Genomic DNA, 57671 nt, shown 5'->3' on the forward strand with positions numbered 1-57671 from the left:
AATGATGATTGGATTATACGTAAATAATGATCTGAAATAATGGTAAAATAAAATAATTATGCCCAGTGACAGCAAAACAATAATGCCAAAGAAGTTTAAAGGGGAAAGACTCATGAATAAAAAAATTTTCTTATTTTGTTTTTTGGTTATAGCTTTAACCGGCTGCTCGGATACAGGTAAATCCCCAGCTGCAGCAGAGCAGCCAAAAGAAAGTCCGACTGCCGCCTTGGTTCAGGAGTCTTACGTCGGGACCAGGCAGGAAGTTTCCTGGCAGACAGCCTATAAGGACATAATCAGTCATGGGGGTGGTCATCTGCCTGATCCATATAAATTAAGGGGAGAAGATGGATTGAATCCATCGGTCTATCTGGGAATTCATGATTTTAATGGAGATGGTATTCCTGAATTAATATTGGGTGATGGGATTTCTCTAAGCGTGTATACTTATGAAAATCATGGATTGAAAAAGGAAGCGGACCTTTATGAGCCGGAAGGCTGGTATATTGTTAATGAATTATACTTACAGAACAACTGTCTGATTCTTGTGAGCAATGGATCGGATGGATGCGGATATGTGGGATATACCTGGCTAAATGGTGCCTATATTACAGGGACACATGATGATTACAATCCTGACCGGGCTTATTTGAATGATGCTGTGACTACATATAAAGCTTTTGATGATATATTCCATATAACTAAGCTGGAAGATAACTGTAAAAAATCTCTCATTAAAAGAAACACAGAGAGCAGTGAATTTACAGGAGACTGGTCTGATGTGAAATGGTAGAAGAGATAAATGAGGCGGGCAGTAAGTCCGGGTGGGATTCTGACGGATCCTGGTCCCGGACTTTTTTGTTGATTAATTAAATAGAATAACCTAACGTTAATGGGATCAAGAGATAAAATACTGAATAATACGGAGATTTCTCCTTATTATTCAGTATTTTTTACGTGATTCCATAAAGAGATAGTTTTTTATCTACAATCATATTATGCGAAAAAAATAAAAGTTCAGAAGAATTTAGTTTACAATATTACCCTTTTTTTCTTTTTGCCTTTTAGGAGGTAAGAAAATGGGAGAAAGTGTTCATGTAATTATTGAGGAAATAAAAAAAGGTAATAAGGAAAAATTCTTACTGATAGTAGATAAAATGACTCCGCTGATTAACAAGTATGTACGTCTTTTATACAAAGATGAAAAAGAGGACATGCACTCAGAATTTGTACTCAGTCTGCTGGAGGCCATCAATTCAATGCAATATTATAAGGAAGACGGGCAATGTGTGTACTTTTTAAGCAGAGCCCTAAAAAACAAATTCTTAGAGCAGTATAAAAAAAGCAAACAGCATTTTGATACTGAGGCTTCTGTCGAGGATGAGTTTTTTACTGAGATCAGCATGGATCAGCCTGTCTATGATGACTGGTTGTTTCATGAAGATCTAAAAACTATGCTTTTAAAATCGGAAGGGAAACAGGCAGTTATATTGTGGGATATCGTCTTTCATGAAGAGTCGGATGCAGTAATTGCAGAGCGGCATTCGGTGTCCCGCCAATACGTGAACCGTGTCAGAAGAAATTTTTATAATCTTCTGAAAAACAACTATTATAAATGAAAATTCAGATGTTACAGGAGGTGCTGCTATGGAAAAAAAACTGATTTTGGAAAAAAGTGCAATGGGAATTATCAGTGCCTGGATTATGGATCAATTCGGACTTTTATTTCCGGCTGTTTCTTTATTGACCATACTTATGATTACAGATTACATATCAGGGATGCTGGCCTCGAAAAAGGAGGCATTGGACAACCCGGACAATAATAAGTATGGCTGGAACAGCAGGAAAAGCCGGATCGGCGTCTATAAGAAGGCAAGTTATATATTCATTATTCTGGCGGCAGTCAGTACGGATTATGTCATCTATAAATTTTCTACTGAGATCGGAATTAAATTTGAGCATAAGACAATCTTTGGATTATTGGTATCTGTCTGGCTCATAATTAATGAATTAATTTCTATTTTAGAAAATGCAGGACGAATGGGTGCCAGATTGCCGGAATTTCTCCAAAAAGTCCTCACGGAATTACGGGGCAAAATGGATAAAGACTAAAAAGACAGTTCAATCCTTCCGGGGAGTATTCCCGCCGGTGAATTTGGATAATATCAGGGTAGATAATACTAATAAATAAACCAGCGCCTCTAAGAAAATATAGTTTTCCAGATTCAATAAGAGAAAGCTCAGCGCAGCAAGAAAGCTGATGAACAGTGTCCGGTCAGTTTTATGAGTAAATGTCTGGTTTTCATTTGCGTCAACCGGGCGGTTAGGATGATCGACAGCTCCTGTGAGTTTGATCAGTACCATAAAGACAAAGTACAGAAGAAACGAAACAGGAGCTTTCAGGCTGAAATATTTCACGATCAGAAGTATGACAGTCATGGTGGCACAGGAGAAAATCAGGCAGGAGTAGTAAGACTTTAAATGCAGTCCTCCATTAAAGGAGCGGAGGGGAATAAACAATATAAAGAACAGCAGGCATTCCACTTCCATATGAAGAAAAGCCGCAATACAGAGACTGCAGACAAGATTTAAAAAAAGTTCCAGAAAGCTTTGAAAACCATACAAATAAATTTCGTAGTCTTCCTTTGAGATGACTTCTTTTTTTAGAATATAATTGGTAAATGCGATGGATAGCCGTTCCATATTAAGATCCCCCTTTTCATTTTCCTGGTTCTTGATATAAGATCACAACCGCTTTAAATATGTTCCCCTGAATCTGCGTGACGGCCTCACCATTGCAGGCGGCCACAGCCTGCTCGATGGAAAACAGACCAAGTCCATGATGAGCAGGATTTTTCTTAGTGGTCAGAAAATGTTTCTGACCGTCTGTGTATCGTTCCCCCTCGAAGGTATTCCAGACTACAATTGAAAGGATTCCCTTCTGATAGGACATTTCCAGTTCGATTTTTGGATGTCCGCTTTTCATTTGGCGGCAGGCTTCAAGGGCGTTTTCTAACAGGTTGCCAATAATGATGGTCAGATTTCCATTTTGGAAAGGCAGTGTAGGAGGAATAAAAATATTGGTGCAGAATTCTATATTTTGTTTCCGGGCGACTGTCGATTTATAATTTACAAGGGAATCCACTACAATATTACCGCTGCGGGATATTTCGTTTATTTTTTTCGAATCCCCCTTTTCCAAGAGTGCAGTAAGATAAGTGGCGGCATCTTCATTTTTCCCTGAATTTACCATACCAAGTATACTGATTAAGTGCTGCTTCATGTCATGGCGCAGCAGACGGATTTCGGTATTTTGTACTTCACGTTCCTCTGCCTGCCGGCTGCAAAGCTCTAATTGCTGTTCATAGAGCATTGTCTTTTTTTGATAATCCGAACTTGCTGCCAAAGACTCAAATACCTCAAAAATAATATAATTAATAAGCAGCAGTAAAATTCCTGATATAAAAGAGAAAAGAAGCTCATTCTCAGCAGAGCTGCTGATCAGAAAGATATTATGCATAATATAAATACTTCCTGCAGGTACCATAAGCAAAATCGCCATGTACCGTATGGAAATATCACCAGTGCTTTTATGCTGCAGACAGTGTCCGGTAATAATTGCAAAAACAAGCATTACGATTTTTGATATAATGGCTCCTGAGAGACCGGCTTTATCATCTAAATGCATCATGTTTAAGATCATATGTATGATAATTTCCACCAGCATCCAGATGGCACAGATCAAAAAAGAGAACAAGGCACATTTTTTCCAGCTTTCCGAATAAGAAATACTGGTTGCAAGAAAGACAAACACCATGTTGAATAAAAGTGTCAGTGCTGGTGAGATTCCGTTTTCAATGCCCAGAAACAGCTGAAAGAAATAATAGGCCACCCAGATTATATACGTTGTAGTTCTTTTCCAGGAGGGCGCAAAAAAAGCATTGATGCACTTACGTATGACCAAAATATAAAAAAGTGAGAGAAACGGGCTTACAACAGCGGCGGAAAGAATTTTCATACTAATCAACACCTGCTTTCTTGCTGGCCAGATCACATAATTGCTTGCGGATTTTCTTCTGTCTGTCTTCACTGATCTGCAGTGTGGTTGATTTTCCTCCGTTTTCAATAACAAGACTGGAAAAATTCATGGTGCTGACATAATCATAATTTACAAGATAAGACTGGTGTATTCGCAGGTACCGCTGCTTGTTTCCGGCTAACTCTTTTTCCACATCGTTGAGCTTTCCGTAAAAAAACTCCTCTCTGCCATCCTTTAAATAAATATATACAATCCGGTTGCGGCTTTCAAAATAGACTACATCCTTTAACGCCACCTTTTTAATCTCTTTATTAAAGTTAAATTGAAAATAGACGTTATTTTCATTGATCCGTTCATACGCTTCTTTAAAATACCGGGAGAATTTTGCTGTGTCCAGCGGCTTGGAAAGAAAACGGAACGGCTCCACTTCAAATAATTCTTTTAGATATTGTTCGTATCCGGAGATATAAATTAACAATGCAGTCTTATCTTTTTGCCTGATGTGGCGGGCGGCTTCTATTCCGTTCTCCTGTGACATTTCTATATCAAGAAAGATCAGGTCAAATAAGTTACCAAGATTTACGTATTTCGTCAGCATGGAACCGTCAAAAAATACGTCGACTTCAATTTCAATACCGTTTGCCAAAGCTTCTTTCTTTATTAATTTCTCTAACATTCCTGTAAAAAGAACGTCATCATCACAAACTGCTATTCTTAACATACTTACCCTTCCCCATTAAAACTGTGTACTTTATTTACTTTGTTTATGCAAAAATGAAACATGTATATATGTATATCGTATGTTACCTCCCATTAATTAAAAGGGAGAAATAGGAGCTTTTGTCGCATTTTGTCTAATTAATCATATTAAAAATTACTTGCAGGCCCGAAATTTCAACATGATGTAATTTATTCAATGGAAATATAATATTTTCTTATTGCACTAAAAATATTATATCACATTTTATGGAGGTAACAAAATTGAAACCCTATCTTTTTTTAATTATTTCTCTCTGTACCCTGTTTTTAATTGTAAATCTAATTCATCTGATTCTGGAAAAATATGATAACCGAAAATCCAACAAAAAAAGTTATGTAATAAATATGATGGCCGCTGTTGTAATTTCCAATTGCATTGAGTGGAGTGAAATGCAGTTTGAAGGGAGAACTGCATTTATGGGGGAAAGTTTTATATCCCTGCTAAATCTTATTAATATACTGTTATGTCTGGTTCTGGTGCTGTTCATGCTTTTTGTTAAGAATGACAAAGAGAGGATTCATCAGTATCAAAATCGGGAATAATTACGAGCAGTGTCGTTATTTTTACAACTTGTCATTATTAAGCTGCTGAACTTGTATAATTGCATTATCTAAATTTCTTTATAATAATGGAGGTAGAAAGAATGGAACGTAAAAGTAATATTGCAGCTAAATTCATGGAACAGGTAGCCAGAAAATCTGTGGAGATGGCATCTCAAAGCAGATGCATGTATATTTATCATCAGCCGAAGATGCCGGCAGAGCTTAAGAATTTTAAGAAATAGGTATCAGGGCATTTTCTATTACAAAATTTTCTGCCGGACATGATATCCTTTGAAAAAGTTGGCTATAATTTTAACAGGACTTCCTCAAAGGGAACCAATTATGGAGGGCAGATAATGAGAATTCCAAAACACATCGGAATCATTCCTGACGGAAACAGACGCTGGGCTGTGGAGAACGGCATAAAAAAAGAAGAAGGGTATGATAAGGGCATCTCGCCTGGTATGACCCTTTACCGGCTCTGCAGGGATCTGGGAGTGGAAGAAATGACCTTTTATGGCTTTACTGCAGATAATACCAAACGTCCTGCAGTACAGCGGGACGCATTTTCCAAGGCCTGTGTGAAGGCTGTGGAGGTGCTGTCTAAGGAGAATGCACAGCTTCTGGTTCTTGGTAAGACTTCTTCGGCCATGTTTCCGGACGAGTTGAAACCATATACCAAAAGGGTGTGTTTCGGTACCGGGGGAATGAAAATCAACTTCCTGATTAATTACAGCTGGGAATGGGATTTAGGACTGTCAGACGGGTCCATAGGCCCAGCGCTTAAAACCTCCGATGTATCAAGAATGGATTTGATAATCCGGTGGGGAGGTAGGAGAAGACTTTCCGGCTTTCTTCCGGTTCAGTCCGTTTATTCGGATATGTACGTAGTCGATGATTACTGGCCGGATTTTAAAACGGATCATGTTTACAAAGCGCTGGAGTGGTACTCCAGGCAGGATGTGACCCTGGGGGGGTAAAAAAAGAGAATACATCTTAAGGCAGCCGGGCAGGCTGCCTTTTTGTAGATTAAATTATCTGAAATACTCGACCGGGGAATGTAAAAATGCACAATTTTACTCTTTATTTATTTATCATAATGCACAAATTGCAGAATCTTCGATTTTGATGGATACGATCCGGTGCTTTGGTGCCAAACCAACCTCTATATCGTACAGTAAACTGTTTACTTCCCTCCAGACCGGAGTGGTGGATGGAGCAGAGGATGCCGCTTTGGAAACCTCTCTTTATAATAAAGAGGATCTGTGCGCAGACTGGATCAGAAACTGCTGAGCATTCTCCTTACCTTCCTGCTTGCATAAATGAACGAGCCGTAATAGAATGGATAAGAGAAATCCAAGCGGGTTTGCAAGCAGAGGAGGGAGCATGGTATGATTACAATTAAGAAAATGGCGGAATTACTTGGTACCAGCACGACCACCGTTTCCAATGTCATACACGGAAAGCCGGGGGAAGTATCGCCTGTTATGGTGGAAAAGGTGAAAAAGCTGATTGAAGAGTATGACTATGTTCCAAACAGGAATGCCAGGAATCTGGCCAGAAACCGGTCCGGAATAATCGGCCTGGCGATGAAAGCCAGTGAAAATAAGTACGATAACTTTGTAAAAGATCCCTTTGCAGGGGAACTGATCGGGGCAGTGGAACGGTTTGTACGGGCAAAGGGATATTTCACCATGCTCTATGTTTCCAGTGATATAGGGGAAATTATAAGCTCGGTTTCCAGCTGGAACGTGGATGGACTGATTCTTCTTGGAATGCAGAAAGAGGATGGGGAACTGCTGAATCAAAAGATGAAAAAGCCCATGGTTTTTGTGGATGCCTATTTTGAAGACGCTTCTTTTGAGTACGTAAATGTAGGAATCGATGACAGAAAGGGGGGCAGGGAGATTACGGAATATCTCATACAGTCCGGCCACCGGAAAATCGCATTTCTGGCGGATAACTGTATGGGAGTAGATTATCAGAGGTTTATGGGATACCGGGATGCGCTGGACAGTGCCGGTCTGCCATGGAAGGAAGACAACTTTATCAGGCTGAAACCAAGCGGTGCTGATCTATCCCTTATTTTATCCCAGGCTTATGAGCGGGTTGGGGACTTTACCGCGTTTATCTGTGCATCTGATTATTATGCGGCTTATATTTTAAATGATTTAAAGGATCGAGGAATGAAGATTCCACAAGAGCTTTCCATAGTAGGATTTGATGATAATGTCTGCAGCCGCCTGGTAAGACCTGCACTGACGACAGTTCACCAGGACGTAACGGAAAAAAGCCGGATTACTGTGGATAAGCTGTTTCATATAATTAATGAAGAGAATTACGGAGCAAATTTTGAACAGCTTCCAGTCTTTATCGTAGAGCGTTCTTCCGTGAGAAAAATATAGGGTTTCCTGCAAAGGGAGCCTTTTTTTATAATAAGAAGTTCCTCCGTTCAGCCCTGAAATAGATAGTTAATTTTTTTCTTTTATGTATATTTCTTATAAGCAACAGAATAAAATATTTACAAGTATAATATTTTAGAGGCGGTCAACCCCGTCTCTTTTCTATTTAATTGAAAGTTGACCTTAGTTAAACTTCTAAATAAAATAGCCTGCTCAGGGACAGGAGTGATGAAGATAAAAAATACATATTAGAAAAAATGATATAAAAAACTCTTGTTATATAATCCATAAAGTGCTAATATACTATGTATAGAGAACTTATGCGCATAAGTTACAATATAATTATTAAAATATCACATATTAACAGCATATTTTATAATGGAGGGCGTATTATGAAGAAATACTTATGGGTCATGGCGATGGCAGCAGCGGTAATGTCTCTTGCAGGCTGCGGGAAGAGCACGCAGTCAGATGGAACAGTGACATCGGCTGCCAGCAGTGAATCTGCAGAAAGCAAGGGGGACAGCCAGGCAAAGTCCGGCGGGCAGGCGATTCGGATCGTTAACGGAAAGATCGAAATTGATGAACCGTTAAAGGCTTTCGCTAAAAAGTATCAGGAAAAGACCGGTCAGGAGGTTGTGATTGAGTCACTTGGAGGCGGAGTTGACATCAATGGCACCATGAAGGGATATTTAGCTGCAGGCAATATGCCGGATTTATTCGTATTCGGGGGCGAAGGGGATTATCAGACCTGGAAGGATTATATGGCAGATTTAAGCGGTGAAGAGTGGACCTCCAAAACAGAATTCGGTTTTAAATCAGAGGATGGGAAAACGGTAGGATTTCCTTATGCAGTAGAAGGCTATGGTATTACATACAATAAGGACGTTCTTGAAAAAGCAGGGGTAGATCCCGCTTCTCTCACAAACTATGATGCGTTTAAAAAGGCCTTTGAGACCATTGATCAGAAGAAGGAAGAGCTGGGGCTGACGGCTGTATGCTCAGTTGCGGCTGAATCCGGACAGATGTACTGGTCAACAGGAAACCATCTTTTCGGCTACTATTTATCAGGCGGCTTAAAGAGAGGAGATACCACTTATATTGATCAGCTAAAATCAGGAAAGACCGATACAGAGCGTCTGGGACAGTTTGCGGATTTTATGAAGCTTCTGTTTGATTATTCAGATAAGAATACCCTGATATCCGGAACCTATGATGATCAGCTCGCTTTGTGGGCAAAGGGAAAGACCGCGTTCGTCACTCAGGGGAACTGGATTGATCCTTCTCTTCCTGATTACGATGTGAAATTTGGCTGCGGAATCGCTCCTCTGGCGTTTACAAAGGAAGAGATGAAGGGAGTTCTTGCAGACTGCCCATCCTGGTGGGCTGTTTATAACAAAGGCACCAATATTGATGCATGCAAGGCATTTTTAAAAGAGCTTGCCCTGTCTGACGAAGGGCAGGAGTGTCTGGTAAGTGACTGCGGAATGATTTCCCCTTATACCACCTGTAAGGTCAGCCCCAAGACACCTTTGGCCATGAGCTTAAAAACTTATGTGGATGCAGGCAATACCTATTCCTGGGAATGGACGAAGATGCCGGAAGGAATCTCCATGAATGCCACAGGCGCTGTGTTTGAACTGTATGCAAAAGGGGAGATCGACAAGGACGGATTTGTGAATATGATGCAGACAGCCATTGCAGACTATGTGAAAAAATAACTGGGCAGGGCGGCTGAACAGCCGCCCGTATCCATATGAAACGTTAAGGCAGAGATAAAGGAGAAAGCGTATGGATGGAAAAGCAAAAAAGATAAGTTCAATTCTGCCGGCAGCTGTGGGTGCTGTAATGGTTTGCTGCGGGCTGTATTCAGATTTTTACAACCGGGAATTTTGGGGAAGGGGTCCATTGCTTGCAGGGGGACTGATACTGGTCATCGCCAGTCTTTATCTGTTCCCGGGAAGGAAACACCGGGCAATTGTAAACGGTTTATTTCTGCTGCCCCTTACAGGAGCTTTCTTCATAACTGTCCTGATTCCTTTTCTGTTTGGTATTTTTTATTCGTTTACAGACTGGAACGGGATCCGTTTTACCCAGTTTATAGGGCTTAAGAATTATGCGCAGATGTTTCATGCCCCGGATTATTTATATTCGCTGCTTATTACATTTTTATTTACGGTTTTTAACATGGTTTCAGTTAATTTTGCGGCATTCTTTCTTGCTCTTTTATGTACCTCCGGAGTAAAGGGAAGAAATTTTTACAGAGCCTCATTCTTTCTCCCTAATTTAATCGGGGGTATTGTCCTTGGATATGTCTGGCAGTTTATATTTAATAAAGTATTTACAAGCCTGATTGCGGGAAGTGTTTCCATGCTGACGAATCCCAATCTGGCATTTTTTGCAATTCTGATTGTCAGCACATGGCAGTATGCAGGATATATTATGATGATCTATGTCACCGGACTTCAGGGGGTTCCAAGAGACATTTTAGAAGCATCGGCTGTTGATGGGGCAGGGGCGTTAAAAACTCTCATACACATCAAGCTTCCCATGATAGCCAATACCTTTACAGTGTGTATTTTCCTTACCCTCGTCAATTCCTTTAAGCAGTTTGATCTAAATTATGCCATTACAAACGGCGCGCCCAGCCGTATTCTGGGAGCGAAAGCAGTGGCCTCCACTGAGTTCCTGGCTCTTAATATTTATAATACGGCAATTGCCAGAAACAGATATGCGGAGGGGCAGACAAAAGCGGTGGTGTTCTTTCTTATTCTGGCGGCGGTGTCTCTGACTCAGGTATCCATCAGTAAGAAAAGGGAGGTGGAATTATGAGAGAGAATTATGGGCGGAACAGGATTACATGGGACGCAAGGCAGTCAAAACGGCTTATTCCGGAGCTGATCGGTTTGTTACTGTCTCTTTTCGTGCTTTCTCCCTTTATCCTGGTAATATTCAATGCAGCCAAGAAAAGTGCGGATATTGTAATCAGTCCCATAGCGCCTCCGTCTGACTGGGGGCAGCTACTGGTCAATTTAAAAAATGTAATCGGCAATCAGAATTTCAGCTATTGGAGATCCTTTGGCAGTTCCTTGTACATAACCGCAGTCAGCCTGATTCTTCTGACCTTATTTTCCAGTATGGCGGCATGGGTGCTGGTTCGGAATAAGACAAAATGGTCACAGGTGATTTTCATGATGTTTGTGGCCTCCATGGTCATCCCGTTTCAGGTGGTGATGCTGCCCCTTCTGTCTACGTTTCGTAAGGTGTCGGAATTTACAGGGATTCCCCTTTTAAGCAGCTACACAGGAATCATTACCGCTTATCTGGGATTTGGAGGATCCTTATCCGTGTTTATTCTTCACGGGTTTATAAAGGGAATTCCAAAGGAACTGGAGGAAGCGGCCTGGATTGATGGATGCAGTCCGGAGAATACATTTTTTCAGATCGTGTTTCCGCTGCTAAAGCCTGTGCAGATGACGGTGCTGATTCTCAACGGAATCTGGATCTGGAACGACTATCTTCTTCCGTCGCTGATGCTGGGGCTGAATGGAAGAATTAAAACCCTTCCAGTTGCAGTGAGCAGCTTTGTAGGTTCCTATGTCAAGCAGTGGGATTTAATCCTGGCAGCAGCATTTCTCGCCATGATTCCTATTGTCATTCTGTTTTTATGCGCCCAGAGGCAGATCATACAGGGAATGGTAGAAGGGGCAATCAAATAATGAAAAGGAGTCTGCTATGGAACGGAAATGGTGGAAAGAGGCAGTGGTATATCAGATCTATCCCAGAAGCTTTAAAGACAGCAACGGGGATGGGATCGGAGACTTAAACGGGATCAGAGAGAAGCTTCAATATTTAAAACTGTTGGGAATTGATGTGATCTGGCTTTCACCCATTTATCAATCCCCTAATGATGATAATGGATATGACATCAGTGATTACAAAATGATTATGGATGAGTTTGGAACCATGAAAGATTTTGATGATCTTTTAAAAGAGGCCCATGAAATCGGAATCCGGATTATTATGGATCTGGTGGTGAATCACACCTCGGATGAGCATCCATGGTTTTTGGAGAGCCGGAAAAGCAGGGAGAATCCTTACCGGGATTATTATATCTGGAGAGAGGGAAAAGGAGTGGGAGTGCCGCCCAATAACTGGGGAGCCTGCTTTGGCGGCTCTGCATGGAAACTGGATGAGAATACCGGCATGTATTACCTCCATTTGTTTTCTCCTAAGCAGCCGGACTTAAACTGGGAAAATGAGACTGTCCGAAGGGAAGTCTTTGAGATGATGGACTGGTGGTGCAGGAAAGGAATCGATGGTTTCCGCATGGATGTGATCAGCATGATATCCAAGAATCAGGCATTTCCGGACGGCGAAGTAAAGGAAGGACTTTACGGCGATTTCTCACCTTACGCAGTTCATGGACCTATGGTTCATACCTATTTAAAGGAAATGAATGAAAAGGTTCTGTCTAAATATGATTTGATGACGGTGGGTGAGACTGCCGGGGTTACTGTGGAGGAAGCCAGAAAATATGCGGGAGCACAGGAACATGAGTTAAATATGGTGTTTCATTTTGAGCATGTGGAGGGAGACGGAGAACTGCTAAAGTGGACGGACAAAAAGCCGGATCTGCTGCGGTTAAAAAAGATTCTTTCCAGATGGCAGGAGGAATTGGGAGAAGAGGCCTGGAACAGTTTATACTGGGATAATCATGACCAGCCAAGAGCTGTATCCCGCTTTGGCGATGACAGCAGCCGTTACAGGGCTGTTTCCGCAAAGATGCTTGCAACCTGCCTTCATATGATGAGGGGGACTCCTTATATCTATCAGGGAGAAGAACTGGGAATGACCAATTTCCCATTTACTGAGTTGACCCAGTTTAAGGATATCGAAAGTCTGAATGCCTATGGGGAACTTACCGGGAAAGGGCTGGTCAGCCATGAAAAGATGATGAGCTATTTACGGTGCAAAAGCAGGGATCATGCCAGAACTCCCATGCAGTGGGATGATGGACCGTCAGCCGGATTCACTGTTTCAGTTCCCTGGATATCGGTCAATCCCAACTATACTGAAATCAATGCAAAAAAAGAACTGGCTGATAAGAATTCCGTATTTCATTATTACAGGAAGCTGATAGAGCTGAGAAAGAAATATGAAATAATTGTATATGGAAGCTATCAGCTGATTATGAAAGAGGATGCCAGGGTATTTGCCTACATCCGCAGTCTGCAGAGCGAGAGGCTGCTTGTGCTTTGTAATTTTTCTGATGAGGAGGCAGCCGTATCCATTCCGGAAGAATTTTTAAGAGAGGATGTAAAGTGCCTCATTGATAACTACGATAATCCTTCGTCACAAAGGCGGGGCAGACTTCTTCCTTATGAGGCGGCAGCCTATTATCTGGGGAAGGAAAAAAACTGAATGGAGAAATATGAAATGAATAAACAATGGTGGCATGATAAGGTGGCCTATCAGATCTATCCGAAAAGTTTTTGCGATACCAATGGTGACGGAATCGGGGACTTAAGAGGCGTGATTTCAAAGCTGGATTATTTAAAGGAGCTTGGAATTGATATCATATGGCTTTCCCCCATATATCAGTCTCCCTTCGCAGATCAGGGATATGACATTTCTGATTATTATAAAATTGATCCCAGATTCGGCACGATGGAGGATTTAACAGAACTGATTGCCGAGGCGAAGAAAAGGAATCTTTCTATTTTGCTTGATCTGGTGGTGAACCATTGTTCCGATGAGCATGAATGGTTTCAGAAGGCTCTCAAGGATCCGGAAGGGGAATATGGTAAGTATTTTTATATCAGGAAAGGAAGAGACGGGAAAGAGCCTACCAATATCCGGTCTTATTTTGGAGGAAGTGCATGGGAACGGATCGGAGATACCAATCTGTATTACCTTCATCTTTTTCATAAAAAGCAGCCGGATTTAAACTGGGAAAATCCGGTTCTCCGGGGAGCAATCTACGATATGATCAACTGGTGGCTTGAAAAAGGAATTGCGGGATTTCGGATTGATGCCATCATGAATATTAAAAAGGCACTTCCTTTTCATGATTATGCGCCGGACCGGGATGATGGACTGGCAGACTGCAGGCTGATGTTAAAAGAGAATGAAGGAGTTATGGATTTTCTAAAGGAGATGCGGGATGCCACCTTTAAAAAATATAACGCGTTTACCGTTGGAGAAGTATTTAATGAAAAAAAAGAGGAGCTGAATGATTTCATAGGGGAAGACGGATGTTTTTCTTCCATATTTGATTTTAGCCAGACTGTGTTCGGCGCCAGTGAAAAAGGCTGGTATGACAATCAGCCTGTCACGCCGGATGATTACAGAAAATGCTGTTTTGACAGCCAGAAGAGGGCGGAAGGAATTGGTTTTCTTTCTAATATTATAGAAAATCACGATGAGCCCAGGGGTGTGAGCAGATATATTCCGGAGGGAGAATGTTCCGATGCAGCAAAGAAAATGCTTGCAACCCTATATTTTCTTTTAAAAGGAATTCCCTTCCTCTATCAGGGACAGGAAATAGGCATGGAAAATGTTCCCTTTGACAGCATCGACCAGTTTGACGATGTTTCCACTTTGGAGGAATACCGGGTGGCACGAAGGAACGGTCTGTCACAAGAACAGGCTTTTGAAGCTGTAAAACGTTACAGCCGGGATAATGCCAGGGTCCCCTTCCAGTGGGATGACAGTGAAAACGCCGGGTTTACAAAAGGAACTCCCTGGCTTATGGTCAGTCCGGATTATCAAACCATTCATTTACAGCGCCAGTCTGCAGATCCCGATTCCGTTTTCTCCTATTATAAAAAGCTGATTGCATTAAGAAAGGCGGAGGAATACAAAGATACCTTTGTATATGGTCAGTTTACACCTGCATTTGAAGAAAAAGAAAGAGTAATGGCTTATTATAGAACGGGAAATAATCAAAGAATTCTTGTTATTGGTAACTTTAAAATGGCTGAGCAGGAAATTGAGCTTGATAAACCATATAAAAACATTCTACTTCACAATTACCATACAGCCGGGGGGAATGGAACCAGGCTTTTATTAAAGGGATATGAGGTTCTTGTCCTGGAATTTTAAATAAAACGATTATCCATGGGATCGTTGACATTGGATCTATGGAGGAATATAATGAAGTCAGGGGTATATACGTTGGTATATGCCCTTTCGTTTATTATGACATAGGAGGAAAATGGTTATGGGTGATAAAAAATCAGATAGTCTTCATTGTCCCTGCTGCAAACGGCATTGTCCGTTAAATGATCTTCACTGCAGCAAAGGAAAAGTCTATGCCAAATCAATAAAGAGCAAAGAAACCGCAATCGGGCAGCAAAAGGAAGCGTATGCACCGTCTTACAACAGAATTCTTCTTTTTTATAAAATTGTTTTTGACCGCCTGTTTGTCTGGAAGGAGCACGGGTCTGGCGGGAAGAAAAGCAGAGTACTTGTAATGGGATCATTGTTTCTGTCAGATCAGAAGACGGTGATGGAACTGGAAGCAGAGACTGGCATTCATGGTGATAAGCTGATGGAATGTCTGGAAAAGCTTGATAAAAAAGAATACATTGCAAAAAAGAAAGATCCTGAGGGGGTACACCGGTATTCCCTGTCTGAGAAAGGATTAAAAGTGGCAGAAGAATCCATAAAAGAAGGAGACAGACAAGTGCTTTCCCGCTTAAGTGAGGAGGAGAAGGAGCAGCTTGAACGGCTGCTGAAGAAATTATTACCATAGGGATATCTAGTTGCTTTTTTATCAATATGTGATACAATGCAACTAGAATAATGAAGTTTGCGGGAATGGGAAAAACACCTGCAGCAGGAGGAATTACATTGGAAATCAGGAGAAAACGGTCCGGAATAAACCGCCTGGTACTGGTATGCCTGTTTTGTGCGGCAGTACTGGTTACACAACTGAATACAGTTGAAGTGGTTAAGGGGATCGGACTTCCTGGTTTTTTTCCTGTAGGCACTATTTCCAGTGATAACCTGTACCATAAAAAATATGATGTAATGATTGAACCAAAGGATGTGCTGGAAGAGGAAACTGTGGGGGAGGTATTGCTAAACATCGCAAGCCGTTCATCCTTTAAAAGCTTAGTCCTTAATTATATATGTTTAAAGACATTTTTCTTACTAATTCCTTTTGCTTTATGGCCGCTTCGCGCCGTTCTTTTGCAGGAAGGATATATAAGCAGAATGTTTGTGATACAATACATACATAATTCGGACGGAGAGAAAGAAGCAGCAGCAGGCAGGCTATGGCAGATTGAAAATTAAATAGAAAATGAGGAAAACTTATGAAGCCAGGAAAGAAAATGCTTGCTGCGATAGTTCTGATCATTGCAGCGTTTGTTTATGTTGCTCTATTTGGAGCGGGAGAAAGTATAAAGGGAATCTTTGATATGCGGTTTGGAATTGATATCAGGGGAGGCGTAGAAGCTATTTTTGAACCTCAGAACTTAGACCGCAAACCCACTGCGCAGGAGCTTGAGTCGGCAAGAGAAGTAATCGAGAGCCGTATGGACAGCCAGAACATTGCGGACCGTGAAGTGACTGTGGACAAGGACGCAGGTTATATCATTGTACAGTTTCCTTGGAAATCAGGAGAAACAGATTTTAACCCGGAAGACGCCATATCAGAATTAGGTGAGATGGCTGAGCTGACATTTAAAGACCCGGATGGAGCCGTTTTAATTCAGGGCAAGGATGTAGAGAAGGCCAGTCCCCAGACAAATACTTCCAATGGAATCAAGACATATGTAGTAGCCCTCAGTTTTAACAGCAATGGGTCAAAGCTGTTTGAAGATGCTACAGGAAAACTGATCGGAAAAAGAATCGGAATTTATATGGATAATAATCTGATATCCAATCCTACGGTGCAGAATCAGATATCGGGAGGCCAGGCGGTAATCACCGGTATGAAAACCTATGAGGAAGCAAAGGCTCTGGCTGAGAAAATTAATGCCGGTGCACTTCCCTTCTCTTTAAAAACAACTAACTTTTCTACCATCAGCCCATCACTTGGAAACAATGCTCTGACAATCATGGTATATGCCGGACTGGCTGCATTTTTCGTGATCTGTCTGTTTATGATTGTATTTTACAAAATGCCTGGAGTGGTTGCATGTATTACGCTGCTTCTGCAGATGGTGATTCAGATGCTGGCAGTCTCGGTACCCCAGTACACCCTGACTCTTCCGGGAATTGCAGGAATTATCCTGACTCTTGGTATGGCAGTGGATACTAATATTATCATTTCAGAACGTATTTCAGATGAACTGAAGAAGGGCTCCTCTGTAAAGGGAGCTGTCATTTCCGGTTATAAAAATGCTTTTTCATCTGTACTGGATGGTAATGTGACGACTGCAATCGTAGCAGTGATTTTAATGATCTTTGGATCAGGAACGATGTTGAGTTTTGGTTATACCCTGCTGGTCGGCATGATCGTAAATCTTCTGATTGGAGTTTCCGTATCCAAGCAGCTGATTCTGTCACTGATTCAGTCTGATTTCTGGAGAAATGAGAAATGGTTTAGAATCAGAAAAGATAAAAAGGTAATTCCTTTCTACCAGAAAAAATATATATTTGCAATTATTTCAGGATTTGTTATTCTGTCCGGTATTGCTGGATGCGTTTTCTATGGTGTGAAGCTGGATACCCAGTTTAAAGGCGGTGCGGTTTTGTCTTATTCCGTTTCTGAGCAGGCGGATACCGGTAAAATTCAGGAGGCAATCGAAAAAGAGACGAAGCGTCCGGTAACGGTTCAGATAAAGGAAGATAATATGACCGGGCTAAAGCGGCTGTCTGTTACACTTGCAGGGAATGCAGGTATCTCACCGGAGGAGCAGAAGACCATAACTGATACAATCAACAGTACCATTGGAAAAAATGATGCCAGTCTTTCAGAGACTTTTGTGGTAGAACCTTATATTGGAGCAAAAGCACTTAGGAATGCGGCTATAGCTATTGTTCTGTCACTGGTATTTATTGTTGTATATGTGTGGATTCGTTTTTCCGTTATATCTGGTCTTTCTGCTGGAATAACGGCGATGATTGCTTTGGTTCACGATGTGGTTGTGGTATTATTTGCATTTGTATTGTTCCAGATTCCATTAAATGATGCATTTGTTGCTGTTGTGTTAACGATTATCGGCTACTCTATTAATGATACCATTGTGGTATATGACAGAATCCGGGAGAACAGGAAGCATGATTTAAAAATGCCGGTGGATACACTGGTTAACGTAAGCACCACCCAGACACTGGGAAGGTCCATCAATACATCCTTTACAACGGGAATTTGTGTTTTAATTCTTATGGTGGCTTCTGTTTATTTCCATATTGAATCCATTATGGAATTCTCACTTCCCATGTTCTTTGGTATCCTGACTGGATGCTATTCATCAATCTGTGTGGCAGGAACTCTTTGGGCTATGTGGGAGAAGAGGAAAGGAAAATAGTAAAATATCAGGCGGAGGCCGGGTAGTCAGTTTGTCTGACTGCCTGACTTTCGCTTTTTTTTGTATATGATATTGAAAAATATTATTAAAAATGTTAGAATATAGCAATAAACAAGTTGAGATATTGGATAGTAATTAAATTATTATTAAATATTAGACAACCTTGTTTGTTAAAATGATTTTTATATGATAAAGGAGGATTAAGATTATGCTTAACAAAGAGATTGTTGCTAAGATAAACAAACAGATTAATTTTGAACTTTACTCCGCATATGTATATCTGGATATATCAAATTATTATGCTGACCAGAATTTAAACGGGTTTGCAAACTGGTTTAAAATACAGACTCAGGAGGAGCGGGACCATGCCATGCTTTTCATGGATTATCTCCTTCAGAATGGGGAGAAGATCGTTCTTTCAGATGTTAAGGCCCCTTCCTTTGATTTCACCGATTTCCGCCAGCCGGCTGTGGAAGCGTTTGAACATGAGATCAAAGTGACGGCAGCCATTCACGATATTTACGGAGCAGCTTATGAATTAAAGGATTTCCGTACCATGCAGTTCCTTGACTGGTTTGTAAAGGAACAGAGTGAAGAGGAAAAGAATACGGATGAGATCATTAAGAGATACGATTTGTTCGGCAGCGATGCAAAGGGACTTTATCTCCTTGATACAGAACTGGCGGCCAGAGTGTATACTCCGCCGACACTGGTAATCTGATTTTACAGAGGAAGGTGATAAGATTGAAAGAAAGAGCAGTCTCTGCCGGAATGTACGTAATCATTTTCCGGCAGGGACTGCTTTTTTTGATTTTTCTACATGGAAAACAGGGGGAAGGAATTTTATGGAAATCATAACATTAACAGAGGAAACTATAGGATCGGAACATATCTGCTGTGCCATCGCCGATGAAAGAGACTGCCAGGTCAGGGCAAAAAAGAACTGGCTGACTGAACGATTTTCAGATGGACTTGTTTTTAAAAAAGGAAATGTAAGGGGGAAATGTTTTATCGAATACATTCCTGCAGAAAAGGCATGGGCGCCCGTTAATGCACCGGGATATATGTATATCAATTGTCTTTGGGTATCGGGAAAGTTTAAGGGGCAGGGGTATTCCAGCCTGCTTTTAGAACATTGTATTGCAGACAGCAAAGAAAAGGGGAAAAAGGGTCTTGTGATTCTTTCTTCGAAAAAAAAGATGCCCTTTCTGTCAGACCCGGCATATTTAAGACATAAAGGATTTCAGACCGCAGACCATGCAGAACCTTATTATGAACTGCTTTACCTGCCTTTTGAAGACGGCGGGACGAAGCCGGAATTTACACAGTCCGTAAAAGACAGAAAGCCTGGAAAAGAGGGATTTGTACTTTATTACTCCCATCAATGTCCTTTTACAGCCAAATATGTGCCTTTGATAGAACAGATGGCGAGGGACAGGGGAATATCGTTCCACGCTCACCGGTTTGAGTCTGCAAAAGAAGCACAGGAATGTCCGGCTCCATTTACCACATACAGTCTGTTTTTCAACGGCGGATTTATTACCAATGAAATTTTATCTGAGAAAAAATTTGAAAAGATTCTGTCAGATATTGTGGATTAATAAAGGGGAGAAGGAGATTGTGGCAAAACAAAGGGAAAAGGTGGAGTTTCGTTACTATGAAATCGGGGAGGATGAGCCGGTTCTTGCACTTTTGGGGGAAGACTGGATCCGGGAATATGGAAAAGAGATTAAGTGCCTTCACTTTCATAATCTGATGGAAATCGGTTACTGCCATTGGGGTACAGGGGAAGTGATTCTTGGTCAGGAGCATATCTGTTTTTCACCTGGCACGATTATGCTTGTGCCCCCCAGACTTCCCCATACCACAAACAGTGAAAAAGGTACCAAAAGCTACTGGGAGTGGATGTATGTTGATTTAGAAAAGATTGTTTCAGAGATGGACCGTTATGATCCCATGTTTCAAAAAAAATTGTTAAAAAGGATTCAAAGGGTGGGATATCTTCTGCCGGGAGAGGAAAATCCCGGACTTACCAGACTGATTCTTGGTGTTATGGAGGAGGCGCGCCAGAAGAAGCCTTACTACAAGGACTGCATCAGCGGCCTGCTTCGCGCGTGTCTCGCGGAATTTTTAAGGCTGTCTGATGACGAAGAACGGACCATGAGAAAAAGGACACACAGAGCAGTCATATCGGGGGCTCTGGATTATGTGGCGGATCACTATATGCGTGAGATCAAGATCAGTCAGCTGGCAGAGGCTTCCAGTATGAGTGAGAGCCATTTTCGCCGTGTTTTTGAAGAGAGTATGGATATGAAGCCGGTTGATTACATCAATTTAATCCGGATTCAGTATGCCTGCGAGCTATTGAAAAAAACGGAGAAATCCATGGAGGAGGTGGCTGTAGCCGTGGGATTTTTCTCAATTTCCTCTTTTAACAGGAATTTTAAAAAAGTCCTGAATATTTCTCCTTATCAATGGAAACGATCGGCAGAAAACTACGAAAGTAAACTGCTTTACTGCAGGATCAGCGCGCAAAAAGGATGGTAATAGAAATTGATATGATTGAATTTGCGCATTTTATAATTGAATATAAAAAGTTTTCAACAAAAGAATTGGTATAATGGGATTATATTCAAAAGAAATTGATCTCATAAGCCAATTTTTTTTATGAAAGAGGAGGAGTTTTGCTATGAAGAAAAAAATCGTATCACTCTTACTTGCAGGAGCCATGGTTGTTTCCTTAACCGCATGCGGAAATTCAGGAACAGCCGGACAGGCATCTGACGGAGGAAAAGAAGGAGGAGCCAAAGGTGGTAATGAACTGACTGTCTGGTGCTGGGATCCGGCATTTAATGTTTATGCCATGAATGAGGCTGCCAAGGTTTACCAGAAAGACCATCCCGATTTTAAACTGAACGTAGTGGAGACGCCCTGGGCTGATATTCAGACCAAGCTGACGACAGCTGCCACCTCCGGTAAACTGGATTCACTGCCTGATATTGTTCTTCTGCAGGACAATGCATTTCAGAAGAATGTATTAACCTATCCGGATGCATTTAAAGATTTATCAGGAAGCGGAATTGATTTTACCCAGTTTGCAAAAGCAAAAACGGCGTATTCCGTAGTTGACGGAAAAAATTACGGAGTACCGTTTGATAACGGAGCCGTAGTTGCCTGCTACCGTACCGATGTATTGGAACAGGCCGGGTATAAGGTTGATGATTTCAAGGATATTACCTGGAGCAAGTACCAGCAGATGGGAGAAGAAATATTAGCTAAGACCGGAAAACCTCTTTTATCCTGTCAGGCAGGAGAATCAGATTTAATCATGATGATGCTTCAGTCTGCAGGGGGCAGTCTGTTTGATAAAGAAGGAAAACCAAGCATGGTTGGAAATGATAAACTGAAAAAAGTTATGGAAACCTATGCTTCTCTTGTAAAAAGCGGTGTGCTGATTGAGGTTAATGACTGGGATCAGTATGTGGGAACCCTTACCAACAGCACCGTAGGCGGAACCATCAACGGATGCTGGATCATGGCAAGCATTCAGACAGCTGAGGATCAGTCCGGAAAGTGGGCAATTACCAACATGCCTAAGTTAGAGGGGGTTGATGGAGCCACCAATTATTCCAATAACGGAGGTTCCAGCTGGGCGGTGACCTCTGCATGCAAGAATCCGGATCTGGCTTATGATTTTATGGCTAAGACATTTGCTGGAAGCACTTCCTTCTATGAGACCATTCTTCCTAAGTCCGGTGCTCTTTCCACCTATTTACCGGCTGCACAGAGCAAGGTCTATGGAGAACCTCAGGAATTTTTCGGCGGAGCGCCGGTTTATTCCACAATTACCGATTTTGCATCAAAGATTCCTTCCAACAACACCGGCGTTTATTATTATGAGGCCCGTGATGCAGTGGCAACTGCAATTACCAACGTAGTTGGGGGAGCAGATATTGATGCAGAAATTAAGACTGCAGAGGATACGGTTAATTTCGCAATGGGTAAATAGTGAGTCAGGGAGGAGGCATTACCAGTGGGCAATTCAAAGAAAAGGTTGTCATTAGGCCAGAAGCAGAGCCTGGCAGGCTGGGCATTTTTAACTCCGGCGGTTTTATTTATCGCAGTCATGAGCTTTCTGCCTATGATTCAGGCGTTGTTTCTGTCATTTAAAACAGGAGCGGGTGCCAATTTAAAATGGACCGGCGTAACCAATTATGTCAGAATGTTTCAGGATCCTGTGTTCATGCAGGCTTTAAAGAACAATTTCATTTATCTGATCATACAGGTTCCGATCATGCTGATTCTGGCCCTGATCCTGGCCTCTTTGCTCAATAATAAAGATCTTCGGTTTAAGGGATTATTCCGTACGGCGATTTTTCTGCCCTGTGCTACCTCCCTGGTATCCTATGCGGTAATCTTCCGTTCTCTGTTTGCGGTGGATGGACTGGTGAATACCGTTCTCATAAAACTTGGATTTTTGTCAACCGGATATAATTTTCTTGGCCACGCAAACAGCGCCAGAATCGTGATTATTCTGGCACTGATCTGGAGATGGACCGGCTATAACATGGTATTTTACCTGTCCGGCCTGCAAAATATTGAGTATTCCATTTATGAGTCGGCAAAAATTGACGGAGCTTCTCCTATACAGTCTTTCTGGGGGATTACGGTACCGCTTTTAAAGCCAACGATTCTTCTGACAGCAATTATGTCAACCAATGGCACACTGCAGCTGTTTGATGAGTCTGTGAACTTAACCTACGGCGGGCCTTCCAATGCCACCATTACCATGTCACACTATATTTATAATGTATCGTTTAAATATGTACCGAATTTTGGGTATGCAGCATCAATGTCTTACTTAATCCTGTTCCTGGTAGCAGTTCTGGCATTTTTGCAGATGAAGGTAGGTGATAAACGTGACTAAAGGAAAGAAGTTTCTGGCATATGGCTTTTTAACGGTCGTCTCCATACTTTCCGTTTTTCCTCTGTACTGGATGATGGTTGCGGCTACCAACAAAAGTGTGGCCGTATCACGGGGAACCCTGATATTTGGAACGGAGCTTTTAAATAATACGAAAAAGCTGTTTGCTTCCCAGAATGTTGGAGCGGCACTGGGAAATTCATTTAAATATTCCATTGTCATGACACTGGTTTCTCTGTTTATCTGCTCCATTGCAGGATATGGCTTTGAAATCTTTCATGACAAGGCAAAGGACCGGATCATGAGCATTATTTTACTGGCAATGATGGTTCCGTTTGCTGCAATTATGATTCCCCTGTATCAGATGTTTTCCAGGGCGAATTTATTAAACAGCACACTTGGGTTTATTCTTCCCAGTATTTCGACTCCGTTTTTAATTATGATGTTCCGCCAGAGCGCCAGGTCTTTTCCAGTGGATATTATGGAGGCAGCGAGGCTTGACGGGTTAAATGAATTCCAGATTTTCTGTCTGATGTTCGTGCCTACCATGCGCTCCACTTATGCAGCAGCCATGACGATTACTTTTATGAATGCATGGAACAGTTACTTATGGCCCAAAGTAATTATGTCTGATGCCGGCAGCATTACCATGCCTATGATGGTGGCTAACTTAAAATCAGGTTATGTGACAGATTACGGAACCCTAATGCTTGCTGTACTGTTGTGCACCATTCCTACCGTGATCGTTTTCTTCCTCCTGCAGAAAAGCTTTGCGGAAGGTATTACGGGGGCTGTCAAATAAGGAAAGGAAAACAAACAGGCGTGGTGGCTGGAATTCTGAAAGGGAAATCCGGCTGCTGCGCCTGTTTTCAGAAAGGAACAGATAATATGAATCAAACTGGTATCTGGTACGGAGGAGATTATTATCCGGAGCAGTGGCTTAAGAGCCCGGATATACTCAAACAGGATATAGACTATATGAAACAGGCAGGAATTAATACAGTGACCATGGGGATGTTTGCCTGGTCCTTTCTGGAGCCGGAAGAGGGAAGATATAATTTTGGCTGGCTGAAGGAGCGGGTGGATGAACTTTATAAGAATGGGATATATACCATTATGGGAACACCTTCCGGAGCCCGCCCCAAATGGCTGTCTGACAAATATCCGGAGGTGCTGCGGGTGGATGATACCGGGCGGAGGCAGCTTTTTTCCGGTAGGCATAACCATTGTTTCACTTCTCCCGTATACAGGGAAAAGGTGAGAAAGATCAATAAGGAACTGGCGGGGCAGTTTGCCTCCCATCCCGGTATTCTTATGTGGCATATCTCCAATGAATACGGAGGGGAATGCCACTGTGCCCTGTGCCAGAAAGCCTTTCGCCTGTGGCTGAAGAAGAAATATGATTCCATTGATGAATTGAACCGCAGGTGGTGCACGGCATTCTGGAGCCATATCTACCAATCCTTTGACCAGATCGAAAGCCCGTCATCCATTGGTGAGACTATGGTTCATGGGCTGAATCTGGACTGGAAGCGTTTTGTAACCGAACAGACTACAGACTTTGCAAAATGGGAAGTGGATGCTTTGCGGGAAGAAGGAGCAGCACAACCTGCTGCTGTAAATCTGATGTATGATTACAAAGGGCTGAATTATCATAAATTATCAACTGCTGTAGATGTGGTTTCCTGGGATTCCTATCCGCTGTGGTATAAAGAAAAGGAGATTTTTACAGCCAGGGATAATGGCTTACAGCATGATTTTATGAGAAGTTTAAAAATGAAACCATTTCTTTTGATGGAATCCTGCCCCAGTGCAACCAACTGGCAGGGAGTCAGCAAGCTGAAAAAGCCGGGGCTTTTAAAACTGGCGGGGCTTCAGGCCGTTGCCCATGGATCGGACAGCGTACTATATTTTCAGATTCGTCAAAGCAGGGGCTGTTCTGAAAAATTTCATGGTGCTGTGATTGACCATTACGGAGGAGATGACACCCGGGTATTTCAAGAAGTAAAGGAAGTTGGCAGGGAACTTGATTTGCTGGGAGAAATAGCCGGTACCTCTGTACGGTCTAAAGCAGCTGTTATATATGATGTGGAAAACCGCTGGGCCTTGGAAGATGCACAGGGGCCCAGAAACAAAGGACTTTTCTACCATGAGGTATGCACAAAAATCTATTCCGCCATTAGAAAAGCCGGAATCAACGTTGATGTAATATCTATGGATGAAAACCTTGAAAAATATGATCTGGTTGCTGCTCCTATGCTTTATTTATTTCAAAAGGGCATGGAGCAGAAAATCAGGCAGTATGTCGGGAGCGGGGGCTGTTTTTTGACCACTTACTGGTCTGGGATTGTGGATGATGGGGACCGCTGCTTCCTGGGCGGTGTACCTTATGGGCTGAAAGAAGTTCTGGGGCTGCGCAGTCAGGAAGTAGATGCTTTGTTTGATGGAGAAGTAAACCATATGGTACCGGCCGGAGGGAAAGGAAAACGGTATGAATGCCGCTGTCTTTGTGATCTGGTTCAGTTAAATGACGCAGAAACTCTAATGGTTTATGAGGATGATTTTTATCAGGGGTATCCGGCGTTTACAAAGAATTCATGGGGGAAGGGAACGGCTTACTATGTCTGCGCGGATGCAGAGCAGGAGTTTTATAATGATATATTCCACAAACTCACAGAAGAAGCCGGAATAAAGCCTCTTTTAAACGGAACCATCCCGGATGAACTGGAAATAACCTCCAGAGAGTCCGCCGGGGTCGAGTATATATTTGTACAGAATTTTTCCCGTAATGAGATAATACTGGAGAAGCCGCTGCTAGAGGATTTATTACAGGGAACCATACTGACGGGAGATATAACAGACAGCGGCGGGATCAATGGTTATGGAACTGTGGTAATAAGAAGAAAGTTAACTGCTGAAATGGCTGACGGGGAGAAAAGGACAATATCATAAGAGGAATTAAAAAAGGTGGCTCAGGAGAAAGAGTCAGTTTTGGAATAGGCAACAGCCCTGAAACTGTTTTTATATCGTTTCAGGGCTGTTTTATGATATACTGTCTGGGAATAATCATAAAAAACAGATAGAAAATGGACACCGTCTTTTACTTATAGTAAAATGGACCAAACAGGATAAACAGAAGGAAGGAATCCGTATGGGAAAGATTGCGTTGCTTGTTTCCAGAGAAGAGATGATTTATCAGGCGCATAATATTCTTCAGGAGAAAAACCATGAGATCGGGGAAATGAGGGTAATTAAGACAGAGGATGCGGTTTCTGAAGCCCGCCAGTCCATTGCGAACGGTGCGTCTATCATCATCGCAAGAGGTCTTCAGGCTTCTCTCATGAAGCAGTACACTGACATTCCTGTAGTGGAAATCGTCATAACTGCCCAGGAGATGGCTCTGTTAGTGAGCAGGGCAAAGCAGATTCTAAAAAAGGACAATCCGGTCCTTGGTGTGGTGGGATTTAAAAACATGTTTTGTGACATGTCTTATTTTGATATCATTTATGGAATTGAAATGCGGACTTATTTTGCAGAAAAAGGGGATCTTCTGGAGGATATGGCGAGACAGGCAGTCCGTGACGATGTGGATTTGATCATTGGAGGGGATACGGCTGTGGGGATTGCAGGAGAGAGCGGTATCCCTTCCCTGTTTTTGTCCAACACAGAGGATTCCATGAGAAACGCCCTGTCTATGGCGGAAAGTGTCGATTATGCCATGGGCGTGGAAAAACGCAATGCTGCCCAGATCGAGACGCTTCTGGATTATTCTTTTAACGGAGTGGCGAGGCTTGATGCGTCCGGAAGTATTGTGGATATCAACGCAATCATGGAAGACATTCTGGAGAAAAAGAAGGAGGAAGTTCTTTTAAGACCGGCGGGTGAGGTGTTCCCTGAACTTTTGGGCGAACCCTTCCGCCAGGTGCTGGAATACGGAAAAGAATCCTATTCCCTCTTTATGGAGATCAGCCGGACCTCTGTGTTTGCCATTGTGGCGCCGGTGGTGATTGAAAAAAAGGTAGAGGGAGCCATACTCACCTGTCATCGCATGAAACGAAAACAGCATAAGGGGCTGGAGGTAAAGGGAAAAAGTCAGTTAAGAGGAGCAGGAGCACTGGGGGAATTCGGGGATCTTTTACAGGAATCGAAGAATATGCAGGACTGTCTGCGCCTTGCCAAGCTGTATGCCCTTACGGAAAAGGCGGTTTTCATTACCGGCGAGCCGGGAACAGAGAAGCAGCTTCTGGCTCAGTGTATTCATAATGCCGGGCTTCATAAAGACGGACCCTTTGTCAACGTATCCTGTGACGGGCTGGGAGAAGAGGCACAGTATGACATGATATTTGGGGATAAGGGCGCAGCTGCCCAGGCTAAGGGAGGGTCCCTGCTGATCGAAGATATACAGGCTTTAACGAAAGCAAACCAGTACAGGCTTTACCAGCTGATCCGCCATAAGCACAGGCTGGGAAGAGAAGGGCAGCGGTATGCCGGAGCAGAGGTCAGAATTATGGTGACAGGGACGGTTCCTTTATCTGAACTTGTTAAAAAGCAGGATTTCCGGAAAGAACTGTATTATCTTCTTGAGGGATTGACGGTCACCATTCCTCCCTTAAGAGAACGGAAAGAAGACCTGGAGTTTAAGATAAGGGAAACAATCAGGGACTGCTGTGAACATTACTCCAGGTTTCATGTGCTGACAAAAGGCGCCTGTAAAGTGCTGCTTGATTATCCATGGAAAGGCAATTTGATCCAGGTGGAGAATTTTTGTGAACGACTGATACTGACAGCGGAAAAGAGGAGTCTTGACGAAGCTGCGGTGGAAGATCTTCTCACTGAAATGTATCCAGATGAAAGCAGTGTGGAAAAAGAAGACCCCGTTATAAAAAATGCAGAAGTTCCATACCCCCTGGAAGCCGGTGAAATTAAGAATACACTTTTAAAACTGGGAGGAAACCGGGAAAAAACAGCGAAGGAGCTGGGAATCAGCAAGGCAACATTATGGAGAAAAATGAAAAAATATCATCTGGAATGAAATTAAAGTGAAATGATAATGATACGAAAATGAAACAATAGATAATTTGTATAAAGAAAGTCCCTCCATTCGTTAATTCCGCCCATAGCAGAACCTCTGATTATTATCTATAATCACAGCAGAGATGGGAAGTACCCATCGGTCACTGTAAACAGAATGAAAAAGTGAGGGAAAGCATATGAAAATTGGATTTATCGGTTTGGGAATTATGGGAAGACCTATGGCAAAGAACCTGTTAAAGGCAGGTCATGAATTAGTTGTATTTGATTTTAATAAAGAAGCAGTAGCAGATCTGGTTTCAAACGGTGCAGCTTCCGCTGAAACCGGAAAAGATTTAGCTTCCCAGTGCGGCGTTGTGATCACCATGCTGCCAAATTCTCCACATGTAAGAGCGGCAGTTTTAGGCGGGAACGGCGTAGCAGAAGGCGCAAAGCCTGGAACTGTAGTCATTGATATGAGCTCCATTGATCCAACTGAGAGCAGAGCCATCGGCGCTGAACTTGAAAAGCTTGGAATTGATATGCTTGATGCTCCGGTATCCGGCGGAGAACCAAAGGCTATTGACGGAACTTTATCTGTAATGGTGGGCGGAAAGAAAGAACTGTTTGACAAATATTATGATATGCTTATGGTTATGGCAGGATCTGTTGTTTACGTTGGTGAGCTTGGCGCAGGAAATGTGGCAAAGCTGGCAAATCAGATTGTTGTTGCGGTTAATATCGCAGCTGTATCAGAAGCTCTTACCTTCGCTAAAAAAGCAGGAACGGATCCGGAACTTGTATATCAGGCGATCCGCGGCGGTCTGGCCGGTTCTACCGTTATGGATGCAAAAGCACCTATGATGCTTAATAGAAACTTTAAGCCAGGTTTCCGCATTGAGCTTCACATCAAGGATTTAAATAATGCACTGAATGCAGCTCATAATGTAAGTTCTCCCGTTCCATTAACAGGCCAGTTAATGGAGATTATGCAGGGACTGAAAGCAGACGGTTTTGACAAAGAGGATCATTCCAGCATCGTGAAGTATTACGAGAAAATTGCAAATACAACTGTAGAACCGCAAAAATAAGCCGGACGGAGAGGACAAAAAAACATGAATACAGATTTTATTAAAGGCGTTATTGTGCCAATCCTTACGCCCATAGACGAAAATGAGCTGATTGATGAAGCAAAGTTAAGGGATCAGGTTGATTATGTCATTAACGGCGGTGTGCTTGGCATTCTGGCATTCGGGAGCAACGGAGAGTTCTACGCAGTGGAAGATGATGAGATGGAACGCGGGCTGAAAATCATGGTAGATCAGGCTGCCGGAAGAGTTCCCGTATACTTTGGCATCGGCGCCATCAGTACGAAAAAATGCTGCCATCTGGCTAAGATGGCGGTAGAAAACGGCGCTGCAGGCATTTCCGTTCTTCAGCCCATGTTTTTAAAGCCTACAGAAACAGAACTTTATAATCATTTTAAAACAATAGCAGAATCTGTACCGGAAACACCAATGCTGCTTTATAACAATCCGGGACGTGTGGGATATACCATGTCCGCCGGTCTGGTTGAGCGTCTGGCAAAGGAATTCGATAATATCATCGGCATGAAGGACACCAGCGGTGATATCACCCAGACAGCAGAATTCATTCGCAGAACCCGCGGAACAGACTTTAAAGTATTCGGCGGAAAGGATACACTGTTATATGCATCCATGTGCCACGGCGCAGTAGGCGGCGTATGTACAGCTGCCAACTTTATGCCGGAGCTGATTACTGATGTATACAACAAATTTGTGGCCGGTGATCTGCAAGGCTCTCTGGAAGCACAGTTTAAGTTAAACCCGGTGCGCCTTTCCATGGATCCGGCAAGCTTCCCGGTAGCGGCCAAGGATATGGCAAATTTAAGAGGAAGAAACGTTGGACTTCCCTTTAAACCCAATGTTGCCACTCCGGAGGGACCGGTTCTTAGCCAGATCAGAAAAGAGATGGAAACAGCGGGGCTCATTTAGAAATAAGAGGTCGTTACGGGAAACATTGATATAAGAAAGAAGGCAGGCTGGTGGCTGTTGATAGGCTGCCGGCCTGTTTTTCGTTTCAGGCGTAAGAGGAAAGGGGCAGGCGATGAAATTTTTATTTGCATCTGATTCATTTAAAGGATCCTTATCATCTGTGGAGATTGTTGGAATCCTCACAGAAGAAGCAAAACGTATATTTCCGGATTGTGAGTGCAGCGGAGTATCTGTGGCAGATGGAGGGGAAGGAACCATAGAGGCTGTGATTGATGCTATGAATGGGCTAATCCGGACCGTATCAGTACACGGTCCGCTGATGGAAGAAACTACTGCGGTGTATGGAGTGTTTGATGGCAGCCATGCAGTGATCGAGATGGCAAAAGCTTCCGGACTTCCCATGGTTCCGTCAGAAAAGAGAAATCCTCTTTATACCACTACCTATGGGACAGGGGAGCTGATTAAAGCTGCTTTGGATGAAGGGTACAGAAATATTGCCATTGCAATCGGCGGTAGTGCAACCAATGACGGAGGTATGGGTGCCATGACGGCTCTTGGTGTGAAATTCCTTGATAAAGCAGGGAACCGGCTGACTGGTTACGGCGAAGATTTGGGAAAAGTGGAACGTATTGATATAAGCGGACTTCACCCGGCTGTGAAAGAGACAGAATTTACTGTGATGTGTGACGTAACGAATCCGCTGACTGGGCAAACCGGCGCAACCTATACCTTTGGAAAACAAAAAGGGGGTACTCCTGAAATCCTTGACCGGCTGGAAAAGGATATGAAATCCTATGCAGGTAAGCTGTTTGAACTGACCGGTATTGATGTGGACCAGATTCAGGGAACCGGAGCAGCGGGAGGGCTTGGAGCCGCTTTAAAAGTATTTCTAAATGCTAATATGAAATCAGGAATTGAAACTGTCCTGGATCTGATTCAGTTTGATGCTTTGTTAGAAGGGGTGGATTTAGTCGTTACCGGAGAGGGCAGAATGGACTGGCAGTCTGCCTTCGGAAAGGTTCCAAGCGGAATTGGTCTGCGGTGTAAAAAAAGAGGTATTCCGGCTGTTGCCATAGTAGGCGGCATGGGGGATGGAGCCGAAAAAATCTATGAATACGGAATTGAAAGCATAACTACAACCATTCAGGGAGCAATGTCCATAGAAGAGGCAATGGAGCGGTCTGTGGAACTATACCGGGGAGCGGCACAGCGCACGTTTCGTATGCTGAGAGCCGGGATGAGTCTGAAAGGATAAAAAGGGGAGAAAATGGATGTAACCGGATTATGGTCTCTTCAGTGCATGATGTTTCTGCTCACTGGAGCAGGTGCCATATTAAAGAGGAAAGGTGTTTTAAAGGAAGCAGGAAAGACGGTGCTTACAGATGCCGTGCTGTATTTTTTTCTGCCCTGCAATATCATCAATTCCTTCCGCATGAAATTTGACAGTAAAATACTGCTCCGGTTCGGGGCAGTTCTTTTCCTGTCTGTTTTTGTACAGATAGGAAGCTATATTTTAAGCCGGATCTTGTATAACAAAAAGCCGGATTCTGTAAAAAGGGTTCTTCAGTATGCAACCATAGTTTCAAACTCCGGGTTTTTAGGTCTACCCATTGCAGAAGGAATTTATGGTGCGGAGGGGATGATGTATGCTTCTATATTTATCATTCCCATGCGGATTATGATGTGGTCAGCAGGAATTGCATGCTTCACAGAAAGTCCTGATTTTAAGTCAGTAGTGAAAAAAATTGCATTTCACCCCTGTATTGTAGCCGTTTATATCGGCCTGTTTCTGCTTTTGTTCCAGGTGCCCATTCAGATATTAAATGCAAATCTCATGGCTCATCTGCCCTCCGTTGTCCATACCATAACGGGTATTCTTGGTCTGGCACTTGACAGGGCCGTCCGTTCGGCGGGAAGCTGTACAACGGCTCTGACTATGCTTTTAATCGGAATGATGCTTTCTGAGGTGAGTTTTAAAAGCCTGTTTCACCGGGATGCTCTTTTTATATCCCTTATGCGGCTGATTATTCTGCCTTTTTTTACCCTGGCATTGTGCAGAATATTGAAGATGGAGAATTATCTTACGGCGGTCTGCGTACTGATGACCGGGATGCCGGCAGGGAGTACTTCAGCCATACTTGCGGCAAAGTATGACTGCGATTATGTATTTGCAACGAAATGTGTGGTAATATCCACACTTTTATCCATGCTTACAATTCCTTTCTGGTCCATGGGATTTTCATGAAAAATTTTCATGGTGAGAGAAGGAGAACAGGAGGAGAAAATGGTAATTAGGAAACAAAGTGTTATGCTTCCGGACGGAACTGCCGTACCGTCTCTGGGACAGGGAACCTGGTTTCTTGGAGAACGAAGAAACAGGAGGAAGGAAGAACTGGACAGCTTAAGGGCCGGAATTTCAGCCGGGATGACGCTCCTTGATACGGCTGAGATGTATGGTGATGGAAAAGCGGAGGAACTGCTTGGAGAGGCCATACAGGATTTTGACCGCAGCAGCCTGTTTCTTGTGTCCAAGGTATATCCCCATAATGCAGGCAGAAAGAATATATTTAAAAGCTGTATTAAGACACTTGAACGGCTGAATACGGATTATCTGGACTTATATCTTCTGCACTGGAGGGGAAGTATTCCTTTAAGTGAGACTGTGGAATGTATGGAGCAGCTGAAAAAAGAAGGGAAGATCAGGCGCTGGGGAGTGTCAAACTTTGATACTGCTGACATGAAGGAGTTATGGAGTGTTCCTGGAGGGAATAATTGTCAGATCAATCAGGTCCTTTATCATGTGGCTTCCAGAGGAATTGAATATGATTTAATTCCATGGCTGGAAGAACACAAAGTTCCGGTCATGGCTTATTGTCCTCTGGCACAGGCGGGTGATTTAAAACGGGGCCTCTATGAGAATCCGGCACTGATCCGTATCGCAGATGCACATCAATGTACGGTTTCCAATATTCTTCTTGCTTTTGCAATCCGCAGCAAAAATGTGGTGGCAATACCCCGTACGGGAAATAAGGACCATGCACTTGACAATGCAAAAGCATGGGAAGTGAATCTGACACAGGACGAGCTTATAGAGATAAACCGGGCTTTCCCTGCGCCGGTGAAAAAGACGTATCTGGATATTGTGTAATTTTGGTTTACTCCGTCTATCCTTTGCGAATCCAATGATTTTAAGTTGCTTGTAATAATATTATTCTGCAGTTACAATAATAGAAATAGAAATGATGGAAGCGAGGTAGGAAATGGAACGGATTGCAATTCTGCTTCCAAGGCAGACAATTTTAGAGTATGCAAATGCAGTCCTGGATAAAGAGGGGACAAAGGTCCAGATTTTAAAAGTTGTGGAAAATTCAAGTGCAGTTTCGGAGGCTAAGGCTGCAGTGGAGGCAGGAGTCCGCGTCATCATCGCCAGGGGGCTGCAGGCCACGCTGATTAAGGAAAATATAAATGTGCCGGTAGTAGAGATGCCCATTACTGTACGTGAAATCGGATTCATGATTCTCAAAGCCAGAAATATGCTGAAAAAAGACCACCCCTCTATCGGAATTATCGCATTTGAAAATATGTTTGAAAGCCTGGATGAACTGGACGAGCTGTTTGATTTTGAACTGCATTTTTATAAACTGACTGAGCTGGAAGAAACGAGAGGCTTAGTCAGCCAGGCGATTAAAGACGGAGTGGACTTAATTATCGGCGGAGTAAAAACGAACCAGATTGCTTTTGAAATCGGATTTCCCAGTCTTTTTATGGAAACAGGTGAGGAATCCATCCGCAAGGCGTTTCAGATGGCAGTCCATATACTTGAGCTTGCGGAACTGGAAAACCAGAATAAGGCTCAGCTGGATACGCTTCTTGATACATCCTTCAGCGGTATTATTAAAATTAATGCTTATCAGGAGATTGTGGCAATAAACCGGGTGATCGAGCAGCTGCTGGGAAAATCATCTGCTGAGGTAATCGGTTTTCCCATTGATAAAGTATTTGACGGAATTGACGCAGAGGGCATAGATGGAATTTTAAGCGGAAGAGAGGAGCTTTATTCCACTTCCTTTTCCATAAAGGATCAGCTGCTGATGGTGATTGGAGCGCCAATTCAATATGACGGACATTACAGCGGAGCCATACTGACCTGTCACAAGGTACGTTCGGCAGAGCGGGGCGAAGGACAGAGTTCAGGAACTAAGCTGATGAATGGCCATCATGCTCCCCGTAATTTCTTTCACATTTTAAGAGAGTCAGGAGAAATGAAACGGTGCATCAAACAGGCAAGGTCCTATGCCATTTCCAGAAATCCGGTATTGATTTACGGGGAAACCGGTACAGAAAAAGAGATACTTGCTGAAGCGATTCATAATAACAGTCCCCAAAAGGGAGGCCCGTTTATTGCAGTGAATGTAAGCTGTCTTTCTCCGAAAGAGCAGAAAGAGGTGTTGTTTGGCTTTGGAGAAGAGAATAAAAAAAAGCAAAAAGGAGCTTTGGAAGCAGCAGAATTTGGTACCGTATTTTTAGAAGAAGTGGACTGCTTATCCTTAGAATGCCAGTATCTGCTTTTTAAAGCGGTTCATGACCGGCTTTTCTGGGAACAGAATTCAATGATAAAACGGGTCCTGTCTGTTCGGCTGATTGCTGCTGCGGGAAAGGAACTGTCATATCTTGTAAAGCAGGGAAATTTCAGGGAAGATTTATATTTCTACCTGTCTGCTTTAAAGATCAGCCTTCCCCCGCTTCGAAAGGAGCCGGAGGAAATCCGCCGCTTTACCGGACTTTATCTCGACAAATATAATGCAGCCTATTCCAGGTATGTGGAAATCAGCGAGGCTGCGTTAAAAGTAATGGAGGAATATTTCTGGGAAGGAAATTTACTGCAGCTGGAAAGTTTTTGTGAGAGGCTGGTGTTATCAGCTCACAGAAGAAAGGCAGAAGAGGGAATGGTGCAGAATCTTCTGCAGGAACTGTATCCGGTTATCAGGGAAGAAAACGGAATCAGCCAGACAGTAAGAAGCCAAAACCCGGAAGCTCTCCGCATAGAAATGCTTCTGGAACGCTGCAAAGGAAGAAGAACTGAGGTGGCAGAGGCAATGAATATCAGCACAACAACTTTGTGGAGAAAAATGAAGCGCTACGGAATTGGAGACTGGGATTGCAATTGATTGCAATCCCTTTTTCATTTTCTGAAAGAATAAGAAAGATGACAAGAAAAATGGGACAGGGTTGGTATGTCTGCCAATAGAAGAAGTACTTCCATACCGGTATAATTAAGTTATGTTCAAAGATGATCTGTGATAAAGGAGAATGTATAATGATACCAGTAATAACCAAAATGGAAGTATATCCGGTAGCGGGAAAAGATTGTATGGAGCTGAATTTAAGCGGAGCTCATGCACCGTTTTTCACCAGAAACATTGTGGTTTTGTATGCAGATAACGGAGAAATGGGAGTAGGAGAGGTACCTGGAGGGAAAAAAATTACCAATGCACTTTTAGAGTGTGTTCCCATTGTAACAGGCACAAAGATCAGTGAATATAAAAGCACGCTTTTAAAAGTGAAAGCACATTTAGATTCCAAAGGGGAATCAGACGTAAGAGGAAATCAGACGTTTGATTTACGGACAGGAGTTCACGTAATTACAGCCATTGAAGCCCCCTGTCTTGATCTTCTGGGTAAATATTTAGGCGTTCCGGTCTGTGAGCTTTTAGGGGAAGGAAAGCAGAGAGACAGCGTGCGGATGCTGGGGTATCTGTTCTTTGTTGGAGACAGAAACAAGACGGATCTTCCATATGACTCAGAGCCGGACGCTGACTGTGAGTGGTACCGGATCCGTCATGAGGAGGCCCTCACTGCTGATCAGATCGTGGCTTTCGCAAAAGCAACCAGGGAAAAATACGGATTCCAGGACTTTAAGCTGAAAGGCGGCGTGCTTCCTGGAAATGAAGAGATGGATGTAATCCGGGAATTAAAGAAAGCATTTCCTGATGCACGTATTGATCTGGACCCCAACGGGGGCTGGCTCCTTGAAGAAGCGGTGGAATATGTAAAGGGAATGCAGGGCATTTTAACTTATTGTGAAGATCCATGCGGAGCAGAAGGGGTTTATTCCGGAAGAGAGATTGTCAGCGAATTCCGCCGCCGCACAGGCTTCCCCACTGCAACGAATATGATTGCAACGGACTGGAGAGAGGTAGGACATTCCCTGGAATCCCAGGCAGTAGATATCATACTGGCTGATCCCCATTTCTGGACAATGAGCGGTTCCGTCCGCGTTGCACAGATGTGCCATGATTTTGGTTATACATGGGGCTCCCATTCCAACAACCATTTTGATATTTCCCTTGCCATGTTTACCCAGGTTGGAGCAGCAGTTCCGGGTGAGTACAATGCACTGGATACCCACTGGATCTGGCAGGAGGGCTTAGAGCGTCTGACAAAAGAACCTCTTAAAATCGAAAACGGCTGTATTCAGGTTCCGAAGAAGCCGGGACTCGGTATTGAAGCGGATATGGAACAGATTAAGAAAGCCCATCAGCTGTATCTTGAGCACTGTCTTGGCGGAAGAGATGATGCCATAGGTATGCAGTATCTGATTCCCGGGTGGAAATTTAACCCCAAAAAACCCTGCCTTGTTCGTTAATTTAACGGATTATTACTGTTTCTTATCGCTGCAATCGGTATTAATTATTGGATTTATTGAGCGGTCATTGGTATAATGCGTATGAAAGTAAGAGGAAGTGAAATAAAAATGTGCAATATAACCAAAGGAAGGAAATAAAAGATATGAAGTACTCAGGAACACCGGTTGTTACAGAAATGCAGGTTATTCCGGTAGCGGGCTATGACAGCATGCTGATGACTTTGAGCGGAGCTCATGCACCCTGGTTTACCAGAAATATAGTAATTTTAAAGGACAGCGCCGGAAATACGGGAATCGGTGAGATTCATGGAGGAGATTATACCTGTGAAGCGTTAAGAAGCTGCACCCCTCTGGTAGTTGGACAGCAAATTGGAAAATACCGGAGTATATTAAATTCAATTCATAAAGCGTCAACCAAAGCGAAAGAGGATGACGGGGAAGGAATACAGACCCTTGATATCAGCAAGCTGAAATTCGTTGTAAAAGCGGAATGGGCCATTGAATGTGCACTTCTTGATCTTTTGGGGCAGCATTTGGGACTGCCCATGTGTGAACTTTTAGGAGAAGGAAAACAGAGGGATCAGGTTGAGACGCTGGGGTATTTATTCTATGTCAGCAAAAAAGAAAAGGCTGCACCGGAGCTTTCCTATCTGGATGAGAGTAACAGCAAAGATCCGTGGTTTCGCCTGAGGCGTACCCAGATGCTTACTCCGGAACAAATCGTAGAACAGGCAGGTGTTCTTAACGGAAAATACGGATTTAAAAACTTTAAGTTAAAGGGCGGTGTGCTTTCAGGTTCCGAAGAGATGGAAGCGGTACGGGCGCTGAAACAAGCATTTCCTGATGGCCGTATCAATATAGATCCCAACGGTGCATGGAGTTTAAAAGAGGCAATTGAGCTTTGCAGGCCAATGGAGGGAATCTTATCCTACATAGAAGATCCCTGCGGCCCGGAATCCGGTTTCTCCAGCAGAGAGATTATGGCGGAATTTAAAAATGCCGTTAACCTTCCGGTAGCCACCAACATGATTGCAACAGACTGGAGACAGTTTTATCACTCAGCAGCATTAAAAGCGGTGGATATCGTTCTGGCAGATCCTCATTTCTGGGGATTTTCGGGAAGCGTGAGAATGGCTCAGATTTTAAATGACTGGGGGCTGACCTGGGGAAGCCATTCCAACAATCACTTTGATATCACTTTGACAGCGTTTGCCCATGTAGCAGCTGCAGCACCGGGAAATCCAACAGCACTGGATACCCACTGGATCTGGCAGGATGGGCAGAATCTCTTAAAGGATACTCCGGCTATTAAAAACGGTTACTTAGAGGTACCTGATAAACCGGGACTGGGAGTGACGATAAACATGGAGCGGGTAATGGAGGCGAATGGGTTGTATAACAGCCTTTCCTCCCATGACAGGGATGACGCTCTGGCGATGCAGTACTTAATACCTGGCTGGAAGTATGACTGTAAAAAACCGGCATTGGTAAGATAAAAGGAGGAGGACAGTCAATGTTTATTAAAAAATATGGGGATATGATTGTGGGCGGATTTTTTATGATTTTATCTGCCGGAATGATGATTATGGCGAAGATGCTGCCGAAATCAACAATTATGGAGATCGGTCCGGATTTCATGCCGATGTGCATCGGTATTGTAACCTTTGTTCTGGCGGCGGCCCTGGCATTCTTCAATCTTAAAAACCTGAAAATGAGAACAGCAGAAGCAGAAAAAATGGAAAAGGAAGATCTGGATTACAAACGAATGCTCATCAGCTTTATCCTTATTCTGGTTTATGTTTATCTGCTTCAGCCTGTTGGTTTTATTGTTACCACGATTCTTTACTTACCATTTCAGATGTATGTTCTGGCACCGGATGAGAAAAAGACGAAAAAGGACATCGTACAGCTGGCAGTAACTTCCGTTGTATTTACCTTTATTGTATTTTTCCTGTTCCGGTATGGATTCAAGATCATATTGCCTGCTGGTATTTTCACTATTAATTTATAGGAGGGGAAGCAATGAACGCATTAATTTCATTAGGTAACGCTTATGCTAGAATTTTTACTCCGTCTTCTCTTCTGCTTATGGCAGCAGGAGTAATTGTTGGAATTATATTTGGTTCTATACCTGGTTTATCAGCTTCCATGGCTGTGGCATTGTTTTTGCCTCTTACATTCAGCATGTCCCCGTCCATGGGTATGAATATGCTGGTGGCGGTTTATATCGGAGGAATCTCAGGAGGTCTGATCTCTGCCATTCTACTTAACATGCCAGGTACGGCTTCCTCCATTGCAACCTGCTTTGACGGGCATCCAATGGCAAAGAACGGAGAAGCAGGAAAGGCACTGGGATATGGAATCGTATTTTCCTTCCTCGGATCTGTTTTTTCATTTATTGTTTTGACGTTCTGCGCTCCGCTGCTTGCGGATATTGCATTAAAGTTTACTCCGGCTGAGAACTTCGGCATTTCCTTCTTTGCCCTTACCATGGTTGCGGTACTGGCTTCCGGATCGATGCTAAAGGGGGTTCTTGCGGGAATGCTGGGACTGATTTTCTCACTGGTGGGAATGGCACCCATTGATGGAACAGCACGTTTTACCTTTGGTTCCAGTTCTTTGATGGCAGGCTATGATACTCTTCCAACTCTGATCGGTATCTTCGCTATATCCGAAATCCTTATAACAGCAGAATCCATGGGGCATGGAAAGATGGAAACCATTAAGATGAAGCCGATCAAAGGCTTCGGCTTTACCTGGAAGGAATTTGTTTATCAGATTCCAAATGCCATTCGTTCCGCTCTTATTGGTACCGGAATCGGTATTCTTCCCGGTATCGGAGGAAGTACCTCTGGAATGCTTGCCTATGTAACTGCTAAAAACATGTCAAAGCATCCGGAAGAATTCGGAAAGGGCTGCCCGGACGGAATCGTAGCCACGGAAACAGCCAACAACGCCACAATAGGCGGAGCCATGATCCCGCTTCTGGTTTTGGGAATTCCCGGAGACGGTGTAACAGCCATGATGCTTGGTGGATTTTTAATCCACGGCTTATCGGCAGGACCTCTTTTATTTGTTAAAAATGCAGATGTGGTATACGGAATTTTTGCAGCCTGTATGATCTGTATCACCCTGATGCTGTTAATTGAGTTCTTTGGAATTAAAGTATTTGTGCAGCTTTTGAAAATTCCAAAGCACATCCTGATGCCTCTGATCCTGGTTTTATGCTGTGTAGGTGCTTATGCCACCAACAACCGGATCTTCGACGTACAGTCCATACTGTTATTCGGACTGGTGGGATACTTATATCATAAGTTCAGACTGCCAACTACACCGTTTGTATTATGCTTCCTTATAGGAAAAATGCTGGAGACATATCTCCGAAGAGGAATCATGCAGTACAAATCATTTGGAGCTTTCTTCCAGAGACCGATATTCGACGCTTTCTTTTTTGTCGCAATCGGAGTAGTGGTTTGGTCGGTTTATAAAGAATACAAGATGTACTTAATCAAAAAAGCGGGTAAGGCAACTGAACAATCATAAAAAAGGAGAGCAAAAACTATGAAAAAAAGATTTTTGGCAACAGTAATGGCGGCGGGACTGGTTCTTGGTATGACAGCATGCGGGGGCAGCCAGACGCAGTCAACAACAGCAGCAGAGACAACAAAGGCGGCAGCCAGTTCTGAGGCAGCCACCACAAAGGGATCAGAAGCGGCCAGCTCTGAAGCAGCATCCACCTGGAAGCCAACCACCACCGTGTCCATCGTGGTTCCGGCAGGAGCCGGCGGTAACACAGACCTGTCTGCCCGTGTATTCGCAGAGTATGCAAAGAGAATGACAGGCGCTGATTTCATTGTGGTAAATGCCAATGGAGCCGCAGGTTCCGTAGCTGCAAATCAGGTTCGTTCTGCAGCAGCAGACGGACATACCTTCCTTTATGGTCACAACCTGGTAAACGTGGCAAACATTGCGGGTGTTACGGATTATAATTATACTGCTTTTAAATTAGGACCGACGTTTGCACTTGATCCGGCACAGCAGTTCTACGCAAATCCGGAGAAGTATAAGACACTTGATGAGTTCATTCAGGCTGCAAAAGCAAATCCAGGCAAGTTAAAAGCATGTACCGAAGTAGGTGCTTATACTTACTATGAGCTGCTTGCATTTGAAAAGGTAGCAGGAATTGATCTGGATCTGGTTGACGTAGGTTCCAACTCCGATAAAGTTGCAGCCATGCTTTCCGGTCAGGTGGATTTAATGCCAGGTGCTTATATTAACTGTAAGGATTATCTGGAAGCAGGACAGTTTGTATGCCTGGGAGCTCCGACGAAAGAGCGCTATGAATTAATCAAGGATATTCCTACTTTAACAGAGCAGGGCGTAGATTTAGTATATCCAAACTGCGAATTTTCCTTCTATTTCCCCAAGGATACATCTGATGATGTCATTGCCTGGTATGATCAGCTGGTTAAGAAAATGACCGAAGATCCGGAAGTAAAAGAGGCAATTGCCAAAGTTGAAATGATGCCTTACTATTTAAGCTCTGCAGATTCTGAGGCAAATGACGAAAAGATTTACAATGAGATTAAACAGATTGCAGATGATCTTGCAAAATAATTAAATTATTACGAAGCAGGACAGCCCTGGGAGTCGGTATTCATATCGACATGATCCCAGGGCTGTTTTTAATGAAAATAGTTCTTTATGGCATTGCAGAAGCACCGGCTTGCCTGACTCTGAATCCAGTTTTTTCTTGTTACCAGGGTGTTTAATCGGGTAAGCTTTGGCTCCACGCTATAGTACGCCACATGCTCCCGGTCAGCTGCGCAGGACTCACTGATAAATGTGACGCCGATTCCCATGGCGACCATACTTCTGGTTGTGGATATGCTGTTGGTTTCACAGACTGTACTGGGGATCCAGCCGGCATTTTCCAGTACCATGTCGGTGAGGTGGCGCAGGGTGGACCCTTTTTTCGATAACAGTATATTTTCTTCTCCGAAATTTTCTGCAAATTCCCGGATCCCTATGGGTCTGTCGGGATTTTTTTTACGGTAGGGGTGATTGATGGGGATGGAGAATAAAACCTCTTCCTCCCGCAGAATGGTTACCTGATCCGGAGAAAAAGGATCGGTTTCATTCATGGCCATGATTCCGCAGTCGATGCTTTCCTCCAGGATCATTCTGGTAAGTCCGGGAAGATTGGTTTCTGAAATTTCGATGATAATATCCGGGTATTGAACTTTGAACGCAGGGATGATATCGGTGAGCATGGCAAGGCCGAACTGTGAGGTCACTCCTACGGTTATGTGGCCCCGGTTTTCGATATTCTGAATGTTCTGATAAAGGACATTTTTAATGGACATGACTTTTTCGGCAGCTTCTATATAAAGAGTACCTGCCGGTGTGAGCGTTAACCGGCCTTTGCTCCGGTAAAACAATGGGGTGCCCAGCTCACTTTCCAGCTTTGAGAGGTACTGGCTTAAGGTGGATTGGGAGACAAAAAGTTCTTCGGCAGCTTTTGTCATGTTTTCTTTTTTGGCGATTGTCAGGATGTAGGTCAGATAACGGGTGTCCATAAAAGTGCCTCCTTGTTTATGCGGTGTGTATTGGGGTTAGGGAGTGTGGTTATTACTTATTATCATATCATAACTGGGATGAATTTGCATTAAATGGGTTATCCTGCGAAGTAAGAATCTTTGGAACTTTTCATATGCATAAAGGTGGCGTCAATATCTGTCTTTGAATAACTGTTGCACTCTCCAAAACGGGAATGGTGCAGATCATAGAGCAGCTGCCTGTTGAGAAACCGCTGAAACATTTCCTGATAACGCTGATGAATCGTCTTTCGTTTCCCCCTGCCTTGCACCAAAGAAATACCGTGTTTCTGACAGTAAGAGGTTAAAAAGTCAACAAAATTCGAAATAGAAATATATAGTCATTAGAAAATCTTGGATTTCAAGTCATACTACAATAGATTTAGTTTAGTATTAGCGTAGAGAAAAGCCCACCGAAAAATCGACAGGCTTATTTGTGATGTTGTTTTAAGATATGAGATACGTTTTCAGGACAGCTCCTTTTATTTATTCCCATTAAATAAAATTTTGATTAGAAAAATACCTCCTAATAATGATAGCAAAATGCCTGCTATTCTATAGTTGTTTGATATGATATTTAAATAATTATAATTAAATTCAAGGGGTACATCTAGATTTTGCATTGTTAATAACTTTAAATCTAACTTATACTCTGCTATTTTATAGCAGTTTAATATCAAAGTGAAACCAATTGCTTCAAACATAAATGTTATAACATAGTAGAAAGGAACTTTATTCATATTTACCTACTTCCATTATCTTGTTATTACTCCCAAGCCTGTTGCAACAGTAAAACCTCCTCTTCCATAATAATCACCAGAAGGTTTGCCATATACTGAATAATCATATGATTGATAAATTATATATACATCGACATACATTCCATTAGATGTATTGTTACTTTGAGATATAGTTTTTGAGACTGTAGAAGTACATGATGACCCATATCCTAACTGTGCTGATATTTCCTTTATAGGTGCAACCCCGACCGTGAAGGAAGCTGATTTTGAAACTTGTTTTGTATAAGTATGTGATATACTTCCCCCAGGTGAAATATAGTCAGAAGCAATGGGAAGTGAACTCAAACTTTCTCGTGGCCCACCTGTACGTTTTATAGTGGCTCCTGTATTATACCAAGCCATTAAGTGGTTGTCATTACCTGATATTTTCTTAATTTCTATTGGCTTAACAATATCATAAATTTCAACACTTTTAATTTCATCAGGATTAAGACCTAATGCTTTTACAATTGCTTCTTTATCACGGGATTCTACACTAACCAAATTCCCCTGTGTTGTGAGTTGTGCATTTACATTGAAACTAAACATAAGTGTGAAAGTCATAAGCATGGCAGTCAAAGTCTTATACTTTTTTTTGGGAATAAATAATCTCATTATAATCTCCTCTTTTTTAAATGTAAAGTTACTTTATTGTATTTTTCTTAATAAAAACAATGGAATCCCCCCTATCTAATAACTATAAGGCTTTGGACATAGATTAGAATCCAAACCCGCCTTTTAATATATAAAGTAAAAAATTATATAAACGGCTCTGGTCATATACTTATGCCAGATGGATTGATAAGGATTGGATATTAATAATCATAACAGAATAACTTATACATATAGAAATTATTTATTCTTGTGTTGAAAAGGAATTGGTATTAAAAGAATATATAAAATTACAAGTGCGAATCTCAAGTAAACATGAAATTGCAGGAAGATTCGCACTTTATTAATGGGTGAAAAGAGGTGATTTGGGATTGCTTTTGAATGGTTTATTAAAATAAATTGCGTAATTGAAAGATAAAGTATATAATAGAGACAAAAAATGGAAAGTAATCAGATATTATTAATATAAAGTTTAGAAAAAGAACAAAGCAGGCAGAAAGTTGGAACGTTTATGGCAAGTATTAAAGAAATAGCAGAAATGTCCGGCGTTGCAAAAAGCACAGTTTCCAGGTATTTAAATCAGGGATCTGTCAGTGAAAAAACAGCCGAACGAATAGAAAAAGTCATCAAAAAAACAGGATATTCTCCCAACCAGTTCGCCCAGAGTTTAAAGGCGAAAAAAACGAAAATTATAGGAGTGATTATCCCCAGGCTTAATTCCAATGCCATGTCGGAAACGCTGCTGGGCATTGATGATGTATTGCAGATGAATGGATTCCAGATGATCATATCCAATACCAATCAGAATATCGACAGAGAGATTGAAAGTATTTATTCTCTTGCAAAACAGAAGGTTTCCGGTATCATTCTGGCGGCTACGGTAATCACGGATAAACATAAAAGAGCTTTTGATGAGATTTCAATTCCCATGGTTGTCATCGGCCAGCAGGTGCCCGGTGTCCCCAGCGTGATTCATGACGATTATCAGGCAGGATATTGTCTGGGAAACTATATTTTCCAGAGAGGCCACCGGTTTGTCACTTATCTTGGAATTCCTGAGACAGATATATCGGTTGGTATAAAAAGGAAACAGGGTGTGATAAGGGCTTCCGGGGAATATGAAAACATAGTTCTTAATATAGAAGAAACTTCGTTCTCATCCCAGGATGCTGTGATTATGGCAAAGAAAATTCTTGCAGGAAAAAATCAGCCTACTGCCATCATTGCCGCTACCGATAATATTGCGGTGGGAGTGTTAAAAGCCTGCTGCCTTCTGGATATAAAGGTCCCGGAACAGCTCTCAATCGTGGGAGTAGGGGGAGATAAGATCACGGATCTGGTATATCCTGGAATTACAACGATTAAGTTTTTCTTCAGGGAAGCCGGGGGTACTGCAGCAAAAAGTCTGCTGAAGCTATTGGAACATGAACAAACGCAAGAAGTAATCGTTTCTCCATATGAATTAATTGAGCGATTTAGTGTTGACAAACCACAACAGAAGAAGTAAAATCCAACTATAAGGAACCGGTTCCAAAAACTGAAACTGTTCCTTATAATTTCACCCAGTATTGGAACCGGTTCCAATATTGCGGAAGTTGAGGTGATTTATGAATACAGCTCATACAAAGCCAGATGGCATATCAGAAGAGGAGTATTTGGAACTGGCAAAAAAAGTTCAAAACAGTCCATGGCGGCAAAGCTATCATATACAGCCGGTTACCGGACTTTTAAATGATCCCAATGGTCTGGCCTGGTACAATGGTTTCTACCATTTGTTTTATCAATGGTTCCCCTTCGGACCTGTTCATGGAACTAAGTACTGGTATCATCTCCGTTCAAAGGACCTCATTTTCTGGGAGGACTTGGGGATTGGATTGGCACCGGACCAGAACTTTGACAGCCATGGTGTCTACTCAGGAAGCAGTATGAAAAAGGATGGGCTTTTGTATCTGTTTTACACCGGTAATCATAGAGATGATAATTGGGTAAGGCACAGCAGCCAGTGCCTGGCGGTTATGGATGAGGAAGGCAGAATCCAAAAGGAGACTACCCCCCTGATACCAAAGCCTCCGGATGGGATTACAGAGCATTTCAGAGATCCAAAAGTGTGGAAGGGGGAAAATGGATACCTGATGATTACAGGTGCCCAAAAGATCTCACAGACCGGAACGGCATTGATGTATCAAAGTGCTGATTTAAAGCGGTGGGAGTATCGTGGCGAGCTGTCTGTCCCATGGAAGACGAAAGCTTTTATGTGGGAATGCCCCGATTATTTTGAAGCAGACGGTTATGGCATTTTAATGATGTGTCCCCAGGGACTGGAAACGGAAGAGTCTGGAAATTCCAATATTTACGAAGCTGGATATCTCATAGGGAATCCCATGAATGAGGACACATTGACCTTTGACGGGAACCAGTATGAAAAACTTGATTATGGTTTTGATTTTTATGCACCACAGACGTTTTTGGATCATTTGGGAAGAAGAATATTGTTTGGCTGGATGGGGCTGCCTGAGATTTCATATCCTACGGACCGGTATGGCTGGGCCCACTGCCTGACAATTCCCAGAGAACTCACCATTGCAGACGGGCGGATAAGGCTAAATCCGGTGAAGGAAATGGAACTGCTTAGAAGTGAACTGGTGTGTGAGACCATTTTCATAGATGAGGAAAGCTACAGAGACGTAAGGTTTTATGGCAGACATTATGAACTGATGGTTCAGCTTATAAAACAGAATGCAGGAATTTTTGAGATCAGTGTAAGACAGAATAAACAGGAGCAGACAGTGATCCGATATTCCAGTAAAGACCAGATGATTTGTGTGGACCGAAGCGCTTCCGGAGAGGCGTTTGCCAAAGACTACGGGAGTCTGCGCAAGGCGGGACTTAAGAGTGGGTTAAAAGAACTGAGGATATTTTCTGATGAATCCTCGTTGGAAATTTTTGTTAATCAGGGAGAGGTCTGTTTTTCATTAAGGATTTTCCCACAGGAGTCAGGTATTGAGACGGTATTTACAGCAAGAGAGGGTTCTGTAAAAGCAGCAATTCAAAAATGGAACCTGAAAGTCTGATTAAGAATGGAGTGTAATCATGAGCGATAAAAATTTGGCAGAAAAGATTGTGGAAAATATAGGCGGGAAGGAAAATGTGCAGAGTCTGACCCACTGCATGACCCGGCTGCGTTTTGTTTTAAAGAATGAAGAAAAGGCAGATAAAGAAGCTCTGGAGAAGTTAGACATTATGCAGGTGGTACGGGGCGGGGGCCAGTACCAGATTGTCATCGGTACCAATGTGAAAGATGTATATGAAGAGGTAATAAAACTGACGGGAGAAGAAGACGGCGCAGGCGGAGGAGGAAAGGAGCAAAAACTGTCAGCAAAGATCTTCAATGTAATTTCAGGTAGCTTTACGCCCATTATACCGGCCATATTAGGCTCCGGTATGTTAAAGGCATTACTTCAGATTCTTGTGGCAGCAGGGGCAATGCAGTCAACGTCAGGAACCTATGCAATTTTAACAGCTGCTTCAAATGCAGTATTTTACTTCCTTCCCATAATTCTTGGAATAACATTTGGCACCCGCATGAATGTGAACCCTTACATATCCGGTGTTATAGGAGCAGCTCTTTTGGAGCCCAACTATACCAGGCTTTTAACGGCAGCCGGGGGGAAGACGGATTTCATGCATATACCGGTGGTGTTAATGGACTATTCCTCCACTGTTTTCCCGGTAATACTGGCAATCTGCACTTATGTTCTCATTGACAGGCTGTTAAAAAAGATTATTCCCGGTGTATTTCAGGTGCTGTTTGTTCCCATGCTGTCTCTTATGCTTGTCGTGCCCATTACCTTAATTGTGTTTGGACCTTTTGGAATTTATACCGGCACGTTCATTTCCAATGCTCTAACAATTGCACTGGGAAAAAATGCGGTTCTTACAAACATTGTATTTGGTTTTATAGGGATTCCTACGGTTATGCTTGGACTTCACTGGGCGTTAATCCCTGTTATTATTAATAATTTATCCACAACAGGCCAGGATTTTCTCCTTCCAACCGTTCAGGCAACAGCTTATGCAGGTGCAGGTGCGGCACTGGGCGTATTCTTTAAATCCAAAGATTTGAAATTAAAGGAACTGTCTTTCTCTGCATTTGTACCAGCTTTTTTAACAGGAATTACAGAGCCTGTTATTTACGGAATATTCTTTAAATTCAGACGGGTGCTGATATATGCTATGTCCATGAGCGCTGTGGCAGGAGGTCTTTGCGGAATTTTTCACATATCCGCTTCTCAGCTGGCAGGAGGTATTATGGTGATTCCTTCCTATACTCCAGCTGTCAGCTTTGCAATTGCCATGACTGTGGCATTTGCGGGAACGTTTCTTCTGACTTATCTATTTGGCTATGAATCAGCGGGGAAATCAGCCAGAAAGCCTGCCGGAACGGTTTCGTCGCCGGAAATTCTGGCGGTTGAAAAGACAATGACTGCGCCTGCAAAAGGAACGGTCGTTAAGCTTAGTCAGGTAGCAGATGAAGTTTTTTCATCAGGCACATTGGGAAAGGGAATCGGAGTGATTCCAATCAGTGATGAGATATTTGCACCGGCAGACGGAGTGGTCGTTTCTGTTTTTCCTACAAAGCATGCAATCGGTATCAGGACGGAATTTGGAGCGGAAATGATCATTCATATCGGGATAAATACGGTAGAGCTAGATGGAAAATATTTCGAGATTTTTGTGCAGGCTGGAGACAAAATCACATCCGGCCAGGTGATTGGAAACGTGGAATTTGACAAAGTAAAAGAGGCGGGATATGATACGACTGTAATGCTTATAGTGACAAATACAGATCACTTTCATGAGGTGAAAATAATGGAGCCGGATACCTTTAAAGATCCGGTAATCCAGGTTGTATAGGAGGGACAGTTAATGAAAGTTAGAGAAATTGTTGACCGTATCATCAGGGAGACTGGGGTCACACTGGATCCGGTAAAAACCGTTGACCAGATTATTACAGGTGATCCGGATACGGAAGTTACGAGAGTTGTCACTTCGTTTATGGCTACCGTTGATGTGATTTCAGAGGCGGTCAGACTGGGAGCCAACTTCATTATTACCCATGAACCAACCTGGTTTAACGGGAGGGATCAGAAAGAATGGCTTTTAAATGATCCTGTTTATATAAAAAAGAAACAGCTGATTGAAGATAACCACCTTGTAATATGGCGGTTTCATGATTATATGCATGCGGTTTCTGATGACATGATTTATCTGGGCTTTGATCAGGATATGGGCTGGAGTGTTTATAGAGAAAGAAAAGAAATCAGAAAAGAGGAGAAGAATCCTCTGTTGAAAGCTCAGTTGTGTTATCAGGTTCCGGAGATAAAGCTTAAGGATCTGGTGATGAAAGTAAAGGATTCTCTGGAGGTAAAGTGTGTAAGAGTGATTGGAAACCAGGAGGGAACCTGCCGCCGCATCGGTGTACTGGCGGGAGGCGGCAGTCTGGGCCTTGGCGACGAGAAAAACACCATGGAGTTCATGCGCAGAGAAAATTTAGACACAGTCATATGCGGAGATATCACCGAATGGACGTTAAGCGCTTATATCAGAGATGCTTCTATGCTTGGGCTCGGCCATTCCATGATTATCATCGGCCATGAGAGAAGTGAGGAGTCCGGCATGAAACATCTGGTGGGCTGGCTGCAAAAACTTCTCCCGTCTGAAACTGTTATTTTTGTTGATGCAAAAGAGCCTTTTGAATATTTGTAATTTCCTTCATGTTCTTTTATTCTTCTTGTGATATAATATTGATACGGTATGAAGATCCGGGAAGCACAGAAGAATGAAAGGGATGACGCAGGCATGAGAATTTTATTAGTGGAAGATGAACCGGATTTAAATGGGCTGATTGTAAGGAAACTTAAGCTGGAACAATACACGGTAGATTCCTGTCTCAATGGGCTTGACGGGCTGGAGTATCTTGAGATGACTTATTATGATGCTGTCATTCTGGATACTATGATTCCAGGGGTGAGCGGTTTCGAACTGCTAAAAAAGATACGAAGCCAGGGAAAGAAGACTCCCGTGCTTATGATGACTTCTGGCGGCACCGCTCAGGTTAAGGGCACCGATCCGGAAATATGGGCCGACGAATATCTGATGAAGCCATTTGCCTTACATGAACTTCTGACGAAAGTACGGGCAATGTTAAGGCGGTACTACGGCAATATCAGCAATATATTTGAGGTTGGTGATTTAATTGTTAACTGTGACGCACGGAGAGTAATAAGAAATCAGAAAATCATTCCGCTTTCCGCAAAAGAATTCTCAATATTGGAATATATGATACGCAATACAGGAGTTGTACTTTCCCGTGAAAAGATCAGCCGGCATATATGGAATTACGATTATGATGGAGAATCCAATATGATTGATGTATACATTCGGTATTTAAGGAAGAAAATCGATGAAGGCCAGCCGGTAAAGCTGATACATACGGTCAGAGGCGTGGGATACGTTTTGAGGGTTCGGAGCATTTTGAGAGAATAAAAAAATGGGCAGACATCAGGTGCTTTTTAATCTGATGTCTGCCCGGTTTTTTTGATTAATATGAAATTTTTTAATATACCATCGTTCATGAAATTGTCAAGGAGCCTGACCATCCTTTCTATATCAGGGTGTTCTTCCCTTGTAAAACAATACGTTATCATACCAATAATAGCCGACATCCCATACTCTAAACCGTATTCCAGTATGTACTCATCCGATTCATATGATTGAAGCAGGGGGCGCACCAGATCTTTGTATGTATTTTTCATTTTTTCCTGAAAAGCCGGATCACCGTTTTTTCCTAATAGGACAATAAAATATTCTTTGTTTTTACTATACACCTCCACGAGATGTTTGAGGGGGAACTGCATGTACTTATTAGGTACAATTTTTTTGTGTTTTTCAATATCCGGTAAAACCGAAGATTCAATTTGCTCCAGCACATCGTAGACATCAGTAAAATATTCATAGAATGTACTTCTGTTATAACCTGCCTTTGTTGTGATATCTTTTACTGTGATTTTTTCAATTCGTTTTTCACAGTAGATTTGCCAGAACGCATCTGCCAGGTTTTTTCTTGTCTGCATCGTTATTTCAGGCTGTTTTTTCAAAAAATACCCCCTTATTTTAAAATCCAACATTCGAATCATAATTGTTGGTTGATGAAGAATATTAATCTCATTACAATATGATAATACAACAGATTGTTGGATAAAGTAAAGCTCTCTTTCAGAATCTGATACAAAATCTTTACGAGAGCTTATTATAAGGAGGCTTTCATATGGCAGAAAGTATAGCAAGTAATTCCAGGCAGCAAAAAGAAAAGATTGATCCGATGCTGATTAAAGTATCAATAATCCTGGTGTTTGGTTCTCTTGCACCGCTGTTGGATTCCACAATGGTCAACGTGGCCATAAAAACAATAGCGGGTGAATTAAAAAGCACAGTTTCAGTTATTCAGTGGGTCATCACGGGATATGTGCTTGCAATGGCAATAGCCGTTCCTGTTTCCGGCTGGGCGATTAATCGTCTTGGAGGTAAGCGGCTGTATGAATTTTCGCTGGTTTTATTTTTTGTGGGTTCCGTTCTTTCATCACTGTCATGGAATATAGGTACTCTGATCGTGTTTCGGCTCCTCCAGGGAATCGGCGCAGGTTTACTAATGCCGACTATGACAAATATGCTGGTTCAAATTTCCGGGGGACGAAATATTGGGCATATGGCGTCAATTGTCAGCCTGCCCATGCTGCTGGCACCCATCCTGGGACCGGTTCTTGGCGGGATTATCGTCAACAGCCTGGGCTGGCGCTGGATCTTCTATGTCAATATTCCGGTGACCGTCATCGCTTTATTACTGGCTTTCTGGGGAATACCAGAAGACAGTCCTTTAAAGGAGAAACAGACTCTTGATATTGCCGGTATTCTGCTGCTGTCCCCGGCATTTGCCTTACTTATCTATGGAATTGCGCAGATAGCATCTCATGGCGGATTAAACAGCAGTTCGGTATTTGTTCCGATAGTAACAGGGCTGCTTATGATGGCTGCATTTATTTTTTACGCCTTACATACGAAGATTTCTCCGGTGCTTGATCTGCATCTGTACCAGTCACGCAATTTTTCCGCTACATCTGTTTTGCTTTTTATGTCGGGCATTATCACAAACGGGGGTATGCTTCTGTTACCGTTATTTTATCAGCAGGTACGTGGTGAAAGCGTTCTTTACGCCGGACTTATGCTGATTCCTCAGGGAGTTGGTATGTTACTCACAAGAACCCAGATGGGAAAACTGACCGACCGTATAGGCGCGCGCCCAATCGTTATGGTAAGCCTCATAATCACGGCGGCCGGTACTCTGCCATTTGCTTTTGCTGATTCCGGAACAAATGGGATTCTGTTAGCTGCGGCGCTTCTGATACGGGGGGCTGGTCTCGGCGGAGTTTTCATTCCACTTATGGTCTCTGCTTATGTGGGATTAAGCAGTGAGCAGATTCCTCATGCCAGTATTGCTACAAGGATACTGCAGACAATTGGCGGTGCGTTCGGGTCTGCAGTCCTTGCAACAATTGTAGAGCACCAGTTAGCCAGCCGGTCTGCATCGGGAACACAGAATGTTATAAGCGCATACAATGTTGCTTTTTGGTGGTCTGTGGGTTTCACAGTGGCTGCAGTGATTCCGACACTGTTCCTGGCGGTTCATAAACAATCAGAACAGGAGAGTAGTTAAGATGTCGACGATAATCTACTATTTTACAGGAACAGGGATGATGCTGTATAATATTTAATTGTAACATTAAAATAAATTCCGGGGGGGCGGTTATATGAAGGAAATAATAACAGAACGATTGGTTATACGTAAGTTTACAGAAAATGACGGTGAGGATTTATATGAGTATTTTTCCAACCCCAAAGTGTTGGAATTTGAACCATATAAGCCATATTCAAAAGAAAAGTCTTATTCAGAAGCAAAAAGGCGGGCCGGTGACGAGCGGTTTCTTGCCGTATGCTTAAAAAGCGGAAAACTCATCGGTAACTTCTATTTTGCAAAAGAAGAATTTGAAACATGGGAGGTGGGTTATGTTTTCAATGAAATGTATTGGGGGAACGGGTATGCCACAGAAGGTCTGCTTGCACTCATGAAATATGGCTTTCAAGAGCTTGGTGCAAGAAGAATGATCGCAATGTGTGATCCCCAAAATCCTCATTCCTGGAAACTTCTTGAGCGTGTAGGGATGAGAAGAGAGGGGACGTTGCTGCAAAATGTATATTTCTTTACTGATGAGGACGGCAATCCCATATGGAAGGATACCTATGAATATGGGATTTTAAAATCTGAGTTTCAATAATCACCGATTGTCAGACGGACCATTTCCGGCCATATTCCCGGCTAAGAGTTAACAGTGCTTTTATGGCTGGAGAGATCCATTTCTTTTTATGATAAACAATCTGTGTGAAAAAAACAGGATCTGTTTCAATCAGCTTTGTTCGAAGTAATCCGCTTTCACTTTCTGCCTTTACGGTGTAATAAGGAAGGTATGAAACTCCCAGGCCGGTGGATACATACTTTTTGATTGCCTCCACATTTGACGTTTCCAGTACATTGGAAGGGACATAGTGATGCTTTTGTAAGTATCGGTCAAATTCCTGCCGGTAGCTGCATTCTTTTTCTGTATAGAGCACCATTTCCCCGGATTCGGGCAAAAAGTCGGGCTGTGTATGTCCGGCGGGTGCAACAAGGCACATTTTTTCCTCCAGAAGCAGTTCCGTATGCAGATTCTCATCCATGCACTCTGGCTGAAGGACAAAGCTGATGTCCAGCTGTCCGGCAGATAAATCTTTTAACAGCAGCTCACACGGGCTGTTGATCATACGAACCTCCACCTGTGGATAAGCAGATTTATAAGCAATGATAAGGGGGCATAAACGATATAGTGTCAGGGATTCGGGAGCCCCGATCCGCAAACAGCCCTGGGGAATGGCATCGCTTTTTCCTAACTGCTCCAGAGTATCGTACTCCCGCAATACCGAATTGGAATATTCCAGCAGCTGTTCGCCGAAGGCAGTAAGTTTCAGTGTCTTCCCTGTGCGGTCAAAAACAGGACAATTATAATAGGATTCAATGGCACCTACCTGAAAGGTCAGTGTAGACTGGGCATATCCCAGGGCCTGGGCTGCCTTCGTATAGCTTCCCAGCTCTGCTATCTTAACCAATGTTCTTAAATTACGTATTTCTATCAAATCTCATTCGCTCCTTCCGGTTCTACCCCTGCACAAAATTATGTTACCATTATTCTATCATCAATAATTCTGAAGTCAATCTTTAATAACTTCAATTATACAAATTCAGGATTTTTTATTATGATTGATGTGATGGAAGGGAGATGTATCAGTATGAAGAAAAAATTAAATGTTTTTACGGTAAGCGGGTTGATGACCGGACCGATTCTGGGCTCCGGTATTATTTTTCTGCCATCTCTGGCTTATGATATGCTGGGAGAGCATGCCATTATTGCATGGGTGATGATTATGGCACTTAATATTTTATTTGCCTATGTCTTTGCAAAGATGACAATTATTGTATCGGATAATCGGGGAATCAGTTCGATTGTCGGAGATATATTTGGCAGCAGATTTGGAACACTTGCGGCCAATTATCTTACGGCAGCCGTCTTTTTCGGACCGGTCGCCGTGGCACTTACTGCCGCGGAGTTCATCCAATCCGCTATTTCCTCTGCTTATCACGTAAGCTCATGGGTTACAGCCGGCGGGGTTCTTCTCATCTGTGCGCTGATCGTTATATCAGGGGTTTCCTTTATGGGGAAGTTTATGCTGGTATTATCCAGTATCACAGCCTGTCTGCTGCTTGCAGGCAGTGGTGCGACTTTATTTCGTTTACCGGTTCTTACGATTCCACGCAGTCTTCCTGCACCGGGAGCCCTGGGGCACACGCTTCTTCTTATATTCTGGGCGATTGTGGGATGGGAGATACTGGGAAATTATGTGGAAGATGTGGAAAATCCGAAACACACCATGATGCGTGCCATGCAGATAAGTTTGTCAGCAATTATCCTGGTTTATCTGCTGACAGCTTTCGCATTTCAAAACAGTCCCAGCCATTCCATGCCGGATCTGCTGATTCCGGTAGCCGGCAGATTTTCAGGAGCTGTTTTTTCCGGGCTGGCTGCAGGTCTTTGTATCTGTACCGTGTCAACCTTTACAGGGGCAGTTGTACGGCAGACTACGGTACGTTTTGAAAATGCCGGATTACCGGAAATATTTCACCATAAATGGCTGACTGCCCTGATCCTACTGGCGGTGAATGGTATGGTGCTTTTTCTTCATGCCTCTGGGAAGCTGTCATTTCAAAGTATTGTGGGAATTGCAAATACCATGTTTATCGGAAATGCGGTTCTGGGTCTGGCAAGCGGTTTTAAACTGATTCATCATATCGTGATACGGATAGGAATTGGAGTTTTGCTGCTGTTGCTTTTGAGTATCTTTCTGTTTTCATCGGGATTTGCAATGGTATTATTTCTTCTGGTTACTTTTGGCAGTTTGATTTTTAACGGCAGAAAATATGGAGGCTGATACGCTAAAATTCCAAATACCGCTTGTGCTTTCTTACCTGGAGTGGTATAATGCTCCCAACATATGAAATGAGAGAACGATGGAGTCTCAACTGCCAGGAAGGCAGTTGCGGCTTCTTTTGCTTTTTGGACATAATGTCCTCTCGGAGTATCCCAGCCTCTTTTTGGAGAACGAGGAGGTTTTCCCCGGTAATTAGTGGGAGAGCCTCTTTTTGTTTAATAAAATATGGTTTTATATAACAAAAAAAGCATGAAAAAGGTATGATATATAAAAAAGTTGTTATATGAAGTGCTGATTGTAGCTATGTAAGGTTTCTTCAAAGACCAGCTTAAGGGATGGCCGGGTGAAAAAGGCATATCTGGAACAGTAGGAGGAAGAAATATGAATGAACAGAATCAATTTTTTGCAATTGCAATAACCCGAACCTGCGGAAGCGGAGGAGGAAGCCATATAGGAAAAAAGCTGGCTGCTGATTATGGAATTGATTACTATGACAGGAAGCTTTTACGGCTGGATGCTAAGGACAGCGCAATCAACGAAACCATATTTGCAGAGGCAGATGAAAATACGAAAAAAACATTGTTGTACGGGGCGTTTAAAAGGGTTTATAATGGAGAGAACATCCCCGCAGAAAGCGGAAACTTTTTATCAGACCAGAATTTATTTAATTATCAGGCAAAGGTGTTGAAAGAACTGCTTACTCAGGAATCCTATGTATGTGTGGGAAGAGCTGCTGATTTTGTATTAAGACAAGAGCCCAATGTGGTGTCTGTGTATTTAGACGCTTCCTATGAGTTCAGAATAAAACGTGAGATGGAGCGGCAGGGGATAACAGAGCCGGAAGCAGAACGCTACGTTGACCATCTGGACCGGTACCGCAATGCCTATTACCTGTACCATACCGGAAGACAGTGGAAAAATCCTCGAAATTATGACCTGTGTCTGGATACGGAAAGTCTGGGACTTGATAATTGTGCAAAACTGATTGAGGAGTATATCAGGATGAAATTTGGCATTTGCCCCGAAAAAAGGAGAGGTTATGAAAGAGCTTGCTTATTATGATGGAACAATTGCTTCACCGGAGGAACTGATGGTGCCGTTTAATGACAGAGTGCATTTTTTCGGTGACGGAGTTTATGATGCAGCGGTAGGAGGAAATCACCGGGTCTATCTGCTGGAAGATCACCTGGACCGTTTTTATTCCAGTGCCAATGCCCTGGATATCCGGATTCCCATGGAAAAGAAGGCGCTCGGAGAACTTTTAACAGATCTTCTTAAAAAAGTGGAGGGAGAAACTCATTTTGTCTATTGGCAGGTCACAAGAGGAGCTGCTCCCAGAAACCACGTTTATGCCAGTGAGATGACCGGTAAGCTTTGGGTCATAATCCGCCCAAACCGGCTGCGTGACCCGGAGGTTCCCATAAACCTCATTACAGCAGAGGACACCCGTTTCCTGCACTGCAATATTAAAACCTTAAACCTTCTGCCATCTGTCATGGCATCCCAGAAGGCGGATAAACTGGGCGCACAGGAAACCGTGCTTCATAGAGGTGAGATAGTAACAGAGTGTGCCCACAGCAATGTTTCCATCCTAAAAGACGGAATTTTTCTTTCCCATCCCAATGATCAGTATATTCTGCGGGGGATTTCTAAGACTCATATGATTGAAGCCTGCTACCGCCTCGGCATCCAGGTTTTAGAGCGCCCCTTTACCCTTACGGAGCTGATGGATGCAGACGAGGTGCTGGTGACCTCTTCCTCTAATTTCTGTCTGCATGCAAAAGAAATCGATGGCATAGCTGTAGGAGGAAATGATCCGCTTAGGTTAAAGCAGATCCAGAATGAAGTCATCGGAGAATATCTGACATATACAGGAAAGATGAGCTTGTTTGATGGGGATATGTAATAAAAAGCTTCTGGAGTAGAAAAAAACAATTGAGACTGCCATGGGAAAATGGTAAAATATCAACAGGAAAGAAGGAAATGAATGGGAACGTCCGAAGGCCATAAGTTTATTAAGCTGTAAATAATGCGCAGCAGAAATACTGAAAACGTTTTAGAGAAAGGAAGCGGTGATTATGGCGGTCATTGATTTGAACTGTGATTTGGGGGAAAGTTACGGAGCTTATAAGATCGGAATGGATGAAGAGGTGATTCCATATGTTACTTCTGCTAACATTGCCTGCGGATTCCACGCTGGAGATCCCATGGTGATGGAACGGACAGTGGA

53 protein-coding genes (1 of these 53 running past the window's edge) are annotated in these 57671 nt (G+C 42.8%); 46 read left to right on the forward strand and 7 right to left on the reverse strand.

All coding sequences use genetic code 11. From position 1 onward, the window contains the following. Positions 1-112 precede the first annotated feature (112 nt). The 3 genes from DS742_RS15855 to DS742_RS15865 all read left to right on the forward strand — a co-directional run bounded on the left by DS742_RS15855 (position 113) and on the right by DS742_RS15865 (position 2109). Positions 113-790, forward strand: a complete 678-nt coding sequence (locus DS742_RS15855) for a hypothetical protein (RefSeq protein WP_117417959.1) — start codon at positions 113-115, stop codon at positions 788-790. A gap of 286 nt (positions 791-1076) precedes the next feature. Then, positions 1077-1616 (forward strand): sigma-70 family RNA polymerase sigma factor, encoded by a 540-nt coding sequence (locus DS742_RS15860; RefSeq protein ID WP_117417960.1) that lies wholly within the window; start codon positions 1077-1079, stop codon positions 1614-1616. Positions 1617-1644: 28 nt separating this feature from the next. Further along, positions 1645-2109, forward strand: coding sequence for a phage holin family protein (locus DS742_RS15865; RefSeq protein WP_117417961.1), 465 nt, complete (start codon positions 1645-1647; stop codon positions 2107-2109). A gap of 9 nt (positions 2110-2118) precedes the next feature. Here the strand turns inward: DS742_RS15865 and DS742_RS15870 are convergent, their stop codons facing one another. The 3 genes from DS742_RS15870 to DS742_RS15880 are packed head-to-tail and all read right to left on the reverse strand — an operon-like array spanning position 2119 to position 4757. After that, on the reverse strand, positions 2119-2700 hold the full coding sequence (locus DS742_RS15870; RefSeq protein ID WP_117417962.1) for an accessory gene regulator B family protein: 582 nt from the start codon (positions 2698-2700) through the stop codon (positions 2119-2121). A gap of 16 nt (positions 2701-2716) precedes the next feature. Beyond that, a complete protein-coding gene (locus DS742_RS15875; RefSeq protein ID WP_117417963.1) occupies positions 2717-4015 on the reverse strand; it encodes a sensor histidine kinase in 1299 nt (432 codons plus the stop codon). 1 nt (position 4016) lies between these two features. Next, positions 4017-4757 (reverse strand): LytR/AlgR family response regulator transcription factor, encoded by a 741-nt coding sequence (locus DS742_RS15880; RefSeq protein WP_117417964.1) that lies wholly within the window; start codon positions 4755-4757, stop codon positions 4017-4019. A 260-nt stretch (positions 4758-5017) separates the two neighbouring features. On the opposite strand from DS742_RS15880, the gene DS742_RS15885 reads away from it, so the two are divergent. The 32 genes from DS742_RS15885 to DS742_RS16040 all read left to right on the forward strand — a co-directional run bounded on the left by DS742_RS15885 (position 5018) and on the right by DS742_RS16040 (position 41439). Further along, positions 5018-5338 (forward strand): hypothetical protein, encoded by a 321-nt coding sequence (locus DS742_RS15885; RefSeq protein ID WP_117417965.1) that lies wholly within the window; start codon positions 5018-5020, stop codon positions 5336-5338. A gap of 101 nt (positions 5339-5439) precedes the next feature. Further along, positions 5440-5580 carry a cyclic lactone autoinducer peptide gene (locus tag DS742_RS15890; protein WP_097005065.1) on the forward strand — a complete coding sequence of 47 codons (141 nt, stop codon included), beginning with the start codon at positions 5440-5442 and terminating at the stop codon, positions 5578-5580. A 114-nt stretch (positions 5581-5694) separates the two neighbouring features. Beyond that, positions 5695-6318: an undecaprenyl diphosphate synthase family protein gene (locus DS742_RS15895; protein WP_117417966.1), complete on the forward strand. Its 624-nt coding sequence runs from the start codon at positions 5695-5697 to the stop codon at positions 6316-6318. A 127-nt stretch (positions 6319-6445) separates the two neighbouring features. Beyond that, entirely contained in the window at positions 6446-6631 is a 186-nt protein-coding gene (locus DS742_RS15900; RefSeq protein ID WP_278336073.1) for a hypothetical protein, read from the forward strand. Positions 6632-6729: 98 nt separating this feature from the next. Beyond that, positions 6730-7743, forward strand: coding sequence for a LacI family DNA-binding transcriptional regulator (locus DS742_RS15905; protein ID WP_117417968.1), 1014 nt, complete (start codon positions 6730-6732; stop codon positions 7741-7743). A gap of 389 nt (positions 7744-8132) precedes the next feature. Then, positions 8133-9461 (forward strand): ABC transporter substrate-binding protein, encoded by a 1329-nt coding sequence (locus DS742_RS15910; RefSeq protein WP_341457644.1) that lies wholly within the window; start codon positions 8133-8135, stop codon positions 9459-9461. A 70-nt stretch (positions 9462-9531) separates the two neighbouring features. Continuing rightward, on the forward strand, positions 9532-10572 hold the full coding sequence (locus DS742_RS15915) for a carbohydrate ABC transporter permease (RefSeq protein ID WP_117417969.1): 1041 nt from the start codon (positions 9532-9534) through the stop codon (positions 10570-10572). Beyond that, positions 10569-11459, forward strand: coding sequence for a carbohydrate ABC transporter permease (locus tag DS742_RS15920; RefSeq protein ID WP_117417970.1), 891 nt, complete (start codon positions 10569-10571; stop codon positions 11457-11459). The genes DS742_RS15915 and DS742_RS15920 overlap by 4 nt, the downstream gene beginning before the upstream one ends. Positions 11460-11475: 16 nt before the next feature. After that, on the forward strand, positions 11476-13164 hold the full coding sequence (locus DS742_RS15925) for a glycoside hydrolase family 13 protein (RefSeq protein ID WP_117417971.1): 1689 nt from the start codon (positions 11476-11478) through the stop codon (positions 13162-13164). A 15-nt stretch (positions 13165-13179) separates the two neighbouring features. Further along, positions 13180-14847, forward strand: a complete 1668-nt coding sequence (locus DS742_RS15930; protein ID WP_117418016.1) for an alpha-glucosidase — start codon at positions 13180-13182, stop codon at positions 14845-14847. 118 nt (positions 14848-14965) lie between these two features. Further along, the gene (locus tag DS742_RS15935) at positions 14966-15499 is read left to right on the forward strand and encodes a MarR family winged helix-turn-helix transcriptional regulator (protein ID WP_117417972.1); all 534 of its coding nucleotides are present in this window, start codon (positions 14966-14968) and stop codon (positions 15497-15499) included. A gap of 98 nt (positions 15500-15597) precedes the next feature. Continuing rightward, complete coding sequence (locus tag DS742_RS15940; RefSeq protein ID WP_147325811.1) at positions 15598-16044, forward strand: hypothetical protein; 447 nt, start codon at positions 15598-15600, stop codon at positions 16042-16044. 20 nt (positions 16045-16064) lie between these two features. After that, positions 16065-18227 carry a protein translocase subunit SecF gene (gene secF / locus DS742_RS15945; RefSeq protein ID WP_117417974.1) on the forward strand — a complete coding sequence of 721 codons (2163 nt, stop codon included), beginning with the start codon at positions 16065-16067 and terminating at the stop codon, positions 18225-18227. A gap of 208 nt (positions 18228-18435) precedes the next feature. Beyond that, positions 18436-18948: a ferritin gene (locus tag DS742_RS15950; RefSeq protein WP_117417975.1), complete on the forward strand. Its 513-nt coding sequence runs from the start codon at positions 18436-18438 to the stop codon at positions 18946-18948. A gap of 124 nt (positions 18949-19072) precedes the next feature. Continuing rightward, positions 19073-19828: a GNAT family N-acetyltransferase gene (locus DS742_RS15955; protein WP_117417976.1), complete on the forward strand. Its 756-nt coding sequence runs from the start codon at positions 19073-19075 to the stop codon at positions 19826-19828. 19 nt (positions 19829-19847) lie between these two features. Then, positions 19848-20774 carry an AraC family transcriptional regulator gene (locus tag DS742_RS15960; protein WP_170313485.1) on the forward strand — a complete coding sequence of 309 codons (927 nt, stop codon included), beginning with the start codon at positions 19848-19850 and terminating at the stop codon, positions 20772-20774. 142 nt (positions 20775-20916) lie between these two features. Beyond that, positions 20917-22236: an ABC transporter substrate-binding protein gene (locus tag DS742_RS15965; protein WP_117417978.1), complete on the forward strand. Its 1320-nt coding sequence runs from the start codon at positions 20917-20919 to the stop codon at positions 22234-22236. A gap of 24 nt (positions 22237-22260) precedes the next feature. Then, positions 22261-23154 (forward strand): carbohydrate ABC transporter permease, encoded by an 894-nt coding sequence (locus tag DS742_RS15970; protein WP_117417979.1) that lies wholly within the window; start codon positions 22261-22263, stop codon positions 23152-23154. Positions 23155-23224: 70 nt separating this feature from the next. Then, positions 23225-23953 carry a carbohydrate ABC transporter permease gene (locus DS742_RS15975; protein WP_117418017.1) on the forward strand — a complete coding sequence of 243 codons (729 nt, stop codon included), beginning with the start codon at positions 23225-23227 and terminating at the stop codon, positions 23951-23953. A gap of 86 nt (positions 23954-24039) precedes the next feature. Further along, the gene (locus DS742_RS15980) at positions 24040-26103 is read left to right on the forward strand and encodes a beta-galactosidase (RefSeq protein WP_117418018.1); all 2064 of its coding nucleotides are present in this window, start codon (positions 24040-24042) and stop codon (positions 26101-26103) included. A 199-nt stretch (positions 26104-26302) separates the two neighbouring features. Then, positions 26303-28183 (forward strand): PrpR N-terminal domain-containing protein, encoded by a 1881-nt coding sequence (locus DS742_RS15985; protein ID WP_117417980.1) that lies wholly within the window; start codon positions 26303-26305, stop codon positions 28181-28183. Between the two features lie 178 nt (positions 28184-28361). Further along, positions 28362-29252 carry a 2-hydroxy-3-oxopropionate reductase gene (garR, locus tag DS742_RS15990; protein WP_117417981.1) on the forward strand — a complete coding sequence of 297 codons (891 nt, stop codon included), beginning with the start codon at positions 28362-28364 and terminating at the stop codon, positions 29250-29252. 24 nt (positions 29253-29276) lie between these two features. Further along, the gene (locus tag DS742_RS15995; protein WP_117417982.1) at positions 29277-30176 is read left to right on the forward strand and encodes a dihydrodipicolinate synthase family protein; all 900 of its coding nucleotides are present in this window, start codon (positions 29277-29279) and stop codon (positions 30174-30176) included. 112 nt (positions 30177-30288) lie between these two features. Next, positions 30289-31431 (forward strand): glycerate kinase family protein, encoded by a 1143-nt coding sequence (locus DS742_RS16000; protein WP_117417983.1) that lies wholly within the window; start codon positions 30289-30291, stop codon positions 31429-31431. A gap of 12 nt (positions 31432-31443) precedes the next feature. Further along, positions 31444-32421 (forward strand): AEC family transporter, encoded by a 978-nt coding sequence (locus tag DS742_RS16005; RefSeq protein WP_117417984.1) that lies wholly within the window; start codon positions 31444-31446, stop codon positions 32419-32421. Between the two features lie 39 nt (positions 32422-32460). Continuing rightward, a complete protein-coding gene (locus DS742_RS16010; RefSeq protein WP_242996516.1) occupies positions 32461-33324 on the forward strand; it encodes an aldo/keto reductase in 864 nt (287 codons plus the stop codon). 112 nt (positions 33325-33436) lie between these two features. After that, positions 33437-35344 (forward strand): sigma-54-dependent Fis family transcriptional regulator, encoded by a 1908-nt coding sequence (locus tag DS742_RS16015; RefSeq protein ID WP_117417986.1) that lies wholly within the window; start codon positions 33437-33439, stop codon positions 35342-35344. A 149-nt stretch (positions 35345-35493) separates the two neighbouring features. Beyond that, complete coding sequence (locus DS742_RS16020; RefSeq protein ID WP_117417987.1) at positions 35494-36822, forward strand: enolase C-terminal domain-like protein; 1329 nt, start codon at positions 35494-35496, stop codon at positions 36820-36822. A gap of 143 nt (positions 36823-36965) precedes the next feature. Beyond that, on the forward strand, positions 36966-38318 hold the full coding sequence (locus DS742_RS16025; RefSeq protein WP_117417988.1) for an enolase C-terminal domain-like protein: 1353 nt from the start codon (positions 36966-36968) through the stop codon (positions 38316-38318). 17 nt (positions 38319-38335) lie between these two features. Next, positions 38336-38833: a tripartite tricarboxylate transporter TctB family protein gene (locus tag DS742_RS16030; protein ID WP_117417989.1), complete on the forward strand. Its 498-nt coding sequence runs from the start codon at positions 38336-38338 to the stop codon at positions 38831-38833. Between the two features lie 11 nt (positions 38834-38844). Further along, entirely contained in the window at positions 38845-40365 is a 1521-nt protein-coding gene (locus DS742_RS16035; protein WP_117417990.1) for a tripartite tricarboxylate transporter permease, read from the forward strand. Positions 40366-40383: 18 nt separating this feature from the next. Next, positions 40384-41439: a tripartite tricarboxylate transporter substrate binding protein gene (locus DS742_RS16040; protein ID WP_242996518.1), complete on the forward strand. Its 1056-nt coding sequence runs from the start codon at positions 40384-40386 to the stop codon at positions 41437-41439. 68 nt (positions 41440-41507) lie between these two features. Here the strand turns inward: DS742_RS16040 and DS742_RS16045 are convergent, their stop codons facing one another. Further along, positions 41508-42401, reverse strand: coding sequence for a LysR family transcriptional regulator (locus DS742_RS16045; protein WP_117417991.1), 894 nt, complete (start codon positions 42399-42401; stop codon positions 41508-41510). Positions 42402-43174: 773 nt separating this feature from the next. Next, on the reverse strand, positions 43175-43813 hold the full coding sequence (locus tag DS742_RS16055; RefSeq protein ID WP_117417993.1) for a hypothetical protein: 639 nt from the start codon (positions 43811-43813) through the stop codon (positions 43175-43177). Positions 43814-44321: 508 nt separating this feature from the next. On the opposite strand from DS742_RS16055, the gene DS742_RS16060 reads away from it, so the two are divergent. The 5 genes from DS742_RS16060 (at position 44322) to DS742_RS16080 (ending at position 50356) form a co-directional block, all read left to right on the forward strand. Then, positions 44322-45317, forward strand: a complete 996-nt coding sequence (locus DS742_RS16060) for a LacI family DNA-binding transcriptional regulator (RefSeq protein WP_117417994.1) — start codon at positions 44322-44324, stop codon at positions 45315-45317. A gap of 100 nt (positions 45318-45417) precedes the next feature. Then, positions 45418-46881: a glycoside hydrolase family 32 protein gene (locus DS742_RS16065; protein ID WP_117417995.1), complete on the forward strand. Its 1464-nt coding sequence runs from the start codon at positions 45418-45420 to the stop codon at positions 46879-46881. Positions 46882-46900: 19 nt separating this feature from the next. Beyond that, on the forward strand, positions 46901-48724 hold the full coding sequence (locus DS742_RS16070) for a beta-glucoside-specific PTS transporter subunit IIABC (protein ID WP_117417996.1): 1824 nt from the start codon (positions 46901-46903) through the stop codon (positions 48722-48724). A gap of 12 nt (positions 48725-48736) precedes the next feature. Beyond that, positions 48737-49576: a Nif3-like dinuclear metal center hexameric protein gene (locus DS742_RS16075; protein WP_117417997.1), complete on the forward strand. Its 840-nt coding sequence runs from the start codon at positions 48737-48739 to the stop codon at positions 49574-49576. A gap of 93 nt (positions 49577-49669) precedes the next feature. Continuing rightward, positions 49670-50356 (forward strand): response regulator transcription factor, encoded by a 687-nt coding sequence (locus DS742_RS16080; protein ID WP_117418020.1) that lies wholly within the window; start codon positions 49670-49672, stop codon positions 50354-50356. A gap of 26 nt (positions 50357-50382) precedes the next feature. On the opposite strand, the gene DS742_RS16085 is transcribed toward DS742_RS16080, so the two are convergent. Next, positions 50383-50967: a TetR/AcrR family transcriptional regulator gene (locus DS742_RS16085; RefSeq protein WP_117417998.1), complete on the reverse strand. Its 585-nt coding sequence runs from the start codon at positions 50965-50967 to the stop codon at positions 50383-50385. 170 nt (positions 50968-51137) lie between these two features. Here DS742_RS16085 and DS742_RS16090 point away from each other — a divergent pair, with 170 nt between their 5' ends. Together DS742_RS16090 and DS742_RS16095 are read left to right on the forward strand one after the other, a co-directional pair. Continuing rightward, entirely contained in the window at positions 51138-52580 is a 1443-nt protein-coding gene (locus tag DS742_RS16090) for a DHA2 family efflux MFS transporter permease subunit (RefSeq protein ID WP_117417999.1), read from the forward strand. 94 nt (positions 52581-52674) lie between these two features. Next, positions 52675-53199: a GNAT family N-acetyltransferase gene (locus tag DS742_RS16095; RefSeq protein ID WP_117418000.1), complete on the forward strand. Its 525-nt coding sequence runs from the start codon at positions 52675-52677 to the stop codon at positions 53197-53199. A 10-nt stretch (positions 53200-53209) separates the two neighbouring features. Here DS742_RS16095 and DS742_RS16100 read toward each other — a convergent pair whose 3' ends face one another. After that, positions 53210-54091, reverse strand: coding sequence for a LysR family transcriptional regulator (locus DS742_RS16100; RefSeq protein WP_117418001.1), 882 nt, complete (start codon positions 54089-54091; stop codon positions 53210-53212). A gap of 153 nt (positions 54092-54244) precedes the next feature. Here DS742_RS16100 and DS742_RS16105 point away from each other — a divergent pair, with 153 nt between their 5' ends. The 4 genes from DS742_RS16105 to DS742_RS16120 all read left to right on the forward strand — a co-directional run. Next, positions 54245-55441 (forward strand): APC family permease, encoded by a 1197-nt coding sequence (locus DS742_RS16105; protein WP_170313486.1) that lies wholly within the window; start codon positions 54245-54247, stop codon positions 55439-55441. Between the two features lie 381 nt (positions 55442-55822). Beyond that, a complete protein-coding gene (locus tag DS742_RS16110) occupies positions 55823-56503 on the forward strand; it encodes a cytidylate kinase-like family protein (protein ID WP_117418003.1) in 681 nt (226 codons plus the stop codon). After that, positions 56481-57347, forward strand: a complete 867-nt coding sequence (locus tag DS742_RS16115) for an aminotransferase class IV (RefSeq protein WP_117418004.1) — start codon at positions 56481-56483, stop codon at positions 57345-57347. The genes DS742_RS16110 and DS742_RS16115 overlap by 23 nt, the downstream gene beginning before the upstream one ends. 172 nt (positions 57348-57519) lie before the next feature. Beyond that, on the forward strand, positions 57520-57671 hold the 5' end (the start) of the coding sequence (locus tag DS742_RS16120) for a LamB/YcsF family protein (protein WP_117418005.1). It continues 604 nt past the right edge of the window; 152 of the gene's 756 nt are visible here — the first part of the coding sequence; the start codon lies at positions 57520-57522; its stop codon lies off the right edge, out of view.

The sequence above is a fragment of the Lacrimispora amygdalina genome (assembly GCF_003432035.1).
In the GTDB taxonomy this organism is placed as follows: domain Bacteria; phylum Bacillota; class Clostridia; order Lachnospirales; family Lachnospiraceae; genus Lacrimispora; species Lacrimispora amygdalina.

Coding starts and splice junctions, on each gene's coding strand:
- DS742_RS15955 (WP_117417976.1), top strand. CDS start 19,073: ATGGAAATCATAACATTAACAGAGGAAACTATAGGATCGGAACATATC.
- DS742_RS16110 (WP_117418003.1), top strand. CDS start 55,823: ATGAATGAACAGAATCAATTTTTTGCAATTGCAATAACCCGAACCTGC.
- DS742_RS15925 (WP_117417971.1), top strand. CDS start 11,476: ATGGAACGGAAATGGTGGAAAGAGGCAGTGGTATATCAGATCTATCCC.
- secF (WP_117417974.1), top strand. CDS start 16,065: ATGAAGCCAGGAAAGAAAATGCTTGCTGCGATAGTTCTGATCATTGCA.
- DS742_RS16075 (WP_117417997.1), top strand. CDS start 48,737: ATGAAAGTTAGAGAAATTGTTGACCGTATCATCAGGGAGACTGGGGTC.
- DS742_RS15865 (WP_117417961.1), top strand. CDS start 1,645: ATGGAAAAAAAACTGATTTTGGAAAAAAGTGCAATGGGAATTATCAGT.
- DS742_RS16015 (WP_117417986.1), top strand. CDS start 33,437: ATGGAACGGATTGCAATTCTGCTTCCAAGGCAGACAATTTTAGAGTAT.
- DS742_RS16005 (WP_117417984.1), top strand. CDS start 31,444: ATGGATGTAACCGGATTATGGTCTCTTCAGTGCATGATGTTTCTGCTC.
- DS742_RS16060 (WP_117417994.1), top strand. CDS start 44,322: ATGGCAAGTATTAAAGAAATAGCAGAAATGTCCGGCGTTGCAAAAAGC.
- DS742_RS15930 (WP_117418016.1), top strand. CDS start 13,180: ATGAATAAACAATGGTGGCATGATAAGGTGGCCTATCAGATCTATCCG.
- DS742_RS15895 (WP_117417966.1), top strand. CDS start 5,695: ATGAGAATTCCAAAACACATCGGAATCATTCCTGACGGAAACAGACGC.
- DS742_RS15855 (WP_117417959.1), top strand. CDS start 113: ATGAATAAAAAAATTTTCTTATTTTGTTTTTTGGTTATAGCTTTAACC.
- DS742_RS15870 (WP_117417962.1), bottom strand. CDS start 2,700: ATGGAACGGCTATCCATCGCATTTACCAATTATATTCTAAAAAAAGAA.
- DS742_RS15980 (WP_117418018.1), top strand. CDS start 24,040: ATGAATCAAACTGGTATCTGGTACGGAGGAGATTATTATCCGGAGCAG.
- DS742_RS15860 (WP_117417960.1), top strand. CDS start 1,077: ATGGGAGAAAGTGTTCATGTAATTATTGAGGAAATAAAAAAAGGTAAT.
- DS742_RS15995 (WP_117417982.1), top strand. CDS start 29,277: ATGAATACAGATTTTATTAAAGGCGTTATTGTGCCAATCCTTACGCCC.
- DS742_RS15905 (WP_117417968.1), top strand. CDS start 6,730: ATGATTACAATTAAGAAAATGGCGGAATTACTTGGTACCAGCACGACC.
- DS742_RS15875 (WP_117417963.1), bottom strand. CDS start 4,015: ATGAAAATTCTTTCCGCCGCTGTTGTAAGCCCGTTTCTCTCACTTTTT.
- DS742_RS16055 (WP_117417993.1), bottom strand. CDS start 43,813: ATGAGATTATTTATTCCCAAAAAAAAGTATAAGACTTTGACTGCCATG.
- DS742_RS15985 (WP_117417980.1), top strand. CDS start 26,303: ATGGGAAAGATTGCGTTGCTTGTTTCCAGAGAAGAGATGATTTATCAG.
- DS742_RS16080 (WP_117418020.1), top strand. CDS start 49,670: ATGAGAATTTTATTAGTGGAAGATGAACCGGATTTAAATGGGCTGATT.
- DS742_RS16065 (WP_117417995.1), top strand. CDS start 45,418: ATGAATACAGCTCATACAAAGCCAGATGGCATATCAGAAGAGGAGTAT.
- DS742_RS16035 (WP_117417990.1), top strand. CDS start 38,845: ATGAACGCATTAATTTCATTAGGTAACGCTTATGCTAGAATTTTTACT.
- DS742_RS16030 (WP_117417989.1), top strand. CDS start 38,336: ATGTTTATTAAAAAATATGGGGATATGATTGTGGGCGGATTTTTTATG.
- DS742_RS16095 (WP_117418000.1), top strand. CDS start 52,675: ATGAAGGAAATAATAACAGAACGATTGGTTATACGTAAGTTTACAGAA.
- DS742_RS15965 (WP_117417978.1), top strand. CDS start 20,917: ATGAAGAAAAAAATCGTATCACTCTTACTTGCAGGAGCCATGGTTGTT.
- DS742_RS15975 (WP_117418017.1), top strand. CDS start 23,225: ATGATGGTTGCGGCTACCAACAAAAGTGTGGCCGTATCACGGGGAACC.
- DS742_RS16090 (WP_117417999.1), top strand. CDS start 51,138: ATGGCAGAAAGTATAGCAAGTAATTCCAGGCAGCAAAAAGAAAAGATT.
- DS742_RS15910 (WP_341457644.1), top strand. CDS start 8,133: ATGAAGAAATACTTATGGGTCATGGCGATGGCAGCAGCGGTAATGTCT.
- DS742_RS16115 (WP_117418004.1), top strand. CDS start 56,481: ATGAAAGAGCTTGCTTATTATGATGGAACAATTGCTTCACCGGAGGAA.
- DS742_RS15950 (WP_117417975.1), top strand. CDS start 18,436: ATGCTTAACAAAGAGATTGTTGCTAAGATAAACAAACAGATTAATTTT.
- DS742_RS15880 (WP_117417964.1), bottom strand. CDS start 4,757: ATGTTAAGAATAGCAGTTTGTGATGATGACGTTCTTTTTACAGGAATG.
- DS742_RS16010 (WP_242996516.1), top strand. CDS start 32,461: ATGGTAATTAGGAAACAAAGTGTTATGCTTCCGGACGGAACTGCCGTA.
- DS742_RS16000 (WP_117417983.1), top strand. CDS start 30,289: ATGAAATTTTTATTTGCATCTGATTCATTTAAAGGATCCTTATCATCT.
- DS742_RS16025 (WP_117417988.1), top strand. CDS start 36,966: ATGAAGTACTCAGGAACACCGGTTGTTACAGAAATGCAGGTTATTCCG.
- DS742_RS15920 (WP_117417970.1), top strand. CDS start 10,569: ATGAGAGAGAATTATGGGCGGAACAGGATTACATGGGACGCAAGGCAG.
- DS742_RS16040 (WP_242996518.1), top strand. CDS start 40,384: ATGAAAAAAAGATTTTTGGCAACAGTAATGGCGGCGGGACTGGTTCTT.
- DS742_RS15915 (WP_117417969.1), top strand. CDS start 9,532: ATGGATGGAAAAGCAAAAAAGATAAGTTCAATTCTGCCGGCAGCTGTG.
- DS742_RS16105 (WP_170313486.1), top strand. CDS start 54,245: ATGAAGAAAAAATTAAATGTTTTTACGGTAAGCGGGTTGATGACCGGA.
- DS742_RS16045 (WP_117417991.1), bottom strand. CDS start 42,401: ATGGACACCCGTTATCTGACCTACATCCTGACAATCGCCAAAAAAGAA.
- DS742_RS16070 (WP_117417996.1), top strand. CDS start 46,901: ATGAGCGATAAAAATTTGGCAGAAAAGATTGTGGAAAATATAGGCGGG.
- garR (WP_117417981.1), top strand. CDS start 28,362: ATGAAAATTGGATTTATCGGTTTGGGAATTATGGGAAGACCTATGGCA.
- DS742_RS16020 (WP_117417987.1), top strand. CDS start 35,494: ATGATACCAGTAATAACCAAAATGGAAGTATATCCGGTAGCGGGAAAA.
- DS742_RS15890 (WP_097005065.1), top strand. CDS start 5,440: ATGGAACGTAAAAGTAATATTGCAGCTAAATTCATGGAACAGGTAGCC.
- DS742_RS15935 (WP_117417972.1), top strand. CDS start 14,966: ATGGGTGATAAAAAATCAGATAGTCTTCATTGTCCCTGCTGCAAACGG.